This window comes from Dyadobacter sp. BHUBP1 (assembly GCF_050587785.1).
Lineage (GTDB): Bacteria > Bacteroidota > Bacteroidia > Cytophagales > Spirosomataceae > Dyadobacter.
Genome location: NZ_JBOBIH010000004.1, coordinates 230,687 through 288,357, shown reverse-complemented (window position 1 = coordinate 288,357; position 57,671 = coordinate 230,687). Strand labels below are relative to the sequence as shown.

Here is a 57,671-nt window from a genome sequence, read left to right as displayed (position 1 = left end):
ATGAACAAAATAACCCCGATTTCTTCATGACCGAAGTTTCCGGCATCCCCTTTGGCCTCATGGGCGAAATGCTCGAAAACGGCGGTAATCCGTGGAGAGGGCTCATTTACGGCATGACCAACCGTATGCCCTGGAAAGAAGGCAGCGACGCGCGCGCGATCTGGAAAGTGTGGGACGCGTTCGGAATGCAGGGAAGCAAAATGCTGGGCTACTGGACCGATGCCAACCCGGTCAAAACAGACCATGCGAAAGTGCTCACTACGAGCTATGTGCAGGATAAGCGGGCGCTTGTCTCTATCGCGAGCTGGGCAGAAGCCGACACCAGTTTTCACCTGAATATCGATTGGAAAAAGCTGGGCATCGACCCGCACAAAGCTCAGATTACCGCGCCGGAGATTGTCAACTTTCAATCGGCCGCCAATTTCACTGCTGCACAGTCTATTCCGGTTACAAAAGGCCGCGGATGGTTACTGATTATATCGGAAAAACCGTAATCAGTAAAATGAAGTATTTCAGTTTCATTTTCCAGTAAAATTTTCTTTCAAATTGATAAAATGCAGGAATTTTAATTTTAGAGTGTGTGCGCACACATTTTGTTTTCTACATTTGTTTCAACTGATATTTCACTCTGAATGAGCGCGTTTGACAGGAGCTACCAACCGGTAGTCGTTCCCGTCCGGAAGAGCTTTTTATGTTAACCCCAAAAACCCAATTCCTATGAAGTTAAAGGCTATACTGAGTTTCATTTTCGTTGCCCTGCTGGCTGTCGGCAGCAGCTTCGGTCAATCCGGCGAGATCCGCGTGTCGGGTACGGTGACCGACGCCAAGGGGGCCGAAATACCCGGTGCCAACGTATCGCTGTCGGGCACTACCACGGGTGTGATTACAGACGCACAGGGCAAATTTGCCCTCGCCGTTCCCAATAGCCAGTCGGTGCTGCGCATTTCGTTTATCGGCTATAAAACCGCCGAGATTACCGTGGGCAACCAGACGGTCTTCAAGGTGACACTCGAAGAAGATTCCAAAACCCTCGATCAATTGGTGGTCGTAGGATATGGTACCCAGAAGAAAAAGGACCTGACCGGTGCGGTAAGCTCGATCGCCAGCGAAAGCCTCAACCTTGGCGGTGCCACTTCCAACGTGGCCCAGGCATTCCAGGGACGCGCGGCGGGTGTACAGGTGAGCCAGTCGAACTCGGCGCCCGGCGGTACCACCGTGGTGCGCATCCGGGGTGGTAACTCCATTTCATCCACCAACGAGCCTTTGTACGTGGTCGACGGCTTTCCTTCCGAAACGGGAAAGGACATTAACCCCAACGATATCGAAGACATCCAGATCCTGAAAGACGCTTCCGCAACCGCTATTTACGGTGCCCGTGGCGCCAACGGTGTTGTGATCATCACCACCAAAAGAGGAAAAGCAGGTAAGGCGCAGGTTGTTTTCGACAGCTATTACGGTGTGCAGAAAGTGAGCAGCAGCTACGAGAAAATGACCGGGTTGCAAGCGATGGAAATCACCAATGCAAAAAATGCCGAAAAGGGCCTGCCTGCATTGTACACGCCCAACGACCTGGCCAGCGGCATCAGCAACGACTGGTTCAAACTGGCTACCCGCAATGCGAGTGTACAGAGTTACAGCCTGACTGCCAGCGGTGGTAACGACGATACCCGCGTGGCATTATCACTCAATTATTTCAACCAGGACGGTGCATTGAAAAACACTGACTATGACCGTTATTCGGTGCGCCTGAATGCCGACAAGCAGTTTGGCAAGCGCTTTAAAATGGGCGCCAACATTTATGGTGCGCATACCTTCTCGCGGTTCAAGAATTATGATGGGTCCATTGTTCCTTCCAACGTCATGTACGGTATCCTTTCGGCTTCGCCTGCGGTGCCAGCTTACAATGCGAACGGAAGTTTCGCCCGTTTCCAGGGCCGCGATAACCCGCTGGCCTGGCTGCTCGCTCCTACCAACGATAAATTCGGCAACAAACTTAATATCAATGCATTTGCCGAATACATGATCACCGACGAACTTACATTCAAGGTCAATGCCGGAACGGAATACAACGGTTTCAAAGAAGGTACTTACCTCCCCCGCGACCTCGTGGACGGCGAAAAAGTAAAAGGCCGTGCTACCGTGAACGACAATGCGGCTTACCGGAACCTGGTAGAAGCTTATTTTACCTACATCAAAAACTTCGGCGACCACTCGATCAATGCGGTAGCCGGTGTGTCGACCCAGGATGATAAGACCGAAGAGCATTACTCGGCTGTTCAGAATTTCAGCTCGGATGTGTTTTTGTATAACAACCTGGGGGCAGGAACGGAACGCGTAACCTCCACCAGCTCGAAAATCAATACCAAGATCGCTTCGGCCTACGGCAGGATCAACTACGGCTTCAAGGACAAGTACCTGGCCACATTCACTATTCGTCGCGACGGTTCGTCACGCTTCGGGGAAAACAACCGTTACGGATATTTTCCGTCGGGCTCATTGGCTTGGCGTATCGGGGATGAGGAGTTTGTGAAAACCCTTAACCTGTTCTCCGACCTGAAAGTACGCGCCAGCTATGGTGTTACCGGTAACGACCGCATCGGGGATTATGCCTACATGACGACCTTCTCACCCGTGAACGTGACCCTCGACGGCGATAATTCGTACGGCGGTGTGGCAGCGACCCGCTTGCCCAACCCTGACCTGAAATGGGAAAGTACCGCACAGCTTGACCTCGGTGTGGACATGGCGTTCCTCGGCGGCCGCATTTCGGCGACATTCGATTACTACCACAAAAAGACCAACGACCTGCTGATGAATATCCCTATCGGCGACTGGCAGGGTTTCAGCAGCCAGATCGTGAACGCGGGTGCCATCCAGAACAAGGGAGTTGAACTTTCGCTCAATACGCAGAACATTTCCAAAGGCAGTTTCCGCTGGAAAACCGCATTGAACATTGCCTATAACAAGCAAAAGATCCTCGACCTCGGCGGGCGTCCTTACATTATCACTACCACTGCCAACCCGTACGGAGGCCGTGCGGTGGATTTCACCAAGCTGGAACCGGGCCGTGAGCTCAGCAGCTTCTTCGGGTACCAGTATGCAGGCGTGATCAAAACCGGCGAAAGTTATGCGCCGCAGCCCAATGCACCCGCAGGAAGCCCTAAATATGTGGACGTGAACGGCGACAATGTGATCAATGCCAACGACCGTACCTTCCTCGGCCACGCCAACCCGCATTATACTTTCGGAATCGGCAACGAGTTCAGATACAAGAACTTTGATTTGAATATCTTCATGCAGGGCGCATTGGATTACAGTCTGTACAATGCCAATGCGCTGATCCTCGAATCGGGCTTCGGCACCTCGGCGCTGAACCGCTGGACGCCTAACAACCAGAATACCGATATCCCGCAAGATGGCTATGCTACTACTTCCTACGGCGGCTACATCAACTCCCGCTTCATTGAGGACGCATCTTACCTGCGCTGCAAAATGATCACGCTGGGCTACGAGCTACCGTTCGGTCAGGCGAGCCGGGTGAAAGTGAGGCTGTACGGCACGGTGCAAAACCTGTTCACGATCACCCGCTACACCGGAACTGACCCTGAGGTGAACACGAAGGCGGCCAACAGCGGCAGTTCGGCCAGCAGCATCAACCTTGCGTCGGGTCTGGATTACACCGCATTCCCGTCGTACCGTTCCTATACCCTTGGCTTAAAAATCAATTTCTAATAGCATCAAAATGAAATACATCTCAATTCTGTCACTGATGATGTTGTTCGTGACGGTTTCCTGCGAAAGCCTGATCGAACCGAAAGTTTACAGCATCCTGACCGACGCCAATGCATTCCAGTCGAAAGACGACGCCATTGCCGCCGTGAATGCCGCTTATTCCCGACTGAAACAACCCAGCGGGAGCAACGACTCATGGATGTATTACGCGGGTTTCCAGGTAACGATCACCGACCTGACTACCGACGCCGGCCATGCCAAATCGGGCGGCGATGTGGGGCTCATGTCCGACGCCAACTGGGGACCGAGCAATACTTACCTCGCCTATGCATGGCAGCACCAGTACAAGCTGGTTTCGGACGTGAACAATGCGTTGTATTATATTCCCAAAATCAAAGCGCTGACCGCCGAGGAGCAGGCACAGTTCGCGGGCGAGCTGAAATTCCTCCGTGCGCTGGGGTATTATGACCTTACCAATGCATTTGGCCCGGTACCTTTGATGACCGAGGACTCCGTTGCCAAAAACATCCAGAACCCGGATTACGAAGCCAAAACGCCGGTTACCCAGGTAGCGGACATCAATGCGAAGATCATCAGCGACCTGGAATATGCCGCGCAGAACCTGCCTTTGAACTACACCAGCAGCAAAATTTACAAAACCAACGACGTAGGCCGTGCTACCAAAGGCTCAGCACTCGCGTTGCTTTGCAAGCTTTATATGCGTGAAAAAAACTGGCAGAAGGTGGTGGAGATCAGCCAGCAGATCACCGATCTGAAACAATACCAGCTATACCCCTCCTACTCTGAACTGTTTGCGGAAAGCAATAAATGGTGCTCCGAAAACATTTTCAGCGCATTGTCCAACAACCTCGTGGATGCCACCGAAATGATGAACCACTTCGGGCCGATCAACCACAAGGACGTGACCGACCGCTGGCAGTATTTCGGTATTCCGTGGCGGTTCTGGAATACGTTCGAGAAAAATGACGAGCGTCGTGAAATGTTCTTCTACGATTACATCGGTACCGACGGCCTCCGTTATGTGCAGCCACCGGCCGGGGCCGTAAACCCACCCGCGGGCTATTATTACCTGCCCGACGTCGCTACGAAGAAATATGCCGATCCGAAAGGCTCGACGACCTACCTCGACGGCCACGTGTTCCCGATTATCCGTTATGCCGACATCCTGCTGAGCCGCGCCGAAGCACTGAACGAGCTCACCGGCCCGAATGCGGAAAGTATCCAGCTGATCAACCAGGTAAAGGCACGCTCGAAAGCCACATTGCTGGGCGCCGCAGGCACATTCACCAAGGAAACCCTGCGCGACGCGATCCTGCAAGAGCGCGGATGGGAGTTCTTCTTCGAATGCAAACGCCGCGAAGACCTGATCCGGATGGACAAATACCAGAGCGTGGTGAACACTTACCTGAGCGCCATCGGCAAAACCCCTCGTATCGATATTAACAAACACAGATATTTCCCGTACCCACAGGCACAGGTAGACATTAATCCTAACCTTTCGAATACCGGCAGATAACCGTCGGGCAAGCATGCAGACAGGCAGTACGCACTTTCGCGTATTGCCTTCTGCCATTTTCGGGGCCGGTTTTGAATTATATTTACCAATCCATTACATCCATTTCCTATGCAACGTATCCTCCTCGCATTCGTACTCCTGATCACCGGTCTGACGTTCGTTGGCTGCAACGGTACGGGCATCGAAACAATCAGCCTCAGCGCGCCTGGCAGGAACACGCTGAAAGTGAGGATAGATATAAAAACTACCGACCCGTGTGCGGTCCGCATCGAGTATTGGCAAAAGGCCGACTCGCTGCACAAGTTCACTACCTTGTCGTCGCCCGTCGGTACCGGCCATGCATTGGTACTGACCAACCTGCGGCCCAAAACGCAATACCTTTACCATATTATTTCTTCCGACGGCGGTAAGGAAGCCACCAGCAAAGTTTATGACTTCCGCACGTCGGGCTATCCGATGTGGATCCAGGATTTTTTCCAGACCATTGCACCCGATTCGGCCATTGTGCCCGACGCATTCAAAAAAGGCTTTATTCTTTTCTCACGCCGCGAAACACCGGGGATCATTTTCCTCCTCGATCACAAAGGCGATATCCGCTGGTACCATCAGGTGAATGGGACCGGCTTTAAAACCACACAGTTCACACGCAACAAAACTATCCTGTCCATTCTCGGGACAGAAGAATACCCTACCAGCTACGGCAACGAGATTCTGGAAGTATCCCTCACAGGTGACACACTGCTACACCTGAAAAAGGGCGAGAACGATTTCAAGGAAACGATCCACCACGAGATCATCCTCAACGAACGCAGCCAGGTCGTGACATTGAATGTGCAGACGCGCATCATGGACCTTAGTTCCGTGGGCGGCACCAAGCAGGATACGGTCAAAAGCGACGGCATTCTGGTACTCGACCGTAAGGGCAGAAAAGTATGGGGCTGGTCGGTATTCGACGCACTCGACCCGCTGAAAGACCCCAGGATCTTGCAAGAGAAAAAAGACTGGATGCATGCCAATAGCGTGAGCTTCGACCGCGACGGCAATTACCTGATGTCGTTTTACAACAACGGGCAAATCTGGAAGATCGATTCAAAAACCGGTAAAGTCCTCTGGAAATTCGGCCGGGGCGGTGATTTCAAAATGCCTGCCGACGGCGTTTTCGACCAGGGCCATGCCGTGCACCGCAATGCAGAAGGCGACCTGATGCTGTTCGACAACGGTACCAGCAAGGAAACGACCCGTACACTCACATTCAGCCTCGACGAATCAGCCAAAACATCCGTTTTGAAACACCATATTACATTACCGAAGGAGTTTTACACCGCACGCATGGGCAGCGCCTACCTCGTGGGCTCCGATGCCGTACTGCATTGCAGCTCGAAGACCAACAGCATTGTCCTCACCAACCTTGACGGACGTTTCCTGTGGGCGCTCAAAAGCAGGATCATGCCCTACCGCGCCGAATTTGTTCCACAAGAGCAGGTTGCCCCCTACCTCGTAAACTGACGTGCAATGCAACCGGTACCCGCCTATCTTTTCCTGACTTTCCTGAAAATCGGTGCTACGTCGTGGGGCGGCTTTATGTCGCTGATCTCGATGATCCAGAAAAGGGTCGTCGAAAAGGACCGTATGCTCGACAATGCAAAGGTTATGGAAGGGATTTCGCTCGCATCGGTGCTGCCGGGACCAATGGCCGTCAATGTGGTTTCCTACGTGGGTTACCAGCTCGGCGGGTGGAGGGGCGCATTCATCAGCGTCGCCGCGGTGGTCCTGCCTTCCTTCGTGTTAATGCTCGCCCTTTCGCATTTCTACTTTCAATATGGCGATGTACCGGCTATGAGCCATTTCTTTGCCGGAATATTGCCTGCCGTCGCTGCTATTATCGCCAGCGTGGCGATTAGCATGGGCCGTAAAAACATTTCGGATATTCCGCAGATGCTTATTGCGATCGTTTCGGCCGTGGCTGTTTTTGTTTCAAAGTCCTATTTCTCAACGCTGGCCATTCTCCTGGCGAGTGCGGTAATGGGCTATTTGATTTATTTCAAAAAAACTGATTCCCCTGCCGTGCCTGAGCCTGCGCGAGGAGACTTCAAAATACCCTATCCATTGGTTGCAGTCGCGGTCCTGCTCACCGTACTAATTGCCTGGCCGCAAAGCAACCCGCTTGCCGCATTGCACCGTACTATCCTGCTGACGTTCTCGGGGATGAGCCTTACCCAATTTGGCGGCGGTTACGTGATCATCCCCGCCATGCAGAAGGTCATCGTGGATGGCCATCACTGGCTTTCCGACCGTTCATTTGCCGACGCCATTGCGATGGGACAGGTTACGCCCGGGCCGATTTTTATCAGTGCAACATTCATCGGTTATAAACTCGCCGGCTTCTGGGGTGCATTGAACGCCACTATCGCCATTTTCACCCCCACGGCCATTCTAACCGTCATAACTGCCCGTTTTTTCAATAGGATCAACCAATCGGAAGTGGTCATTACGGTATTTAAAGGTTTGAGACCGGCTATTATAGGGATGATCATTTCGGCCGGCGTTTCCATTTTGTGGGGCGATGGCATCACCGTATTTTCTGCGGCCGTATTTGCAGCCGCGCTTGGCGCAACGATTTATTTCAAAACCGATCCGGCATTAGTAGTGCCGGCAGCCGGCATTCTTGGATTACTTATCTTGTAAGTTATGGCATTTACCCCAGTTCAAATCATCGGCACCCAGCGAAGCGGCTCCAATTTGCTGCGCCTTATGCTCAACCAGCTGCCCGAAGTATCGGCCCCGCATCCGCCGCATATCCTGGAAAGGCTCATGCCATTGCTGCCCGTCTACGGCGACCTGGCTGTCGAAAGCCAGTTCGACGAACTGATTGAAGACGTATGTACGCTGGTGGAAACTAACCCGGTCCCCTGGACGGGCGTTGTGCTCGGTCGCGCGGCTGTCCGGCAACGGTGCGAGGTACCTACCCTGCCCGAAATCGCCAAAGCGGTGTATGAACTGAAAGCACAGGCCGATGGCGCGCGTATCTGGACGTGTAAAAGCATGGCCAATATCCATTATGCCGCTGAACTCGAACAATACAGCACGCCGCCCCGCTACATCCACCTTTTCCGTGATGGCCGGGATGTAGCGCTTTCTTTCAAGAAGGCCATTGTAGGCGAAAAACACAGCTATCACCTGGCTCAGCAATGGAAGAGCGAGCAGGAGGCATCCATCGCATTGTATGAGAACCTCGGCCCTGGGCGCGTGCTCCGTGTGCGTTACGAGGATTTGCTGAAAGACCCGGAAACCGAACTCAAACGCATTTGTTCGTTCATCGGAGCTCAGTATTCGGAAATGGCATTGGCGTACCACGAGTCCGCCGAGTCGCGGGAAACCGCCAATTCAGGATTGATGTGGCAGAATGTGGTCAAACCTGTCCTGACCGACAACTACCGTAAGTTCCTGACCGGGCTTTCGGAAGCGGACATCCGCATTTTCGAGCGCGTAGCAGGCGATACCCTCGAAAAACTGGGTTACGAACTCGTTTATCAAAAAGACGGCACGCCATTTTCAACGGAGGAAATCGAGGATTTCTCGCAGATCAACCAGGAGTTGAAAAAAGAATTCAGGAGCAAACTGAGGCCGGAAGACCTTGAAAAAAGACGCCCGCAGGAACAACTCCTGAAAGCAATTGCCGGCCGGCTATCCCTTATTCCCCATTGTTAATGATGCAAATAGACATTCAAATACTACCCGCCATAGCACGTGAAGCCGGAAATGCGATTATGGGCATCTACAACGATCCGGCCCAATCCGGCGAGGTCGAGCGCAAAGCTGACGACTCGCCGCTCACGCTTGCCGACAAGGCTTCGCACGAGGTGATCGTGGCCGCATTGGCCAGACATTTCCCCGGCATACCCGTTCTCTCTGAAGAAGGCCGCAAAATTCCTTTCGAAGAAAGAAAAAACTGGCATACCTACTGGTGCGTAGACCCGCTCGACGGTACGAAGGAATTTGTGAAGCGAAATGGCGAGTTCACAGTCAACATCGCCCTCATACGCGACCGCAAGCCCGTAATGGGCGTCATACACGTGCCCGTAACGGGAGTGACCTACTACGCAGACCAGGCGGGCGGGGCCTGGAAAACCGACGCCGCGGGTAATGCTGTCAGGCTTCAGACGAGCCGTGCCGATGTCGGCTGGACAGCGGTAGGCAGCCGCTCACACGGGAGCCCGGAGGAAGCCGCGGTACTGGCCCGATACCCTGTCACGAATCAGATTTCGGTAGGGAGTTCCATCAAGTTCTGCATCATTGCAGAGGGCCTCGCGCACATATATTTCCGCCAGGGACCGACCATGGAGTGGGACACCGCCGCCGGACAAGCCATTCTCGAATGCAGCGGAGGCAAAATGACCAATGCATTGGGCGAGCCGTTTTTGTACAACAAAGAATCACTTCTGAATGGCAGTTTTCTGTGCCTGTGCCAATGAAAACGCATCAAAAAGGAGTAGTAATTTGGCTGCTGGGGCACTCGGGCGCTGGTAAAAGCACCCTGGCACAAATGGTTGCCCGCCGCCTGGAGGCCGACGGTTACCGTACGCTCTCGCTCGACGGTGACGTGGTACGGGCCGGTATGAACAGCGACCTGGGCTTTTCCGATGCCGATCGCCTTGAAAATATCCGGCGCGTGGCGGAGCTTTGCAAAATACTGCTCGTAAAAGACCTCATAGTGATTTGTTCCTTCATTACGCCCATGCAATCGCACCGGGACCTGCTGCGGAAAACCCTCGGTGACCGTTACCTCGAAGTATACCTGGAATGCCCGATAGCCATTTGCGAGCAACGCGACGTGAAAGGGCTCTACCGAAAGGCCCGCAACCATGAAATCGAAAACTTTACCGGCATCGACTCCGGTTTCGAAGTGCCGACGCAGCCGGATCTCGTCATCCGGACGGCATTATGGCAGGCTGATGAATGCGCGGAGCAAGTTTACCGCCTGGCAATTAGCACGCAATCCTGAATTACCCGGGCATGGCGGATCAACTGCAACCACAGGCAAATAAACTTGATCGGCCCTGATCCTACACCAAAATGCTACTTTGATTCTTCCGACCAAAGCAGCATGCCGATTCTCAGTCCGGCCGACAGGTGCGCGACAACTCTTTTTCCGGCCACGTAATTTTCGCCTTCAAAGAATGGGTCCGATTTGCTAATGCTTTTGTTTTTGTAATTGGAGAAAATTGAATGAATGCGCGACAAACCAATTCCTGAAAAAATATCCAGTGTTATACGCCGGCCGACGAATATTCGTCCACCAAGCTTGCCCGTAACACCAACTTTGGTTTTAGAGAAGTCGGCATAGTCAAAATTTATTTGCAGCGTGTCATTATTATTTTCGAAATGATAGCTCTTTCCTGTCGTTCCGCTCATAGTTGAAAGTAATCCTTCGGCTGCCATATACCAACCACTACGCTCGCGTTTTAACCAATAGAATTTCACTTCCGGCCTCACTTCAAAAAGTTTGTATTTCCCTTTCTCCCACTTTTGCTGGCGAAGTCCCAGTGCCTCAGTGAATGGTATCGGCACACCCACACCTACATTAAGCCCGGTTGCCCAGCGGTTCCCGAACATCATTTCTGACCCAAACCGGACCGAGGGATCGGGAAATCCAAGCGGTACCAAGTCGATATGGGCATCAATATTCCGTCGGGAAAAGTCATATACCTGCTGGCCATTTGCCTGGCTCACAATTAGGAAAATCGACAAAATGTTCAGAAAAGGAAAACTGTTTCTCATGGCGTTTCAAAAAGTGATTCATTCCAATAACCTGCTATTCATTTCAATATCCAATTAAAATTGATATTTTTTAAAAACACAATTGCTATTTTAATAAGATGCTTCTATCGCTATTGGAATATGATGTTTTCACACCCTCATACAACCATCCCCTACCGGCTGCGCCTCTTTGATGCAAAAACTGATCGAGAACCCCAATCCCTAACTTTTAATATCCATGAGGCTGCTGTTTTTTGTACTGTTTTTATGCACTTTTCAGGTTTCCGTTGCACAGGATTCGGTACGGGTTACCTTCGCCGAGGAAGAGTCCGGGGAAGTATTTGTCAAACAGCGGTTTGTAGACCGGTACGAAAATGTATTCATGACCAAAGTGCCGACGCGCCATATGCTGAAACTGGGGCTTTCATTTACACCCAATTATATTTTCAGTGTTGAAAACACGGCCAACAATACCACGCAGGTCGATGCCGGGTATGAGTATAAGGTGCTGCCGTCATGGTCGCTGGGAGCAGAAATGGGGGTCAGCGGAGGCTGGGGCGGGAACGCAGGGCCCGAAGGGCTGATTTCGGGAAAAGTGTATGGCCGGTGGTACTATGATATGCGCCGGCGGATCCGGGAAGGAACCGGAAGCAACAACTTTACAGGGAATTTTCTGGCTGTTATCGGGGAACGGCAATGGGGTAAGGAAATCGTACATAACCAACTGAAAAGGATCGGGTTGGAGTTCGGGCTGCAACGGCGCTTTCTGAACCGGGGCCGGCTGGAACTGGGCATCGCGCTCTACTACCAGGATTACCGGCAGGACGGCGACCCTCTGCTTCTGGCCTATGAGTTCGGCAAATCGTCCCGGATCGCCATCGCTTCCCGCACGAGCATGGGGCTCGCTTTCGGCGACTGGAAACGGCAGAAAAATCAGCCGTTTTGCGAGATACTTCGTTGCGACGACTTTGTGCAACAACTCTGGAAACTGCAATGGCCAACCGTCTATCTTTCAACCGATTATGCCAACGGAAACATTGGACTGGGGTATGAAAGGAAGCTGAAAAGCAGTCCGTTTTCGCTGAACACGCAGTTTTCTGTCAACTACCTGCGCATTGTATCCAGAGATTATCCGATACTTGGGGCCAGGCATGCGTCGAATGACTATCAGTTACAATCGACTTTACATTTACGCTACTATACCGACCAGAAAAGGGCGGTACGACAAGGTATGGGCGGAAATAATCTATCGGGCCTGTATGTCGCTCCGTATTTGCACCAGCTCTTTTACCACAGCGAAACCTATTTCGGCGAAGGGAAAAGCAAGCGTCATCTGGGGCTCGGAGCCAGCGCTGGCTTCCAGCAGGTTATGTTTGGCAGTGCATTCATAGACATTTCTGCGGGGCTAAGCCATAATCTATTGGAAATCAACAAGAATTCACGACGTTATCTGGGCTATTTCCGCATGGGCTTCGGGCTTGCATTATAGATCAATGGATTTCGCTACCTGATCGCAGCGACATCGGGAGCGGCCGCGGGAAACTTCTCGAATACCCTCGAATCGTGGCCCGGCAGGATGTATTTCGGATCGCTTACCAGCGTTTTCATGCGCTTTATGGCGTCGACATAACCTTGCGGATCGGTTGTACCACCCGGTGAAGGTGGAGTCAGGTGGTCGAGGCTGTAATAGATCCAGATATTGTCCGAAGCGATCACGACCTTCTCCCTACCATTATTGACCATTACATATTGCGAATCGTAGGTGTGTTTCGAACCGGTAAAAACCTTCACGCCCGGAAGTATCTCCTGGTTATCCCCCGCGACCAGGCTCAGCCTTCCCGCCAGATTGAGGTCTATCACCATCCGGACGTCGCTTGGCGCAAACCCGCCCTTCCGCCCATCCTTTTGCCAGGCGGCACCGACGAAGCCATCAAAGTCGTCCTTTTGCATCCACAAAGTGGCATTCGGGAACAAGGCCACGCCGCCCAGGTGATCCCAATGCGGATGAGATAGGATAATGTCGCTGACCGCCCCGGGCTTCACGCCCATTTTCAACAATGCAGAATCGGGCCGGACATAGCCTGCTATTTTGAAAAACTCCTCTTCTTTTACCTTTTCAGGCATGAACCCGGCATCCACGAGGATGTTCCGCCCGTTCTTACCCTTCAATAGCCAAAACATGAAACTAATCGGAACCGGCACATCCTTCCCGCCGCCACTGGCCCATTCGGCTTCGTAAAACTGCTTGTCGGTCCCGGCGAATTTGATCGCAAATACTTCATAGGTATCGGCTTGCGCTTGTGCAAAAAAGGGAAAGCATAATAAGAATGCGGCTGCGAAGACGGCAGATTTTAACGATCCAATAATTCGGTTCATGGCGGGATGATGTTAAAGAAAAAACGATGTAAGCGGCTGATCGAAACCAAGGCAGCAGCAAGCAGGTAATTTGCGCAAAAACCGCCAAAATTAAAAACCTGCGACAACGACCGGATAATAGATTCACGAAGCCGGTAAAGGTATAATCTGCTAACGTATAGCCTTTATCGATGTAATGCCCTTACCGGCAAAGCAAGGTTACCGATAATCGCACCCATTCTATCTAACCTATGAAAAAAACAGCTACTCTCGTGTGCCTCCTGGCATTGTTTACCCTCTCGTCTCATGCGCAAGTAATTTTTCAGGAAGACTTCGACGGCATTGGCGGACCAACCGCCGGTGGAGCCGGTACTTACACCTTTCCGACCGGATGGTTGTTACGCAATGTCGACAACCGCACCCCGACCGGTTCGGTGGCCTATGTGAATGAAGCCTGGGAACGGCGCGAGGATTTCTCCTTCAATGTCGCGGATTCGGCTGCGTTCAGTACGTCATGGTACACCTCCGCAGGCGCTGCCGACGACTGGATGTGGACACCGCCCATCGCTATTCCGGCCGTTGACGGACTAATGCGCCTTTCCTGGAATGCCGTTGCCTATGACCCGACCTACCCCGACGGATATGAAGTCCGCGTCATGGCCGAACCGAATGTCCCCACCGGCGGCACCGGCGTGATGGGCAACCAGGTAAGTGCCTCGACCGTAGTCTTTTCGACTGCCGCCGAGAGCTCCGCCTGGACAAGACACGAGGTCAACCTTTCTGCATATGCCGGTCAGACGATCCGCGTCGCATTCAGGAATGTTTCGAACGACAAGTTTGTGCTTCTTATTGATGATGTAATGCTGGAAAGGGTGCTGGATTTTGACGCAGCCCTGGTCAATCCCTCCAAAATAATATTCCCTAAAGTACCCGTCAGCCAGAACTTACCCCATTCATTCTTTGGCCGGATCAATAACCAGGGAGCCAATACGCTGAGCGGCGCTTATATCAAAGCGACTGTGTTCGACAGTGCCGATCAGGAAGTCTTCTCGACGCAAAGCGCTCCGGTCGATGTGCCGTTCCTGGCAACCAGTGACACGCTGTGGGCTGCTGCTTCGTTTATCGCGGATGCACCTGGGAAATATACCGTCCGTATCGAAACCGTGCTCCCCGGCGTTACAGATCAGCGGCCATCAAACGATGCATACATCGATTCAGTGGAAATTACCCAGACTGTATTTGCACGCGACAATGGGATAGTTAACGGCGTACTGGGAATTGGCAGCACTACGCCCGGTTATCTGGGAACCATTTATCCGATTCATTCCGTCACCGAACTTTCCTCGCTTTCGGCCTACCTCGTCGGCACCGTCCAACCGGGCAACACCATGAGCATCGGGGCCACTGTGATGAAGTTTCAAAACGGAACGCCGGGCACTGTGCTCTTCGACGCCCCAGCACGCACCCTGACTAGCACGGATGCTTCAAAATGGCACATTTTCATGGTCAGCCCTACATTAAACCTACTCCCCGGCGACACCATATTCGTCAGCTTAAAAGAGATCGACAGCACATTGGCTATCGGCCTGGCATCGGGTATTTTCCTCCCGCGCACCAACTTCGTCGACTGGCCGACCAACCCGGTCCCGGGTTGGGGCGCTGTGGAGGCATATGGCCCGTCATTTGCGAAGCAATTCATGATCCGGGCTAATTTCGAATGCGTGACAGACCCTACCGCCACGTCCGTAGCTTCGGTCAACACCACCGTAACTTCTTTCCAGCCCAGCAGTGATACCCGGTACTATTATGCCGATAATTGCAGCGTGCTGGTCGCCAAAGTAACAGGCGGCGACGTCATCTCCGCCATTTCTGGCAACACGACCGCGCGAGTATGGATAGATGCGGCCCAGCCTGCCCATTTTGTTAAAAGGCATTACGAAATCACACCCGAAACGAATGCAGAAACGGCCACTGGCGACGTGACATTGTATTTTACGCAAGCGGAGTTCGAAACATTCAACGACGTCAATGCTCTTAAACTGCCCACCGGACCCAGTGACGCGGCCGGTATTGCCAACCTCAAAATCGAAAAACGCGGCGGTACCAGCGGTGACGGGACCGGTTTGCCCGATACTTACCCGGGTGCCGCTACCACCATCGACCCTGACGACGCCAACATCACCTGGAACCCCGACGCCGAACGGTGGGAAGTAACCTTTCCTGTCGCCGGTTTCAGCGGTTTCTTTGTGAAGACGCAAAGCGAGCCCTTACCGCTGCGATTGGTGCATTTCAATGGGAAGCGGGAGAAGGGCTTTAACCACCTTTCCTGGCAGACCGCGCAGGAAGAAAACGTGAGTCATTTTCAAATCGAGCGCAGTATAGACGCCAAGGCATTTGCTACGGTTCATTCCGTGCCAGCAAGGAACGGTGTCAGCCAGCAATACGGCTATTCGGATATCCACAACCATGACGGGAAGGTATATTATCGCCTGAAAATGGTAGATCAGGACAAAACCTTCGCATACAGCCGCATCATCGCGCTCGACGGACAGGGAACTACGCCGGTGACAGTTTTCCCCAATCCGGCGAAAACAACCTTAAAACTCCACGTTTCCGATCCTGATATTCTCGGAACTACCGCAGTTTTGATCGATATCAACGGCAGGATCCGAAAGCATTTCAGTATTACCGGACAAACCCAGGATATCAATGTGCAGCAATTGAGTACCGGTACTTATTGGATCCGGCTCGATGATGGGCGTTCGTTCCGATTTGTAAAAGAATAGGCGGATCATTTCGAAATAGTAAATTATTCAAAAAAATATATTGAAAACAGGCAACTGTCGGAGGCTTTAATTGGGTCTGTATATCCGAACCCAGTTATTCATCCTTAGGACATACTTCATGCAGCAAGCATTTCCGTTCCGTTCAGTCCCTGAAACCCTTCCGGTATCCGCCAAATCGTTCAAAAAAGGAACGACTAATTATTCGATAAAACATCTTTTCAATGAAAGCACTTTAAGCAAATGTCTGAGTTCGAACCGCAGGATAATGATAACTTCGATTATTATATTTGGCATTGTCCTGCTGTTCACTTATCCGCGATATCTTGAGTTAATGTTTGATCACAGCCTGGGAGTTAACTACGCTTATTTTTTTGATAAAGTATCGGATCCGCTATCAGCCGTCCGGACGGATCAGGAGACCCACGGCGGGAAGATAGATTTTAGATTTACCGTACCATTACTCGCTAGACTGCTTGGTGTAACGGCCGATTCGGATGGCCGGAGCGTTGTCATTATTTATTTAATCCAGTCGGCCTTGCTGGTTCCTTTCCTGTTTATGGTAATGAAGATATTGTTGAGAGGATTATCTCCGGTGACTGTCTTACTATTAACCATGGGAAGTTCCACCATTTACCTTGCAAAGGCTTTCTTTTGGGATTATGACTTTTGGTTCGATGCCTATGCCTATTTCTTCCTGGCCCTTGGAATGTATCTTAAAAACCGTGCAGGGATCTTTCTCTCGTTAACATTGGCATGCTGGACAGACGAGCGGGCTGTTATTGCGCTGGCTTCTGTTTACCTTTTCCACCTGCTTTTGGAGTCCGATTTCGAGCTGAATTCGTTCCGGCAACTGGGTAATAAGAAAGACTGGCTGCAAAAAACGTCTTCAATTGTGCTACTAGTTGGCATATCATACCTGATTATCAGAATATTACTTTCTACCCTATTTAACCTGCACACTCCCACCGGCGCCGGATCAGGTGTTGAACTGGCTCTGGTTCCTTACCAGTTCAAGCATAGGCTTTCGGGTGTTTTCCTGACCTTCGAGGGTTTTTGGATATTGTATCTCTTTGCCGTTGGTTTGTTGGTAAAAAAGGGGAATACATTTCTATCTTTGCTGATACTGTCGATCATGGTTGGCCACATACTGGTTGCATATGCTGTGTTCGACATAACACGAAGCCTGACTTATGCATTTCCGTTAATGATCATCTCAGCGTTTATCATCAGCAAGCAAGAAGTTCGGAACACAAAATACCTTTATTTGGCAACCACAGCTATTTGTGTTTTACTGCCGACCCAATACGTGATATTTTATCCGCGCCAAATACCCTGGACGATTCTTAGTTTTGAAGAACTTAAACCGGTGATTAAATTACTACTTTTATAACAGGATCTATTTTTCATATTCGTATTCATGGATGATTTTTTGTTCGCGACAACAATATTATCACCCATGATCTCATTGTTATATTGGCAAATGATCCTTTATAAGCAATGACTGTTAAGTGGCTATATAAAACAATGATGTCGTTCAGAATCCTATTTAGCCGGGGCGTTTATGCAAAAATTTAAGGCTTTTATCATATGTATTCTGATTATCCTTATTAATTCATGTAAGGAAGAAGAGTCGTATGTATATAAATGCGAAGATGGTGCCGTACAATTCGAATTGCTGAATGACGACTTAAATCCCGGAGCCAGCTTGAAAGATCCTAAAAATTTCGATATCGATTATGAGGTAATTCAGAACGACGACGAATTATACCAAAAACTCTTCATCCATTATTTAAAGAAAAAAATCGACTTCAAAACCAAAAGTCTGATCGTAATCAGTATCGAAAATGTTACGCGTGCTTCCGTGATGACTCAAAATGTTACGGCCAACTGTGCACGCAACAAACTGACCATTACCGCAGACCTTCGGTACTGGTCGACGCCCATAGGTGGAATAGACTACGTTTTCGCCATAGTGCCCAAAATCCCATACAATACGGAGATTGCTTTTATTCCGAAATACATCAGATAGCCATCCTCAGGCGATGATCCCCTCCACCAGCTTGTCCGCCGCGTCCGTCATATGGTAGCGCGGGCCTGATGCTTGAAAACCGGTTTAAATCAGCGGGACAGGAATATCGAAAGAATTTAATCACAATCGGTTACAACCAAATCCGTTCCAACTACATCTTTCCCAAGTATTCCCTGATTCACCTTAACAAACTCTCGTATGAAAATCTCAAAATCGGTATTACAGGCAGTTGCTGTTGCGGTTACGGTCACAGCGCTTGCCACTGCCTGCACAGACAATGCTGTTGGCCCAAACGGCGAAAAAACGACTAAAACCAAAACTGTGGACCCCTGTCCGGGCTGTGGAATGGGATGATGCCTGCTATCCATGTCTGAAATCTACTCATCGATCGCCTGCAATCTGGATACCCATATTTTGCAGGCGGCGTTGCCTTTGTTTGAACAGGAGAAAGTGGAGGCCATTGAGTGGTCTTTTGACACTCTTTACAGGTTTGACGAAATCCCCGCCTGGTTTACTGATCTGGTAAGCGAATTCAGCAGCCATAAACGGCTCATCGGGCACGGCGTATATTTTTCATTATTTTCCGGTAAATGGTCGCCAGGGCAGCAGGAATGGCTTAACAAGCTCAAAAAACTGTCCGGCGAGTTTAATTTCGATCACATTACCGAGCATTTCGGTTTCATGACCGGCGAGGATTTCCATAAAGGCGCGCCGATTGGCATTCCGCTTACTTCCCGGACGCTGGCGCTCGGAAGAGACCGTCTGCAAAGAATCCAGGACGCATGCCAATGTCCCGTAGGACTGGAAAACCTCGCTTTCTCGTATTCGATTGATGAAGTACGGAAGCATGGGATTTTTTTAGATCAGCTGGTAGAAAGTGTCAACGGCTTCATCATTCTCGACCTGCACAACCTTTACTGCCAGGTTCATAATTTCAACATTGATTTTGCCGAAATCTTAAAACTATACCCGCTCAACAAGGTGCGGGAAATCCATATTTCGGGCGGCAGCTGGGACGACACGCTCACACCCACGCGCAAGCCCGTACGCCGGGACACGCATGACGAATCGGTACCGGAAACCGTGTTTGAATTCCTGGCCGAAGCAATTCCCCAATGTCCAAATCTCAAATTTGTCGTACTCGAACAAATGGGCACCGCGCTCGGCACGCAGGCCAGTCAGGCGGCTTTCCAGTCCGATTTTCTTCGCATGGATAGCATTGTTAAATCGTTGGCACGAAAATCGCTGCCTACAACAGCACTTCCATTTGCACAACTAGCCGTAAATGCGGGCCCCGTGCCGCTGGAAGATCCCGAATTACACAAGCAACAAATGCAATTATCGCATATCCTTGAAACGGCTGGAAGTGTAAGTGAAGCCAACGCAATGCTGCGCTCCTCGGATCTGCATAACACGGCCTGGGAAGTCGAAAAGTGGGCCCCTTATATGCTGGAAACCGCCATGGCGATTGCACAAAAGTGGAAAAATGGCTTTGCTTGAGAACCGTATTTCAATCTTTAAGCAGGTATACCTATGAGCAGCAAGTTACTGAGAATGGACAACATCGGCATCGTGGTAGAATCCCTCGACAATGCCATCTCGTTTTTTACAGAATTGGGTATGATTCTCGAGGGCCGTGCCACTATTGAAGGCGAATGGTCCGGTCGGGTCACCGGCCTGGCATCGCAACGCGTCGAGATCGCCATGATGGTCACCCCGGATGGTCACAGCCGCATCGAACTATCCAGATTTCTCGAGCCTCCCATCGAATCGGACCATCGGAATGCACCGGTGAATGCATTGGGCTACCTGCGGGCGATGTTCGCCGTGGAAGACATTGATGAAATGGTAAGCCGGCTTACCAGACACGGCGCCCACCTCGTCGGGGAGGTGGTTCAATACCAGGATTCGTATCGGCTCGGCTATATCCGGGGAGCCGAAGGAATCCTGATAGGCCTGGCAGAAGAAATCGGGAAGAAAAGTTAGGCGGACTAGATTCCGGGTCAGTATTAAGAGCCGGAAAATTCGGAGAAGATCATCCTAACGGTTACCTTATCGGAAACGGCCTCAATTGTAAAACCGATATTCAGCAGTGCCGCGATATCCCTTACTAAAATCAGTCCGAGTCCATGGTTATCTCCCGCCAAGTGGGCGATGTACTGCCTCGGGGTACCCTGCCGGTCGGTTTGCGCACTGCCAGCAGGCAGTGCGGCGGCAACCGGATTTTGGATATACAGGTGCAGCTGACCATCCACAATCCCGCTGTATACGGCTATTTCCCCATCCCGGGTATTTTTGGTTGCATTGTCCAGCAGATTATGCAGGATTACCCCCAGCAAATGGGCATTGGTGTTGACCGTCAGGCTTTCATTCAGAGCAGTGCGCAATGTATTACCGGCCGAATCCAGAATTTGTTCAAACACACGGACCTTTTCACGCATCATAGCCGACAGGTTTACATGATCAGAATGTAAGGCTCCCCTGTGGATCTGACCTCGTGCAAATTCCAGCAGGTTTTGCATCAGCACGGCCGTATTGGCCAAACTGAGCTCCACTTGCTGATGATATTCGGCAGCTTGCTCCCATTGTTTGCTGTCGATCAGTTTGCCGGTATGCTTCGCGGCCGCAATGATGAATTGCATCGGCGCCTGAACATCATGTGCTATCGATGCAACCACGCGGGTGAGCAGATACACCTGGTGGTCCAGTTCTTCCTGCGACTCACCCAGAAATGAAAGCGCCTCTTCCAGATCGGCCGTCCGTTCCGACACGAGCGCTTCCAACACGTCCTTCTGCCGCTCCGCGTCCACGGCCCGATCTCTCTCCCTTTTTAATGCTTCCGCCTGCCGTTCGCGCTCGGTTTCCAGTAAGAAAATAATAGGGACCATAATCAACCCCAGCAGGAGGCCGCGCAAAGAAAGCCGAATGGTAATAATCCAGAGCGGAAGCTCGCGCATGGATTTGAGCGGGTAATCTTCGAACATGCGGAACGAGGCCAGAAAAAACAAATTGGAAATCACTGCACAAAAAAGCAGTGCGATCGCGATTTTCTGCCATTTGACTAAATTGAACCTATAATAGGTCTGGTAGCTGGCTAGCCAGGTGGCCATGCACATCAGCCAGATAACAATTTCCGATCCAACCAGGCTTACAAGGTTGGCTCCCTGGCCTTCGGCAAGTCGAACCGGCACGATCGACAAGGTCACTACCGTCGCCATCAACGCGCCGAGTTGCAGATTGTATTTTTTCATGTAGGACTTCATACCACCAAAAATCCCTGCAATATAGCCGTTACTTGCCCTAACCCCGGCAGTAAATCAGGCCCGTTGCGGAAAAATCATGAGGTATACCTATCCAGGCAGATTACCATCAATTCGTTTTCAACGACTTAACGGGCCAGAACAAACACCCACCCGCTGATCGGGATATGGTATGCGAAATCTTCCAGCCAGCTTTTCGTCGCCAGATAGGCTAGCGGCGAGGCAAGTAAAACGGATATCAGCACCAGTTTCAAAGTCCTTGGAAAGCATAGGCACACCCGCCGCTGATACCTATATTTGAATAAAATCACATATATTTGAATATTCTAATATAACAAGATCAATGAACAGCCCGCTACATCTTTATAAAGCTGAGTTTTTCAAGACGCTGGGACATTCTGTCCGGCTCGCCATACTGGATGCGCTCCGGGACGGCCCGCTTTCCGTAACGGAATTGCAGGCCGTTATACAAGCCGACCAATCGATCCTCTCGCAGCATCTGGCCAAATTACGCGTCATGAAGTTTGTAAGCAGCCGCAGGGAAAAGACCACCATTTATTACGACGTTCCCGACCGGGAGATCTACCAGTTTCTGGACCTGGCCAGGAACATCTATATGCGCCAGCTGCGGCAGTCGGAGGAAATGCTGAAAGAACTTGCTTCCTAGGCGGGGTTATGGAAATGATCCACGAGCGTATGTAACGATAAGCCTGCATGTCATTCGGACACCGGCTCGCGGTAATTGAGAAAAAATTTTTTAACCACAATATGAATTTGAAACTTGAAAAAAGAAGCGGCAACGCTTGCGAACTATGTAAATCCGATCAACAGATCTCCGTTTACCAGATCCCGCCGGTTGGTTACCCCGACAACGAGATTGTCGTATGCAAGAATTGCCGTGCACAGATAGAAAGAGAGCAGGAGATGGATAGCGATTACTGGGGCTTCTTGTCCGAGACGATGTGGAGCGAGGTTCCGGCGGTGCAGGTCGTGGCGTGGCGCATGCTGAGCCGCCTCAAAAACGAAACCTGGGCGGCCGACAACCTGGATATGATGTACCTGGACGAGGATATGCTGGCATGGGCCCAGGCAAGTTCGGACCATGAGGGAGCCGCCGACCTGGCCGTTCACCGCGACAGCAACGGTAATGTCCTGAAAAACGGGGATACCGTCGTACTTACCCGCACATTAGATGTAAAGGGCAGCTCGCTCAACGCCAGAATGGGCACGGTAGTAAAGAATATCCGGGTTGTGGAAGACAATGCCGAGCAAATTGAAGGCAAAATAGACGGCCAGTTGATCGTGATCCTGACGAAGTACCTCCGAAAGCAAGCGTAACAGCCCTGTCAACCGCTATCCGAAAAATAAGATGATCCGAAAACTCAATCAGCTTTTCAACCAGCTCGACCGTCAAAAATACCCTTTTGTCGACGGGCTGTACTATCTCTTTATCCTCGTTTTCCTGTTGCTGCTCTTTCTGATTTTCTCCTGAATTCAGTCAGGCGGTAGACTTCCGGATTGGGTAGTCGTGGGGCTGACGGCATGTTGGCCCCACGACCTTGCAGATTTGGGCAGCCGGTATTTGAAAATATTCGGTCAAACCCCTCCTTTCAAATCCGCACCTTATTGACAAGTTTGCTGAAATTCGTCGCGTCGATCCCCAGGTAGCAGGCCAGGTATTTGTGCGGCACCAGTTGCAGGATATGCGGGCTGCGTTTGAGCAGGTTCCTGAATTTATCCTCGGAAGAAAAGCGTTGAACTTCCACTAGCCGTTCCATAATGCCCGAAAATATGCGTGTAATACATACGTGCATCATCTGCTGAATGGCCGGATACTGTTGGGCGAGTTCCCTGAACTCGGTATAGGGTACCCGAATGAAACCGGAAGGTGTAAGTGCTTCGTAATAATAACGCGATGGAAGTTCCATCAGCCCCGAATCCATAATCCCTCCAAACGCCGACGTGTAGGTAAAAACCAGAGTTGCCTCACGGTTCTGATCATCCAGATAATAGATGCGCTGCACGCCTTCCGTCACGAAATAGAGATACCGTTCCGTTTCGCCGGCAACTGTCAGAATTTCCTTACGCCCCACCGAGAAGGGCTTCCATGCACGGGAGAATGCCTCCCATTCAGCCGCGTCAAGCGGGTGAATGGCTTGTACGAACGATTTGAGCAGTTTTAGCGATTCTTCCATTGGACTACTAAAATAGGAAACTTTGGGCGCTATAACCAGTTCGCCCGAGCGTCTTCTTGCACATTACAATCTCCCACCCGGGCAGTTTGCACCGGATTTCGCCCTTTACCGTGAGAACCGACCACAAGAACTGCACATTTTTTGTAAATCAGGCGGCGTACATTTGTGATGTAAATATTTGAAAAATGACCAGCGAAGTCCTGTTATATATCAATAGCCATTTAGACAGCAAAATTACCCTGGAGACGCTGGCCGACGTGACCGGTTACTCGCCTTTCCATATTCACAAAAAACTGAGTGCCGAACTGGGTACCAGCCTTGGCAAATATATTCAGGAGCAGCGCTTGCATACCGCCGCCTACTTCCTGGCTTTAACACAGCTCCCGGTCCATGAGATTAAGTACCTGATCGGCTTCGAAGATGATAGTTCTTTCGGGAGGGCATTTAAAAAGCTATACGAAGTGTCGCCTCTGCAATACCGGAAATCGAAACAGCATCAGCAGGCTTTTCCCGTGCAAACGTTCAAATATATATCCGCGAAAGGCGTCATTAACAGCGAGTCACCCAAGACAGCACGCGTTTTCGCATCGCGGGGCGACTATTTCTCGGAAGGCATATTCAGCATATGGAAAGACGTTGCAGAATACATCCGGTCGATCGGCAAATCGCCCGGGGATTTTCACCATTACGCCATCCTGCATGAGTGTCCGCACTTGACGGGCAGCAGGGACTCGCGCTATGATGCCGCCATCGTTCCTATCGGCTTTGAGCTCCCGGAGGATCCTTTCCTCGAAGTAAGGATACTGGATGGCCGGTATGTCAGATATGATTTTTGTTGCCAGGTACGGGACTATGAAACCGTAAGCTCCGAAGTGAACAATGCGCTGGCCCGGCAAACGAATATACAGCACCGTCATGGTGTGTCGTATTTCAAATTCGACGCCATGCCCGACTATCAGAACCCCGATAACCTGTTTATCAACTGGTATTTACCCATCGAATAAATAACCAATATATACATGAAAAATAGAATAGTAGTATCCCTGCATTGCCTGGGGATAGCAGGACTTGTTTTTGCATTCGGAGACCTTCTGATTGAGCAGGAGAACGTCATTTTTAAAGCTAATGCAGCGCCCGCAGCGTTTGCCGAACTGACCACTTCCACCGCGTACCTGTGGTGGGCCGGGCGGGGATTTCTGGGGGTATTCCTGGAAATGATCGGGACCGTCGGGCTGTACCTGTACCTGCAAAAATCGAAGGCTGAAAAGTGGGCATTTGCAGGATTGCTCCTTACACTCACGCATCAGATGCTGGGGATAGGCGTGTTTGCCGTGGCCTACTTTCTGTTTCCTGCGGCAGGGCATTTATTTCTGGCCGGGGTTCCTAATGCGATTTCCTACGCTGCCATGGACGGCGCATTGGCCGGCCTTTTCGGGATTTCGCTGATTTGTACCATGGCGGGCCTGTTCTGTATGGCACTCGCCATTCAAAAGAGCGGCAGATTACCGAAATGGACGGGATGGATGGCATTGCTAGGCTTTGCGCTCATTCCGGTGCCCGGTGTGGTGATTCAGTTCCTGGCCAACACCATATGGGGCGCTGCTTACTTCCGGATGGCGGTGCACGTGAGCAAAACGACGGACGTGCAGGAGGAGGCGTTGGTCAGCATTTGAAAATCTTGGTTTTTACCAAATACTTCTAAAATCCGGCGCTGCAAATTTGCAGGGTCAGGCGGAGTTCTCCTGGCCCTGTTTTAATTCTAAATATCCATTAGCCATGAAATTTACTTGCGTGACCGTTTTCGCGGTTGTATGGACGGTTTATGCCTATACCAAAGGTCCCGAAGCGCCTAAACAGATGATCCGGAACTTGTGCGAGCCGGCGCGCCTCAGTACAGCATCATCAGCGAATACGCACCTTCATCGCAACTTCCCTGCGAAACGGCCCTCCATTTTCGCCGGGTATAAAAACGAATAGCGGCCTCATTGGCTGCAACGCATTTTAGCTGTGCCGGACGACCTATATTACCAAGACAGGCATTGAGCAAGCGAGTACCAATACCGGCCCCGTGAAATGCCGGATCCACAAAAAGACAATGGATGAAGTTATCCGGCGCCCACCAGGAAATAAAGCCTATCGCGATCCGCCCGTGAAGAGCGACCAGTATCTGCTCCCCTTCCACAGCATTGTCAAAATCCTCAGATCGATAGGCATCGGCTGGCATCCACGGAAATGCGTACCGACGCCCTTCCAGGTAAATCCGACGTAATGCATCGGCGAAATCGGGGGTGTAGGCCACTATTTCATACAGACCTGAATCTACCATTTCTATTCGATTTGCAAGCGACGGATCGCTCACTGTATTAATTGAGGACTAATTTACGGGTGACAGGACTTGCGCCTTTTATCATCACCGAAACTACATAAATTCCCGGAGATAAATTCCCAACACTGACCGGATGCGCCGGCACGCTTTCTGAACTGTACACGGCCAATCCCCGGGCATTATGGATGAGGACACGTTCCACCCGTTCGCCTGCGTTGGTCTCAATCCGTACAAATTCAGATGCGGGGTTCGGGTAGACACTTACTGTCAACGGATTGCGGCCCTCGACACTGATCGACTTACTGTACGCAAACGTTTCGTCGAGGTCGATCATTTTCAGCCGGTAAATGTTGGGGCCATCCTGCGGCCGAAAGTCTAAAAATTCATAGTGCGTGATAGTGCCTTTCGTTTCTCCGCTTGCATTGACAGTGCCGATATGCCCCCAATTTTTGCCGTCAGTACTTCGCTGGATTTCGAAGCGCGCACTCCCAGTTTCCTCCAAGGTGGCCCAAGCCAGTTCCACCTTCCCCTCCCCGCTTCTCCTCCCAGTAAATGCCATCAGCTTCACCGGCAATGCCACATCGCTCAGAACCGGCTGAATAATCCCGGCCGTGTTGACCATGGCCGGGCTCTGGCCTGTCACTGTAAACAAATCGCCCAGGCTGTACTCGAAATAATAATTCCCGATTTGTCCCTGATGCCCGCCGGCCGTAGTGAGGGCCGACTGATTAATTATCTGGGCACGGCCCCCCACGCCCATCGCGATGAATGCGATTGTTAGAATTGATTTCATGGTTGAGATGATTGGTTGAGTGATAGTGGCCTAATGTAGAATTTGAATAATGCAGTTGCTAGGGGTAACGTACTTCCACTATGCCCTTTCCCAAATCGGAATTATTCCAATGCGCCGCGTTTGGAGAAAATCCTACTATACCAATCTCATATGTACCTCCCGCTTCAAAAGCAGTGTCATAATTGCCGGTCAATGTTACTGGCATGCGCGTGTTGATGGCAGTGCTTAAAGCTTGCATTCGCTCTGCAGCAACAAACTCAGCTACTGGCTGTCCGGCTTGTCGATAGCCGAGATTAAGGTTTAGCAGCGATGCCCCTCCCGGTGCTGTTGAGCCAAGAGCCTTTGTAAAAAACAGCGTTAAATTCGGATTATTTTGATCAAATGTCACGGTAACTGTCGGTCCAATGAAGTTCAAGTTTGCACTCGGGCTATTTCCCAGGCCACTGTTCCGGTATATTTTGACTTTCGGTTTGGCCCGCCACGACCCGTCCTTATACTCAAGTAGATCTCCGTTCTTTGGGTTCGCTACTCCATCCAGACTTTTCGCGCTCAGCGAATGCGGTACGCTCTGCATCTGCTGTGTTCCCATATCTACAAATGCTGCCCCATTCGCAGGATCGATCTCCGTTTGCAGGAACCTGGGTGATGACCAGTTGATCGCATTGAAATCGCCAGTCCTCGCGCCAGAGCCATCGTTAATGGAGATGCTGTACAGACCGAATGCATTGGTAGTGACACTCTTGGTTTCACTATACAAGCTGTTGCCATTGCTGAGCGCGTCTTTAATGCTCAACCGGACGGCAATCGTTACGCCCGCGAGCGGGGCGCCCTGCGCGTTGCGCGCGATGCCCTGGTAATAGAGCGTTGTCGTATTTTGTGCGAACAGCGCCGGGACTAATACAATGTATATAATTGTCGTTAATATTGATTTCATCGGAAAAATATCAGTTTAGTAACTTACTTCAACATAACCCTTACAATATCCGTTGTCATTCCACGAGTAGAAGTTTGGAGATACGCCCACTATGCCAACATCATAAGTTTCCCCGGCTTTGAAATTTGTCTGGTATGTCCCCGAAAGCGTGATGGGAATTCTTGTCCCGGCAGGAACCTTGACACTCGTAATACGCCCGATCCCATTCTGATCCGGCGCATCAAATTCTGTTACCGGGCCACCCACCTTCTGGTATCCGAGATTGAGATTTAATCCATAACCACCACCAAGTAAATTGGAACCGAAAGCCTTGGTCAGACTAATTGTTATAATAGGATTATCCCTCTCGACCGTGATTGTCGCCCTAAGTCCAATGAAATTGAGCGAACCGCTGGGGTTCCATCCAAGTCCTCCGGCGACATGATAACGTTTTGTTTTTGGCTTAGTGAGCCAAGCACCGTTTTGATACTCCAGCAAATCTCCCTCCTGCGGGTTCGCCACCCCATCCAGGTTTTTCGCGCTCAATGCATGCGGCACGCTCTGCATTTGCTGGGTCCCCATATCCGCAAACGCGGTCCCATTCGCCAGATCGATTTCTGTTTGCAAATACCTTGGGATCGACCAATTGATAGCATTAAAATCACCGGTTCTCACACCGGTACCGTCATTGATCGAAATGCTGTACACACCAAATGCATTGGTAGCGACACTCTTCGTTTCACTATACAAGGTGTTCCCATTATTGAGTGCATCTTTAATGTTCAGCCGTACCGCAATCGTTACGCCCGCAAGCGGTGCACCTTGGGTGTTGCGTGCGATGCCTTGGTAATGGAGCGTCGTATTGGACTGACCATACAAGGTCAAGCAATAGAATAACACAGCCACAATAAGACTCATTTGTTTCATAGATAAATTATCGATTTTAGTAATTCACTTCCACGTACCCGCCGCCGCGACCGTTGTCGTTCCAGGAGCTCGGATTTGTGCTGGATGCTAAAAGGCCGACCGTGTAAGTTTCCCCGGCTTTAAAATCCGTTTGATATGTCCCGGCAAGGGTAAAAAGGTTTCTGTTACCCGGAGATACACGCAAGCCCGTAACTTCGTCGTTCGAGTCGAAAACTTGAATGGTACCGCCGGCTTTCTGATATCCAAGATTGATCGACAGCGCCAGTCCGCCGGTTCCCAGAATAGATCCAAAAGCTTTTGACATGACCAGTGAGATTGTTGGATTGTCTCTTTCAATAGTAATTGTCAAGGTAGGGCTTACGAAATTCGGATTCGATAACACCCCAAAACCCCATCCTCCCACATTATATCGTTTCGTTTTCGGCTTACTTACCCATAACCCGTCCTTGTATTCCAGCAAGTCTCCGTTCTGCGGGTTCACAACCCCATCCAGATTTTTCGCGCTCAGCGAATGCGGTACGCTCTGCATCTGCTGTGTTCCCATATCTACAAATGCCGCCCCATTCGCAGGATCGATCTCCGTTTGCAGGAACCTGGGTAATGACCAGTCGATCGCATTAAAGTCTCCGTTTTTAATACCTGATCCATCATTAATCGCGATGCTGTACAAACCGAATGCATTTGTGGTAACACTTTTCGTTTCGCTGTACAATATGTTGCCGTTGCTTGCAGCATCCTTGATGCTTAGACGGACGGCAATCGTTACGCCCGCAAACGGCGCCCCCTGCGCATTACGCGCGACGCCCTGGTAGTGAAGCCCACCCGGCGTCTGGGCCAGTAACGGCCCGAACATAACCAGATAAAGGCATAGTAGAAATGTTGATTTCATAAAAAGGAGTCCTTAGTAACGTATTTCAATCCGCCCCTGACAAAATCCACTGTCATTCCAACTGTTAGGATAACTGCTTTTGCCGATCAGTCCGATTTGATAAGTTTCACCTGCTTTAAAATCGGTTTGGTATGTTCCCGAAGACATAATAGGAACTCTTGTTCCGCTGGGTACACGGAGATTATTCATACGATGATTCTCATCAAACTCCGTTAATGTCCCACCCACTTTCTGGTACGCTACATTAACACTCAATCCTACTCCCCCGCCTGCCACTGTCGAACCCATCGCTTTCAAAATTTCGATCGATACGACAGGGTTGTCCCGCTGAATCGTGATTGTTACGGGTGGACTCATAAACTGGTAATTTACCGTTGGATTCGAGCCCAAGCCCGATACGTTGTACAGCTGCACCTTAGGCTTCGTCTTCCAGCTTCCGCCGGTGTATTCCATCACATCCCCCTCCTGCGGATTCTCTACCCCATTCAAATTTGCCGCCCTCCCCGCTTGCAATGCAAACGGCACACTTTGCATCTGCATCGTACCCGTTTCGACAAATGTTGTTCCGTTCGCGGGATCGATTTCCGTTTGCAGATATTTGGGGCCGGTTTGCCAGTGGATTGTATTGAAATCCCCCGTTCGGATACCGCCGCCATCGTTAATCGACACCGAATAAAGACCAAAGGCGTTGGTTGTGATGCTTTTTCGTTCGCTGTACAAGGTCGTCCCGCCGTCAGGCGCGTCTTTGATGCTCAGCCTGATGGCGATGGTCGTGCCCGCGAGCGGGACGCCCTGCGCGTTGCGGGCGATGCCCTGGTAATGTAAAACTTGCGGTGCCTGGCCGTACACACGCAAGGCCAGGCATATCGCCGCAAGCAGAAACCCAATGTCTTTCATCGTGTTCTGTTGAAGGGGTATTGCTATTCGTTCCACGCGATCTTCTTGCAGTCGCCGGCGGTGATCTTTGTCGGTGCTTCCGACCAACTCCCAACCACCTTCCCGTCTTTATACTGCTTCGCGCCGATCATGTGGGTGCCGGCTGGCAGCGCAATGTTGCTGACCGACTTTGAGGCCGGTGTCCCGCATGCCGGTTTCAGGAATGACGTCCCGCTCAGCACTGCCTTGACTTCGCCGCTGACGGTAATATCTATACGATCAAACTTGGTCGAGCTGATGGTCGTATAGGAAACCAAAGATCCCATCGGTTCCGGGGCCGCTTTTTCCTCGTCGTCCTTACAGGAGATCAATAGGGCTGCCGCCATTACAAATAGTTTTACACCGAAGATTGTGTGTTTGAATGTTTTCATGACTTTTTAAATTTTTATTTTTGATGGTTCAAAACTAGTCCGGGATACAGCGGCGGGCGAAGTTTTATTTGCCGAAGCGTGGCATTTTACGCTTGATAAGTGCCAAACGCGGAGGGAACCGTTCAATAGGAGTGCGGGGCGTAGGCTGGGCGACCGGAAAGCACTTGCGCCCTGTTTCGGCAAAACGGTTAAACCCGGATTTGCCACATTTCACCCGAAGTTTGCCCCCACTGCTTAACAATTAGTTGGCCTTTCAGGCATTTCACCAAACTTTTGGTTAAAAATACAACGGGTGGAATGCCTGGAACCCACTCATGAACAAATCAGCATAGTAGAGTCGCTAATTTTTGACCCGAACTAAACCTTTCAAAGAATGCCCTGGCCTCTGAAACTGCTTTTTTTTGCATTATTAACCCTTCCCGGATGGCTGCATGCGCAGCTGCCGGATTATAATGTACAAATGCTGAATGAAGGTAGCGGTATCAGTTTGTCGAACGTCCACAAGCTGGTGAAAGACAAAAAGGGTTTCCTATGGATATTGTCACGGCGCGTAGTACAGCGGTTCGATGGCCGCAATACAGTCCGTTTCGATGCCTCCGGGGAGGATTTCCTCGATATTGTGGTGGATCAAAACGGGCAAATATGGGTGAGCAGCCACAACGGACTGAGCACCTATATCGATGACCAGCAGGGATTTCAGCCGGTAAAGATTGCGGGGCCGCAGAAATCCAAATTCAACCTGCTGGATGTGACGCCGGATAACCAGGTATGGGCATTAAGCGGCAATGGATTATATCGTTACGACCGTCGCCGCCACGCTTTTGTGCGGCATCCCATTCCAGGGCTTACCAACAGGGTTTTCTACCGGCGGATATTCAAACGGGCAGGCGATGAGTTTTTTATCGGAGATACGCACGAACTGATAGCCTATAACTACAAAACCGGGCGTGTCCGCAGGACCGGTTTCAACTCCGCGGCGGTCATCGCGCCGTTGTCCGGGGATATTGTCTGGGCCACCAATGCGGATCTGGAAATTTTCGAACTGGATTTCCGCTCGGGCACTGTTTCCAAGGTTCCTCCCACGCGTTTCGCACCGTCCGCAGCCTATTTAACGATCAATTCCGTACTATCACTGGATCAGGACCAGGCGCTTGTTACGACCAGCAAAGGCTGCTACCTCTACGACCGAAAGGCATTGCGCGGCAAAAAAGCAATCTTTTACCATCAGGGCCGCGAGTTGAGCAACAATGAAATCATTACCAGCTACCGCGACGACGAAGGCACGCTGTGGCTCGTCTCGAAGCAAGGCATTCTGTTTTTTAAACCGAACCAGCATACCATTACCTGGCTGCGCAGTTTCCGCAGCCTGCTCAACGAGGAGAATAACAACATCCGCGCCATTACCGGCGATCGCGCGGGCCGCATATGGATGGCAACCACAGAAGGCATAGCCTGCCTTGATCCGGCGACCGGGGATTTCAAAATCACCATGCCATCTGCCGCCAATGCCCCTTACTTTCGCTTCCCGACCATCCACGCACTGAATTTCGACGGCCAACGCCTTGTGCTGGGCCCTGGCTCCGGCGGGCCGCTGTTTATGGACCCGGTTACCGGCAAGTTTCAAAAACCGCGCTACCCGGCCGGCAAAGCGGGAGAATTACTGCGGGCAAAGATCGAGCGGGATTACATCTACGGTATCCAAACTGTCGGCGACGGCGACCAGCTGATTCTTGCCGATGCCTCGTGTTACCTCATTAACCGGGATACTGACGTGATTAGCGAGCTCTCTTTTGCCGGCTCGAACCAAATCCTGCAAACCGCGCGCACCGATCGCACAGGCCACATCTGGATCGGCACTTTCAAAGGGCTGTTATACCTTAACAGCCGTTTTGAAACGGTTTGGAGCGATAGCACCTTTTATCCCGGCAAGCTCGTTACGTCCATTCTTCCCCGCAACGACTCCACCGTGTGGGCCGGCAGCGTCGGGCTTTTCGAGGTGACACGCACGCGTACCGGACTCAGAAAAAAATTGATTATTCCGGAACTGAAAAGAGCGCAGATCACCAATCTCTACGCCGATCGCAGCGGAAAGGTGTGGATCGCTGCGGATGAGGGTTTGTACCGTTTCTCCGCGGAAGACAACAAGCTGGAATGGTTCGATCTGTGGGACAATGTGCAGAACAGACAGCTGAACCCGGGAAGTATTTATGAAGACGACTCCGGGCGCGTCTACTGGGGCGGCCACAACGGCGTCAACTTTTTTGATACCCTGCAAATTGCGCTGTCACAGCAAAAGCTTCGCGTGTATGTGACGAGCGTAACCGTCAACCATAGCGACACCCTCTTCAAACCACGGCATTACAATGCAGCCCTCATGGCTGAACCCGGCAAGCTGCGGCTCGACTGGAATGAGAATTCGGTAGAAATAAGCTTTACAGCCGCTTACTACCAAAACCCTCAAAAGGTGCATTACCGCTACAAGCTGACCGGCTTGCACCCCGGATGGGTACCCAATGGGCATAACAACGTAGTCAGGTTTTCGTCGCTCGCACCCGGCTCGTACATCTTCAAAGCTGCGGCAAGCCTGGACGGGACCACCTGGCAGGAAAGCACGGAGGAGCTTACGTTCGTGATCAACCCGCCGTTTTGGGAGCGCACCTGGTTCATAATCGCCGCGCTTGCATTTGTTTCCGGCCTGATTTATTATTTTCTCAAAAAACGCATAGAAATCGTCAAACACCGTCAGGCGCGGATTTATGCTTTGCAGGACAAGGCCACCAAGCTCGAAAGGGAGAAAACCCTGGTCATGTTCGAAAGCCTTAAACAACAACTCAACCCCCATTTCCTGTTCAACTCGCTGGCATCGCTCGACAGCCTCATCTGGGATGATGCAACCAAAGCCAGCAGGTTCCTGGAAGGCCTCAGCTGGACTTACCGGTACATTCTCAAAAACCAGAATAACGAGCTTGTGCCGCTTTACGAAGAGCTGGAATTTGCAGCGGAATATGTGAAGATCCAGCAGACCCGTTTTCGGGATGGCCTGGATGTGGACGTAGCCGTCGCCAGCCCGTGGACGCACATGCTGATAGCCCCGGTCACGATCCAGAACCTGATCGAGAATGCGATTAAACACAACGCAATGTCGGCCGACGCTCCCCTGTACATAAATGTCTATACGGAAGCCGGATATATTGTAGTACAGAACAACCTTCAAAAGAAACGGTTTGTCGAAACCAGCAACCGCCAGGGGCTCAAAAACCTTCATTCGCTTTATTCTTATCTTACGCCTTTGCCCGTAATGGTATCCGAATCGGCCGGCTTATTTACGGTTAAGGTGCCGCTCATCAGCGGTAATAACATCACACATTCCACTGAAACCGATATTTCTAATGAAAGCAATCATCATTGAGGACGAAACGCTCGTAGCCCGCCAGCTTGAAAGGAAGATCGGGCAACTTGCGCCCGACATCGAAGTGACGGCCATTTTGCCCAGCCTTAAAACTGCCCGGAAATGGTTCCTCGAAAACGCCGAGCCCGATCTGATGTTTATGGATATCCAGCTCAGCGACGGCATCAGTCTCGATGTTTTCGACTTTTACGAACTGAAATGCCCGGTCATCTTCACTACCGCTTACAGCGAATATGCTATCCGCGCTTTCAAAGTGAACGGCATCGACTATTTGCTCAAACCGGTTCTCGAACGAGACCTCAAAAGGGCGCTCGACAAGTTCCGGGAGAAGAGTACAGCCACACCTGAACTTTCAGCAAAAGTGAACCAGCTAATGCAAATGCTGGCCAGGCCTGAAACCGGCTATTCGGGCTACAAGGAAAAATTCCTCGTCAATGTCCGGCAGCATTGGGTGCCGATCGACACCCGGGACATTGCCTGCTTTTGCCGGGACAATTTCAATTACCTGCACACATTCGGTGCCGAAAAATACCTGCTGGATTATAATTCGATGGACGAAATCGAAGCGCTACTCGATCCACGTTATTTCTACCGCGCCAACCGGCAGTACATCATTCATATCGATGCCATCCAGACCATTACCCCTCACGAAAACCAGAAACTGACCGTCCGGCTCAAACCGCCTTTGCTTTTCGAAATGGATATCAGCCGGGAAAAAGCGCCTGCATTCAAAAGGTGGTGCGACAGGTAGGTTAGTTAGTTGACATACCGATCTTGCAACCGCGACATCAGCGCATCGCGGCAGGTTCTGCTGACGGGGATCTGCTTTCTCCCGATCCAGATAGTATTGCCCTGAATGGCTTCGATCTTTGAAAATTGAATGATAAAAGAGCGGTGTACCCTGACAAACCGGGAGGCAGGCAATATTTCTTCCATCTTGCCGAGCTGCAAGAGCGGCATCAGGCGATCCGAACCGCGGTGGATCAAAACATATTCCCCATAGGCTTCGATATAGTCGATGTCGTCGAAAGCCACCTTGTATGTTTTTGCGTCCGATTTGATAAAAATATAGTCCTGCGCTTCCTGTGTCGCAATATCCGCCACTGGATGGGGATTGCGGCTGCCGATAAGGTCCATGGCTCTACCGACAGCCTGAAAAAAACGATCAAATGCGATCGGCTTGACCAGGTAGTCGAGTGCATTCAGCTCATAACTTTTTACGGCATATTCGGTATATGCGGTCGTAAACACGGTCATAGGCCTGGTCGTGAGCGTCTGTATGAAGCCGATACCGTTGATGTCAGGCATTTGAATATCCAGAAAAAGCAGATCGACCGGTCGGCTTTTCAGCACAGCCGAGGCTTCGATTGCGTTCGCACACGTAGCTACCAGATCAAGCGAAGGAATTTTCGAGACATAGTCGGCAAGCAGTTTCCGGGCCAACGCTTCGTCATCGACGATCATGCAAGTGATTTTCATAGGCTCACGGTCAGACGGATCTCAAATGTACGGGTATTGTCGGTAACTTCCAGGGTATGCCGGCCGGGATAAGTCAGCTCCAATCGCTTTTTTACGTTCGCCAGACCGATACCGCCCAGCTCGCTTTCCGCAGATATGGCAGCGTTTTTTGTATTAATGCACAGGAAGGACAGCCTATTCCGGTCGTCCACTTGCAAGCTAACGGAAATATGGCCGTGCGGATTCATATCCAGGTCCGAATGTTTGAAGCTATTCTCTAAAAAGGTCAGCAAGAGCAGCGGGGCTATCAGTTGACCTGATCTGACGCCGGTTACCTCAAAAGTCGTTTGCCTGCCGTAAACCTCAGATTTAAGCTTTTGCATTTCCAGGATATTGCGCAAAAAAACCACCTCGTCCGGTAGTGGCACCCATTGCGCGCGGCATTGATAAAGCATGTACCGAAGCAGCTCGGAGAGCTTCATGATCATCGGTGCGGCGTTATCCTCTTTCAGGTATGCGAGTGTGTAAATGTTGTTGAGGGTATTAAACAAAAAATGCGGATTGATCTGATTTTTCAGGAATTGCAACTCGCTTTCCAACTGCTTCCTCGCCATTTCATTTTGGGTCTGCAAGGCATTGAAACGATCAACCGCGAATTTCCAGGCAGTGCTGATGATCAGCACCACCATAAAAAGCAGGTATATCCGTGCGAACTGGAAGGCTCTCGGGTATTGAATGTTGCGTTTCAGGATCATTTTCACATCCGCCGGCACCAGCGTCAATTGCAATTTTGACAACAACACCAGCATACCGAAACAAAGCAGTCCGTAAAGTATGTACCGTCGTTTTTCCAGGAAAGACGGGATCAGAACCAAGGTATTCGAATACACAATAATGGCCTGCATACCCACATTAATGGTTGCGGCCCAAGCAGCCGCCTGGGGCTGTTGCGTGTTTGAAAACATCAGAACCCCAATGAGCCAGTAGCCCAGCCAGGCAAACGAAGCGATCGTCGGGACCTTCTTCAAAGCAGTGTTTTTCATTTACGACCCTATTACCCTGCAATGGTAAGGCATATCTGCGGAAACCAAAACAAACTCCGTCGAATGGCATGGTTTATCTTACAAACGCCCGGCTTTTTCCGTTGAAATGTATTTCCGGAGAGAATAGCCTGTCCATCGGCAATCCCGTGCATTCCAGGTCAGGTTTACCCGCCTTCATGGATTTACTTTTTCAGTTTGTCCGTTCCGCATTTGTTTTGACCTGAAACAAAACAATCTGTCATATGAAAAATCTGACCGTAACTATCGGTTCCGTTTTCGCATTATTGCTTTTTGCCGGCGGTGCACTCGCTCAGCAAAACCGGCTCGCCGACACGCCTGCCGAAGAACGGGCGCAATTACAGACGCAACGGATGAAAGAAACACTCCATCTGGACTCCGCACAGGCCGCAAAAGTGGCTGTGATCAATTTAAGTTACGCCCGTAAGATGGACCCGGTTATCGCGGGCAAAGGCAGCAGGCTTTCCAAACTGCGAGCGTTTCAGCAAGTAAACGCCGCCAGGGAAAAAGAACTGCAAATGGTGTTGAGCCAGCAACAGTTCAGGCAATTCAAACAGCAGCAACAGGAAGTGAAACAGGAATTGAAAAAACGTAAATCATAAGACCACATGACGAACATATTAACGTTTTTGACAGCTTGCACTCTCTTATTCTGTTCCTGCCGCACGGATCAAGTGGCACCGGAGACACCCCCGGTTTACAATTTTGACGTAGTGGACAAATTCCTGGAAGCGCACCTCGCCGACTACAACGATCAGGTAATCGTGCTCGTTTCCCAAAATGGTAAGCTGATCTACAAAAAAGGCTTCGGCCTCGACGAGCATACCAGCAAACCGATCGCATCGGCCACCAAATGGCTTTCGGCAGCCGTCATTTTAAGCCTCGTCGATGAGGGTAAACTATCGCTCTCCGACAGTATCGGCAAATTTCTTCCGATATTCACCGCCCACCAAAAAGGGAATATCACCATCCGGCAGTTGTTTGCGCACACAGCGGGTTTCGGAGGCGATTCGCCTCAAAAGTACGAGTACAAGAGACTAATGACGCTCGCTGAAGCGGTGGATTCCATTGCCCTGTATACTCCCCTCGTAAGCATTGCCGGCACCCAATTCGACTACGGAAGCGCCGGAATGCAGATCGGCGGCAGAATTGCGGAAATCGTGTCGGGCCAAAAATGGCAGGATCTGTTTGACCAGCGCATTGCCCAACCTTGCCAGATGACTGCGGAATATCGTTCCGCGCGTAACCCCATCATTGCCGGCGGCGTGCATACCACAGCTGCTGACTACCTCAAATTCCTGGAAATGCTGGTTAACGGCGGTACGAGTGACGGGCATCGCGTGTTAAGTGAAAATGCCATCGAGGCCATGTTCAGCGACCAGACCGAAGGCTCAAAAATCACCGGGACACCATATGCCACTAATCCATTTTCAACAACGCCTCAAAGACCAGTCCGTTACGGAGTCGGAAACTGGCTTGACGTGGTCGATACTGACGGCCATGTGCTGGAAAGCAGTAGTCCGGGCCTGTTTGGTACGCATCCATGGCAAGATTCAAGGCACCAAATCGCAGGTATTATTTTCACCCAGACTACGCCCAGACAGAGCAATATGACCAGCCTGGAAATTCGCAAGATGATCAGGGATATTGTGGAGTGAAGGCTTTCGATTGCCCGCGATCTGCATTTCCGGATGAATTTCATTTTACCATTCGAGTCGATCGGCGTTGAACAAAGAAGTAGTCAGTATCGAGGTTCCGGGTGTATTACTATTGCGGATCATCCATACCCGACGTTTTGATGCCTCTAAAGACTACCAATGCCCATTCCGCAGGCAGCCACCGACAATGCTAAAAACCTGAAACAAAACCGCTTCTGGAATAAAAAGGTACACTTATGAAGTCATTCACATTAGCTCTGTTTTTTCTGTTTGCATTACCCGCATTCCGGCCCGGGCAGGGGTCTTCCGAACCAGTGGGTGAGCTGATCAGGCTGGATTATCAAAATTCCGATACGGTAACAGACCTCGGCGCCGGGCTTTGGGCCTGGCCATTGCCGATAGACTACGATAGCGACGGCGATATGGATTTGCTGGTGTCCTGTCCGGATGTACCTTACAACGGGCTCTATTTTTTTGAAAACAAATCGGGCAAGAAAGTCCCCGTGTTCGAAGCACCTGTACGCGTGGCGGCCGGCTTGAAACACCCGCAGGTATCGTATGTGAATGGCCAGCCGCGCGTGCTGGACCAGGGGGCCGAGCTCACTGATTTCCTGCAAAATAAAGGGGCTACCCGACAGCCTTTATACGCGCCGGATTCACTGCATACCGATTTCAAAAAGAAACCGCGCTTTGTGCAATGGAAATGGGTCGATTACGATGCTGATGGCGACCAGGACCTGATCGCAGGCATCGACGACTGGCTGGAATACGGATGGGATAATGCGTACGATACAAAAGGAAAGTGGACGAATGGCCCGCTTCACGGCTACGTATACCTGATCGAAAACAACGATGGTCAATACAAAAACCGGGGCCGCTTGAAAGCAGGCGGTGAAATCCTGGACGTATACGGCCCACCCTCCCCCAATTTTGCGGATTTCGATGGCGACGGGGACCTCGACCTGATCTGCGGTCAGTTTCTCGATAAATTTACCTGGTTCGAAAATACCGGCACAGCTAAAAAGCCCGTGTACGCCCGTGGTCAGCAGCTCGCGAATGCAGGCGGCAACATCCGGATGGACCTTGAAATGATCATCCCAGTGGCCGTCGACTGGGACCGCGACGGCCACGTAGACCTGGTGTGCGGTGATGAAGACGGCCGCGTGGCACTGATCCGGAATACGGGTAAGAAAAAAGGTAATATGCCTGTTTTTGAATCGCCCTACTATTTTCAGCAGCGCGGCGGCTCTATTAAATCGGGCGCATTGGCAACGCCGGTCGGTGTGGACTGGGACGACGACGGCGACGAGGACATTATCACCGGCAATTCGGCCGGCTACATCAGCTTTATCGAAAATAAGAGAGGCGGCGCCAGGCCGGATTTCGCCGCGCCGCGCTTTCTCAAATCCGGGAATGAAGTCATACGCATTCAGGCCGGAGACAATGGGTCGATCCAGGGCCCCTGTGAGGCCAAATGGGGCTATACAACCTTGTCCGTGGCGGATTGGGATGGCGATGGATTGAAGGATATTGTCGTCAATTCGATCTGGGGCAAGGTGCAATGGTTCCGTAACCGCGGCAAAAAGGGAGCGCCCTTGCTGGATCCTGCGCAGCCGGTGGAAGTAGCCTGGACAGGCATTGCTCCGAAGCCCAAATGGATATGGTGGACACCTTCTAAAACTGAACTCGCCACTCAATGGCGTACCACGCCCTATGCGATTGACTGGAACAAGGATGGCCTAACGGACCTTGTCATGCTCGACCCGGAAGGTTACCTGGTGTGGCATGAGCGGTTCAAAGCAAGCAAAGGACTGATGCTCCGTCCCGGCAAGCGCATTTTTATGGATGAAAACGGAGAACCGTTGCGCCTCAACAAGAAAGACAATGGCGGCAGCGGACGCCGGAAATTTACACTAGCCGATTGGGACAAGGATGGCGACCTGGACATGCTCATCGATAGCCGGAATGTCGATTTTTACGAGAATACCGGCGAAAAAGACGGGAAAGTAACCTTCTGGAACAAGGGGCCGCTTTCGGAGCTGCGCCTGGCCGGCCATGACACCAGCCCCACCACTGTCGACTGGGACAAAAACGGTCAGCCGGATTTGCTCGTGGGTGCGGAGGACGGCCATTTTTATTACCTCAAAAGATAAATCAGTCTCTCGGACAAGTAATAGTATTGGTTCCTGCCGCTACGGCTGCGCCCGCCTTGCCTGCGACCACGCGTGCGGGGAAGACATCGAGAATCTTCGTAATGGCCGACCGGATGACAATTTCCGGATTTTTGCCATCATCGAACACGACCTCCACGACGGCAACCACCCAGCCCCGCCAGATCAGCTTCCTGGTCTGTGAATGCCAGACATCGAGAATTAAAGTCGCCTCGCGGTAGCGGAATAAATTGTCACGCGGCATCATCCAGTAATCGCCATACAAATAGCCATATGGATCCGGGAGCAGCGTAGATTGCTCGTCGACACGGATATCATAGCGCAAGGTCATGTCGGAGGGCTCGCGGCTAAGTAAATAGCCCTTTGCAGTGAGGAGATCGTTCACGGCCTGTTTAATCCGCCGGTCATTCAATGCATTGAAATAGATGGGATTCGAGTACCAGGCAGCGCTGTCTGTTTCAGCCCATTGGAAGGTATGGTATTGATAGACGGGCCAACTGCTGTCAACCTCGTGGTAAACCCGCATTTCCGGGCTGCACCCTATAAGTATAATCCCCAGTAACGCCAGCACCGTCCGCATAGATCCTTCAAAGTTGGTTATGGATAATAAATTATGACGGACAGCCGGCACAGCCCTTTCTCCGTACATTCTCGCTAGGCTATTTCAAACCAGCCTTCACTGCAAAACCGTTCGCGTCCGACAGACCAGGTCAGCTGCGCGAGCCAGAAACCCTTCGCAAACCGGCGGGTCGAAATGCTTACTCGCGGGCCATTGGCGGGGGTGAGTGGTATCGTCAGATCATCCTCAGCCGACTGCCTTGTAAAGGTCACTTCGGCTTTTACAAAATACAAAGGGAGTACAAATGTGACTTTTTCCTGTTCTGCTTGGTAGGTCATGGTAGTAAGATTTTATATCAGGTTAATCGGCAGGATCAATTCATTGCATTACGTATGTCCAGACAGGCTCCGTCAAATGGTTGACCACATCTTCGGCAACGCTGCCTTCGGTGATATGTGCGAGGCCCTTGTGGCCGTGCGTCCCCATGGCGATGATAGAATTGGGAATACGGCGGGCGTATTTAAGAATCCCTTCCTGGACATTAAGCCCCCTGCTCACATGAACAGTATAGTCTTTTAATCCATAAAACAGGGCGTAGTCTTCCAATCTACGTTCGGCCTCCTCCTCGGATTCCACGCTAAACGGGAACCCGTTGACGTAGAGCAAGTGAATCACAGCTCCGAACAATGTCTGGAGCGCTTTAATCTGTTCCACCAGCGGTTTCTGGTCGAGTTCCATCGTCGTGGGAAAAACGATATTCCTGACCGAATCCAAATGAAACGGGCCGTGAATGGCCATTACGGGTACCGGGGAAGCGCGGACGATCTTCTCGGTGTGCGAGCCTATAAAAAACTCTTTCAGCCCCGACGCACCATCCGTACCCATGATTACCAGGTCAACCTTTTCCCTTTTGATTACATCGCGGATTACGTCGTTGACATAACCGGTTTCCAACAGCAACTCCACACGAACGGAACCGCGGGCCGCTTTGCTTTTCAATTTCTCAAACTCCTTTTCACTGTACGCGATCCATTCGTCTATCTTCGACAAGGGATCTATGGCTTCGAATGGCTGACCAGGCATTCCGTTTCCGAAAACCGTCGGGACCTGCATTATTTTCAGTACGAGCACGCGGCCACCCGTAGCAGCAGCCATTTCAACGGCAAACTGAAAGGCGTGTTTAGCTGCCGCCGAGAAGTCACAGGGAACAAGTATTCGTTTCATAGGCTTGGGATTTAACTAAAAAGACTACGTATTTATATCGGTTATACGCTGGCTCTAAATTAGTTACCTATTGCGTCAATGATCATGACAGGTCGCACCGCAAAACATGATCTTGCTCAGAGCAGATGGGCGTTTTGAGGCCTGGCAACCCCGTGTGGTTATCTTGGTGAAATCTGGCGGGCGAGCCGGGCGACAACTGCTTCCCTCTGGCCTGGGTTCAGGCATTTTACACGGGCAATCCTGGACACTTTCACGGGCTTAATGCCGCAAAATTCAAGCGTAGCTTTCCTGATCGCCCTGATATCGCTGTTGCGATACTGCCACCAAAGCCAGATAGATGTTGCGTCAGAAGTGGCTTAGTTTTGCCTTACCGTTTTATACTTGTTAAAAAAGCGCACTTTAAGTAAATCGGCGGTGATGAGGTAAGCGATCAGTATACCGAAAATCCAGGCCGCCTCCCTGAATGCAATCCGGGCAAAACCCAGCTCACTCGCAAGTGGGGAAACCGGCAGAATGACAGTGACAGCCAAGGCAGCAAACGTGAGCCAGGAAAGGGCGTTGGAAGGCCTGCTCGTGAGAAATGGGCGCCTGCTTCTTACTACCAGTAAAATAAGCAGCTCTGTGACCACCGATTCAATAAACCAGCCCGTTCTAAAAGCAGCGCCGGAGAGCCTTAAGTGAAAGTATAAGACATAAAAGGTCAGAAAATCAAAGAATGAACTGTGCAGGCCAAACACAATCATAAAACGACGGATAAGGCGCATGCTCCATTTACCTGCCCTGACCGTCTGCTGCTGATCCACCTGGTCCGAAGCGATGGCCAATGCGGGAAGATCGGTTATGAAATTGGTGAGCAATATTTGCTTGGGAAGCATCGGAAGAAATGGGAGCAGCAGCGATGCGCCCGCCACGCTGAACATATTCCCGAAAGTTGCACCTGTCGTAATGAATATGTATTTCATGGAATTGGCAAACGACTTTCTGCCTTCCAGAATGCCATCCGCCAGTACAGACAAGTCCTTTTCCATTAATACAAAGTCGGCGGCCTGTTTGGCAACATCCACTGCATTGTGGGTTGAGATACCCGCGTCTGCCGCATTGATCGCTGCTACGTCATTGATACCATCTCCGATATAGGCCGTGACCGCTCCCTGCTCCCGCAAAGCTTTGACCACCCGGACCTTCTGATGCGGCTCGATTTCCGCGTAAACGGCGATGTTCATCGCCCGTTGCCCGAAAGCTTCGGGAGAGAGGTTATCGAGCTGTGGTCCGGTCAGGATGCGATCGTCCGCAATGCCCAGCGTTTGGGCAATGTGCCTGGCGGCAAACCTATTGTCCCCTGTGATGATTTTAACCTCAACACCCAGCTCACGCAGCTTTTGAATCGACGTAAAACTCGAAGCCTTTAACGGATCTTCCAGCAGCAAGTACCCTGCAAAGGACATTTCACTTTCATCAGCCCGGGCGATGCGGTCCAACCCCGTATGTTTGATCGCAATGCCCAGCACCCGGTAACCCTCCTCGCAATAGGTCCGATACCGGTCCAGCAGGTCTCGCCTGCGGGTTTCGTCCAGCGGCACGTTTACATCCCGACCCGTTCCAACCTGGGAACATACTTCCAGGATATTTTCCAGTGCTCCTTTGCTGATCATGAGATTGCCATCCCCGCAAGCTGCCAATACCGTGACCCGCTTCCTGATAAAGTCATAGGGAACCTCATTGAGGCGGCTGTAACCTTGCATATCCAGGGCCAGGTCGGCCAGCGCTTCATCGATCGGATTGGTAAACCCCTGCTGCATGACTGCATTGAGGTAAGCATGCAGACGCACCTGCTCGCAGGGATCTCCATCTGCATCCATTGCGCCACAAACCCGGATGCTGCCTTCCGTGATCGTTCCGGTTTTGTCCGTGCAAAGCACCGTTACCTCACCCAGATTGAAAATGGAGGAAAGCTTTTTGACGATGACCTTCCGTTCCATCATTCGCGCGGCGGCGTTGGACATGGCCACCGTCATAATAGCCGGTAAAAGCTCGGGGGCCATACCCACGGCCAGCGCCAGCGAGAAAAGCACAGAATCGATCAGCGGTTTGCCAAAGTAAATGTTGACGGCCAGAATGACCAATGTCAGCACCGTCGTAATTTGCAACAGAAAGTAGCCGAAACCTCGAATTCCGTGCTCGAATGCAGTCTCGGGAGTCTCCGTCAGGCTCTCCCGCAACTTGCCGAAAACGGTATCCGTGCCAACCCGGACAACGAGTGCCCGTCCGGTCCCGCTGATCACGTTCGTACCCTGCCAAAGGCAATTGAAACTCTCGGAAAACGCGGCCTGTCCGCCGAGCCGCCCTGCCATTTTTTCTGCCGGGAAGCTCTCTCCCGTCAGGCTGCTTTCATTGACGTGCAGTTCATTGCTGTTGATAATGCGGCAATCCGCCGGGATCATATCACCAGCTTTCAATAGCACCACATCACCAGGCACGACGTCGCCGGCATCCACTATCTGCTCCGTGTTGTCCCGGAACACCGTACTTTTTTGCGAGATCAGCTTTTGTAATTTTTCAACCGCTTTTCCTGCTTTGTATTCCTGCCAGAAACTGAGCAGCCCGCTCGCGAGGATAATACAGCCGATAATCAAAGTGTCGGAGACCTCACCGAGGAAGGCTGACAAAACAACGGCGACCAGCAGCAGCAGCACAAGAGGGCTTTTGAACTGATTGACCAGGATGGAAAACATCTTTGAAAGCCCGCCTCCGGCTTGGGGCGTGGCTGTGCGGATATTCCGCAGCCGTTCAGCGGCTTGCGCACTGTCCAGACCGTCCGCATTCGCTTTTAATACGTCGTACAGTTCCGGAAGGGGCGGCTCACCAAGCGTTGTCTGTGAGATAGGGTCGGTCAACAGCATATTATTACATGGTCATTACGACCCGTCCTTCAATGCGGCCTGCCTTCATTTGATCGAATATGTTGTTGATATCATCGAGACGGGCCGTGTGAACTGTCGCCTTCACTTTGCCGTCCAGGGCAAAGCCGACTGCTTCCTGCATATCCTTGCGGGTGCCGACGATGGAGCCGCGGATGGTATGGCGGTTGAGAACAGTTTGAAAAATGGGCAGTTCAAAATTGCCCGGAGGCAAGCCGGTCAGTGCCATGGTGCCTTTTTTACGAAGCGCCGCTATCCCTTGCCCGAAAGCGATGGGAGAAACAGCGGTGATCAGCACGCCATGCATACCTCCTGTTTCTTTCTTTAAAAAGGTACCAGGATCGCTCTGCATAGCATTTACAGTCAGATCGGCCCCGAGGCGTTTCGCCAGTTCCAGCTTGTCGTCGCTCACATCGATGGCCGCCACGTGCATGCCCATCGCTTTGGCATATTGCACAGCCAGGTGCCCCAGGCCGCCAATGCCCGAAATCGCCACCCATTCTCCCGCTTTGGTATCGGTTTCTTTCAAGCCCTTATAGACGGTCACGCCCGCACACAGGATGGGCGCCATGCTGGTCATATCCGTATCTGCCGGTAAATGCGCCACGTAGCGCGCGTCGGCGATGACATATTCGGCATAGCTGCCATCGACGCTGTAACCACCGTTCTGCTGGGCATCACAGAGCGTTTCCCAGCCGGTAATGCAATATTCACAGCAACCGCAGGCGCTGTACAGCCAGGGCACCCCTACAATGTCGCCTTCCCGAATGCCGGTTACTTCCGGCCCCACCGCGGCAACATAGCCGATTCCTTCATGACCTGGAATGAGCGGTAGTTTCGGCTTCACGGGCCAGTCCCCGTCAGTGGCATGGAGGTCGGTGTGACAAACACCGCTGGCGGCGATTTTAACTAAAACCTGGTTGGTCCCAGGGCGTCGCACGGCAACTTCTTCGATACGGAGCGGCTTGCCAAACTCGCGAACGACCGCTGCTTTCATGGTTTGAGGTAGCATATATATTTGTGTTTCAGGTGGAATTATTGCGCCAGGTAACCACCATCCACCGGATAGTAAGACCCCGTCACGAAAGAAGCCTTGGAGCTACTGAGCCATAGGACCAGTTCTGCGACTTCGCTGGGTTCGCCCATCCGCCCGATCGGGTGCCGGCCGACCAGCCACTCCATGGTAGCTTCGTCCAGATCTTTCAACAATGGTGTTTTGATAAACGCGGGACCTACTGCATTGGCCCTGATACCTTTCTCACCATATTCCAGCGCAATGTTTTGGGTAAGTCCGAGCACGCCATGTTTGGCTGCCACATACGCCGGGCTATTGGCAAAACCTACATTACCAAGAATGGAGGCCATATTTACAATCACTCCCCCACCCGAGTTAAGCATAGCGGGAATCTGGTACCGGGCGCCATAGAATACCCCGGAGAGATTCACGGCGATCACTTTGTCCCAGGCGTCGATCGGATACATGCCCGTTGGCGCCATTGCCCCGCCGATTCCTGCATTGTTACAGGCAATGTGCAGCGCCCCATATTTTTCGATAGTGGCCCATACCAACGCCTCATTCTCCTCCGGCGAAGACACGTCGCATTTGAAGAAAAAGCTGTCGCCTCCCTCGTTCCCAATGAGCCGGACGGTTTCCAGCCCCGACTCTTCGTCCATGTCAGAAACGACCACTTTCGCACCCTCCCGTGCATATGCGACCGCGACACTCCGCCCGATGCCTGAACCTGCACCCGTAACGATGGCCACTTTGTCCTGTAAGATCTTCATAAGCTTTAGATTAATGTTTCAAGCCAGCTTTGTCTCTCTGGTGATCTGGCTGCACAAAGGTGTTTGTTACCGCTGTGGCAAATTATGACCATAGTCAGCTTTAAAACAGCCCGTTGTCAAGGGAAGCGCGGAGAACCGCTTTCAAATGTGGCAATAGTACTCCGTTTTCTCCCTTTCCGATAGTGCTGCATTGCCGCACAGACCGTCAGCTTTGATAAAATGCACTTTATCAGCCTATTGTACCAGTGTGGGGTTCACTGCAATGTGCGCCTCGGCCACATCCAGGATGGTCGGATAGCTATTCGGCGGCCCGGCCAGAATTGCAGCCGTAGTCATATTGTAAATCAGGTAAAGAACGGTGCCCGAAATATGGGTATAAAGCAAGCTGCCTGAGCCCTGACTTTGCTCGGTTGCATGGTAAAAGGCATCCGCAAAAACGACCGCTGTCTGATTGAGCTGCATATCCAGCCGCACCGTAACCGGTGGAAAAAGTGGTGGAAAGTGGCTGATGTCGAATGTTTGCGGCGTGACCGGGAATACCCCTGTTACTTTGGGCATAATGTATTCATTGAAAGAATCGAACGAAGGCAATGACACCCTTTTTATATGAATTTTGACTTTAAAAGTCGCATCCACGGTGCCTGGCGTCGGATGGAAACTGTTCCATGCCTTGGCCAGCGGTAAAGTGATATCGGGATTGCCCGGAGTGATCGTCCCAAACACGTCGTTAACGTCGAGCTTGTTACAAAATTCTACTTTTTGAATTTCAAACTCACAAGGATAGAGCCGCGGAGCGCCGCTTACAAGGGTACAGCCGGTCTGAGGGTCAGGTTCGTTGTGGTCGGTGCAGGACAAAGCAACCGCGAGTATCAATAAAGCGGATGCCAAAGCCAATTTGAACAACGGGAAAGATTTCATGAGGAAAAAGGTTTGGATGAGTCAATACTATAACCGTAGCGATCGCTAACAACTTGGTGGTCAAGCGAACTACTGGCATGAAAATTATGAAATCCTCTCCCTGGCGATGCTATGTAAAAGTCATCTGAAATAGCGACATAAGTCATTACTCTTCCGTCGTTTGCCGCCCTCATTCCATCATAAACGGTCACAAGCCAACCAGTTTCTTAAACATGATTTGTAACCATGCATTAGCTTTGGTATCTTCAAAAAATGTCCCGCCGTATCGTCTGGCAATCCCTTCCAACCCAAAAGCCGCGATAAGGCGCATCATCAATCAATCATTCCATCCCATTATTTGCAGGTTCCAATACAGCTTTCCAGCCATTATGCAGCCGTACTATCAAATAGAAGCAGAACAAGCCATAGAATCATTAGGCAGCACATCCCAGGGGTTGTCTGCAGCCGAAGTGACCCGGCGCCAGACCGATTTCGGCCCGAATAGGTTGGTGGCAGCGAAGCAGCGGTCCAAATGGGCGATACTGTTGGGCCAATTCAAAGATGTGATGATCCTCATCCTGATCGTCGCGGCCATTATATCCTTTTTTGTCGGAGAGCACATTGATGCCTATGTGATCATCGGCATTATCATAGCCAATGCGGTCATCGGCTTCTTTCAGGAATACAATGCAGAGGAATCCATGAAAAAGCTGCAACAAATTTCCGCGCAGCATGCGATAGCCATCCGGGATGGAGTCCATCAGGAAGTAGATGCAACGGACCTTGTTCCCGGCGACATAGTGGCACTCGAAGCTGGCAACATCATTCCCGCAGACGGGCGGCTCGTTAAGATCAGTGCTTTTAAAACCCAGGAAGCCATTCTGACGGGCGAAAGTCACGCGATCGAAAAAGTGATTGCCCCCGTTGCGGGAGACGATCTGCTTCCCGCCGACCAGCTTAATATGGTTTTCAAAGGTACCATTGTCGCTAACGGCTCCGGACAAATGCTGGTCACCAGCACCGGCATGCAAACCGAGATCGGGTGCATCGCCGGGCTTTTGGAGCAGGAAGCGACCATCACTCCCTTACAGCAGCGGTTGAAGAAATTCAGCAAAATCCTGGTCATTGCTATCCTGGTTATCTGTGTGCTGGTTTTCGGGTACGGACTGCTGAGAGGCGAACAGCCGCTCATGATTTTCATGACGGCCCTGTCGCTGGCCGTCGCGGCGCTGCCGGAAGCCCTCCCCGCAGTAATTACGGTCGGGTTGGCCAATGGAGCGGCAAGAATGGTGCGGCATAAAGCCCTGATCAGGAAGCTGCCTGCGGTAGAAACCCTCGGATCGGTTACCTATATATGTACTGATAAAACGGGGACGCTGACCAAAAACGAGATGAGTGTAGAAAAAGCCTGGGCGGCTCGGGGTTCGCAAGACCTGCTGCCTTTCGCCTGCATGCTCAACAACGAGGTGCATTTCGATCAGAACGGCCGGCTGATGGGCGACCCAACCGAAATTGCATTGGTGCAATATGCGGAAAACCAGGGCATCTCCCGGGCGAATGCCGAAGAAAAATATCCGCTGCTCGAAACACTGCCATTTGATTCGGATCGCATGAGGATGGCCACTTTGCACGCCTATCAGGACCGGTACCTTTTGCTTGTCAAGGGAGCACCATCCCGGATTACCGAAGTCCTGAAAGAACAGCGTCAGGACCTGCTGGATCAAAACCGCGAATGGGCACGCGAGGGGTTACGGGTCTTGTTCTTTGCCTATAAGATACTTGACCAGCGGCCGGATAAGCTAACCTCGGAAGACGAACACTCGCTGCTGTTTCTGGGAATGGCGGGGATGATCGATCCGCCACGCGAAAACGTGATCGAGGCTATTCGCGATTGCCGGACGGCCGGTATTAAGGTCGTGATGATCACTGGTGACCAGCCGCTGACGGCCACTTCCATTGCCGGGCGCCTGGAAATTGCCGGCACGCAGGAGGTCAAAACGCTGACGGGAAAGGAACTGACGGACCTGGACGACACTCAGTTACAGGCCATCGTGCAGGAAGTATCAGTATATGCGCGGGTCTCCCCGGAACAAAAGCTCAGGATCATCCGCGCACTGCAAAGCCAGGGGCAGTTCGTGGCGATGACCGGTGACGGCGTTAACGACGCCCCCTCTCTCAAACAGGCCGATATCGGGGTGGCCATGGGTATCACTGGGACGGATGTAGCCAAGGAGGCTGCGGAGATGGTGCTGCTGGATGATAATTTCTCGACGATCGTCAAGGCAATCAAGGAAGGGCGAAGGATTTACGACAATATCCGCAAATTCATCGTGTATGTACTTTCCTGCAACCTGGGCGAAATTCTCGTGATCGCATTGGCCCCGGCTTTTGGTCTGGCGATCCCGCTGCTTCCCATTCATATACTCTGGATCAACCTGGTCACAGACGGACTTCCCGGTGTGGCCTTAGCCGCTCAACGGGCCGAAAAGGGCATTATGAACCGCCAGCCGGTACCGCCCGGACAGAGCTTATTTGCCCAGGGCCTGGCCGTTCGGATCGTGATAACGGCTATATGGATGGCCTCGGGCGCTTTTTTATTACAGATTCTGGCCACCCGAAACGGCATGCCCGTTCCTGTCCAGCGAACGATGGTATTTACAATGTTATGCATCGTCCAGTTGGGAAATGCCCTCAGCGTTTCCTCCCTGAGGCGGTCGGTCATCAGCGCTGGACTGTTCCGAAATGTTCCCCTACTGCTTACGATCATTTTAACGATCGGTTTGCAAGGGCTGCTACTGTACGTGCCGGCACTTAAAGGGCTTTTCAAGACGGTACCTTTGTCGATGGAGAGTTTATCCCTCACCGCCCTCGTATCACTGAGCTGCATTGCCGCCATCGAGCTGTCCAAATTTATTCCCGGTCAAAAATAACGGCCATGGCGCACACGCAATCGTTCAATGCGCTACTATGCCCGATTATAAATCTTGACTACTTCGTACCAGATCGTGAACACGAATCCAGTGCCAATGCTGATCAGCAATTGGCTAAAATTCACGGGTGCAAGACTGAAAAAGCGGGTAACATCCGGTATTGCGAAGATCAGGACTGAAAGCAGTATGGTAATGCCGATGATCATCGGGACCAGGTTGTTTTTGTAGCGGATAGTGGTCCAGATCGAATGGCGGAACGACCGGTTTACGAGCGTCAGACAAACATTTGCAGCGAGCAAAGCTATAAAAACCATCGAGCGGGTCAGGTTTTCATCATACGACTGTGCCACTGCGTACTGGTACAGGAGCAGCATGCCTGCCGTAATCACAAGCCCTTGTAAAATACTCACAGAGAGCTCCTTCAAACTAAAAAAGGTGGAGGTAAACGGCCTTGGCTTTTGTAAGAGCAGATCTTTTTCCAGCGGTTCGTTCTCATAAATGATCGAACAGGTCGGCCCCATGATCATTTCAAAAAAGATAATATGGACGGGTGTAAAAATATTGGGATAAATCCAGCTCAGCGCCAGGGGAATAAAAACGGTCAGGATGATGGGGATATGGATCGAAATGATGTAGCGGATCGCGTTTTTAAGCGATACATATATTTTGCGTCCCATCGCTACCGCGTCCACCATGCGGGCAAAGTCATCATCGACCAGGATGAGCGACGATGCCTGTTTGGCGATTTCCGTCCCCTTTTTTCCCATTGCAATCCCGATATGCGCGGCCTTCAATGCCGGACCGTCGTTGACACCGTCGCCGGTCATGGCCACAATCTGGCCCTGCGCTTTCAGGGCATTGACCACTCTTAACTTGGCTTCCGGAAACATCCTGGCAAAGATCCCCGTCTGCATCACTTTAGCCTGCAAGGCTTTTTCATCCAGCGTAACAAGCTCCTCGCCCAGCAACACCCGCTCCGCGCCGTCAAAACCAATTTGCCTCGCAATGTTCTGCGTCGTGGCCGCATTGTCGCCGGTAATAATTTTCACCCGGATACCAGCCCGGCCAAATGCCTCAAAAACAGATTTGATATTGGTTTTGGGAGGATCATAAAAGGCTACCAATCCCAAAAAGTGAAACGGCAGTTGCTGCTGCTTTTCAGGGAATATTTTTTCAGGATAACTGCTCTGCCCTACCCCGAGCACCCGGTACCCCTTGGCCGCAAGCGCATTGACGGCCTCCCATACGGTACGTTTTTCATCTTCCGACAACCCGGAAACCGCCATAAGCGCTTCCGGCGCTCCCTTGGCGGCGACAATGCGTTCCGAATTCCTGTTTTCAAATACATGGGTCATCATCGGCGGTTTACCCCCCAACGGATATTCGTACACCAGTTTGAACCCGGAGCGCATGTCGACAGCCGCGGAGTTCCCATATGCCTCATGCAATGCGATCTCCATCGGGTCAAAAGGGACCGGCTCACTTGCCCACATTGCCATGGCCAGCAGGTCCTTACCCTGGTCGCTTAAAGTGCCGTCCGGCGCCTGAATTAAGTTCTGAGCATGAATGTATAAACTAGCCAATTGCATTTTATTCTCGGTGATCGTCCCGGTTTTGTCCGTACAAATGACCGTTGCGCTGCCCAGTGTTTCAATGGTTTGGGTCCGCTTCACAATAATGCCCATTTTCATCAACCGCCAGGCGCCCAGCGCCATGAAAGTGGTAAAGGCCACGGGAATTTCCTCCGGAAGGATGCTCATCGCCAAAGTCAGCGCTTTTAAGAGGCTGTCTAACAGGGCTTGCGTACGGATGTAATTGATCGCCCACACAAGCAAAAAAACGGCACCACCGGCAATGGCCATCTTCTTGACGAAGTTGGTGATCTGTATCTGCAATGGTGTCGGCTCCTGCTCTATCGATTGCAGACTTGCGCCGATCGCCGCCAATTTGGTTTGAGCGCCGATGGCACGAACCTGAGCCACTGCCCTTCCGCTAGCCACCAGCGTTCCCTGGAAAACCTCACTGCCGGGCTCGTTTTTCGCGACAGCCAGTGACTCCCCGGTAAGAATGGATTCGTTGACAGAAAAATCATGCGCTTCCAGAATGGCTCCGTCTGCCGGAATTTTACTCCCTTCTTCGATGATCAGCCAGTCGCCGATCACGATATCTTCGCTCGGGATTTCGATTTCAAGCCCGTCCCGGATCACTTTGCATCTCGGCTCGGTCAATGATTTGAGCTCGCGCAGCGCATTGCGGCTTTTGCTATCCTGATAAATTGAGATCGTGGAAATGACCAGGATCGCCCCGAGCATGAAAAAACCTTCTCCCCGCGAGCCCGTAACAAAATAAATGGTCGACGCCGCAATCAATAAAATCAACATCGGCTCCTTTACGAGCCCCAAAACAGCCTCCCACAAACCGCTTTCACTTTGATCCTCTACCTTATTCCCGCCATGCTTGCTGCGTGATTCCTGTACCTGACTGGCCGATAGGCCCCGGGAAGTGTCGATCGTGGGGGTAGACATATTTATACCGATTGTTTAGAGTCAATGACGAATCACGGAAAGGAATTTGTAAAATATTCCGGCGTGATCATTGCTGTTAAAACCGTGTAAATAGTTGTTTCTACTACGAATCGGACAGTATGATGTTCGCTATTTCATCCTTCCTTTTGAAAGTGACGCCCTCGTGCTGCTGCATGTACCTGATGAGATCATACGTCACTTTCACCATTTGCGGGGTGCCGCCAATCCGGTCGTGAAAGCTGATCGACATCTGGCGGCGGCGTGTGGCCCCTTCCTTGTAAAGCTGGTCAAATTCTGCTCTGACCTGCTGCGCAAACTGCTCGGCGGAGAAATTTTTCCCCTCGATCAACAGAATGTCGTTGCAGCGCAGGGTGTAAGGTACGACGGCGAAGTTTTGCCCCTCCACGCGCGTCAGAAAGGGCTCGTCGCGGCTCAGATCATCTATATGGTATTTAAAACCAAGCTCTTTGAGGATTTTCAATGTGTTATCGCCCCGCCGGAGCCAGTTGGCATTGTAACCCACGGGATTAAAACCCGTCACCTTCCTGATCGCCTCTGCGCCTTCGCGGATGAAAGCTTTTTCTTCAGGGTAAGCCATATTATACTGCGAGCGCCAGCTCATGCCATGTCCCGCCGCTTCATGTCCGCGCCTGACGATCTCCTTTGCCAGATCCGGATTTTTAAGGACGGCAGCGCCAACCATGTGGGACGTTACTTTTATACCAAGTTCATCCCAGTTGTCCAGCATTCGCGGAATCCCCTCCCGATAGCCATATTCATACCAGGTAGCGGCCGGCAAGTCACGGAAGCCTGGAAGCATGTTCTGTGGAAACGGGCTCTCCGCATTGTCGGGCTGACCACCGGATTCAAATTGCATCGAAACCGATACTACCAGCCGGGAGCCGTCAGGCCATCGGGAGGATGGATGCGGGGATTCTCTCAAACTCATCCCGGCCAGGGCGGGTGTGCCGAGTACACCTAATGTACCCAAGGCACCGGTTTGTCTGATGAAAGTTCGTCGCGTGCTCATAGGATTTACTGTCTGTTAAAAATTTTGTCCAGAGACCAGGAGTTACTCTCCAGGAATTGAAGTAGTACGGCGAAGAGAATCAGGTGAATGAGTTGCGAGGGGACCGCTTCCCAGTTCTCGACCATCGCCGTACCGAAAAGCAGCATCAGAATCAGAACGGCGCCCGAAATCAGCGCCGGTTCGGTAAAGAGGCCCACCAATAGCAACAAACCGATCACCAACTCGGCAAATGGCAAAACCATGCTGAACGGCCTGACCAGCTCCGCCGGCAGCATCGACTTTGCGAAGCTGCCGACCATCCACTGGCTGAACGCATTCAACTTGGGTAACCGGACAAGGCCATGCCCGAACATACTGATGCCGATACCAAGCCGCAGCAATAAAAAAACAATAGCATTCATACTTACAGGGGTTAATGTTTCCAATGATGCAAATCTCCCGGTATTTGTCGGAGAAAGTATGTACATTTATTGGATAAATCAGTAATTTGAAAGGATGCGCATTAAAAACCTTCATAAACCCTACGAAATCGAGCTGCTCGTCGCCGATCAGTACACTGGCAAACCGCACAAAAACTCTTTTTTCGAAATGGTTTATATTTTGGAAGGAAGCGGTTTACAGATCATCAACGACCACGAGTTGCCGTACGGCCCCGACAAACTCTTCCTGATATTCCCGCAGGACAGCCACGGTTTCGAGGTGCGCGAAACAACACATTTTGCATTTATCCGATTCAACGAGGGCTACCTGAAAGTCCAGCCGACAGAATGGCTCCAAAGGCTCGAATATATTTTTCATAATCACAACCATTTGCCCGGATGCATCCTCAAAACGGTCACAGACAAGCCGTTGGTCCGGTCGCTGACGGAAGCGCTTCTCAGGGAGCAGCAGGCGGCCGGGCCGCACAGCCAGCAGGTGATGCAGCAAATGCTCAACACGATCATCACAATCGCCGCCCGGAACATTGCACTTTTCCAGCAGGCAGGTGATTATCAGTCGGCCCAACCATTATCCTTGCTGGGTTACATTCATGAGCATATCTATTCCCCCGAGGCGCTCCGCGTCGAAAAGCTGGCCGCGTATTTCAACATATCGCAGACGTATGTAAGCCAGTTTTTCAAGCGTGAAACCGGTGAAAGTCTTCAGGAATATATCAGCAACTATCGCCTGACTTTGATAGAATCGCGTTTGCTGCATACCAGCCAGCGGCTGGGTGAGATAGCCGCTCAATTTGGGTTTGTCGACAGCAGTCATCTCAACAAGGCCTTCCGAAAGGCCAGGGGCTTGTCGCCCTCCGATTTCCGCAAAGCGGCGAATTCCGCCCCTTAATCGCCCGCTCCTCCATTCCGCTCTCAGACAGCTCTTTCGCAAAAAGACCGGCCCGAAACCGGCCGTGCGAAAATAAATTTGCCAAATCTTGCATTTGTATTTTGCCGTTTTTTTGACAGAATTAAGTGAGTGCGTTAAGTTGATATAAAGAAAAACTAGACCAACAGCATTGCGATCGGCGGAGAGAATTCCCTGAGCAGCGCGAAACGCTTCGAAGCCGACCCCACCAGCCCGATGTGATCTTCATCGATATGCGTTGAACGACCGTTTTCAGTCGCTGGATAAAACCCGTGAGGCAGAACGCGCTGGATCCATATGCAGCACAAATCCGGGAACTGACCGCACAGTATGGCACGGGCCTCGCGGACCCTTACATTGATTTTCAGAAAGTTGTAAAGGAAGGCTAGCTCAAAGAAGCGATGTCGTCGGTCAATCATCCCAATGAAAAAGGACATCTGGATTTTTCAGCACCGGGCTGTTCATAATGAAGTGCTTCCGTCCTATTTCCGAGGAACAAGCGCCCAAAATGACTCAGCTTTATCAATATATCCGCAACTGACGGCATGGAAGACCACCCGACGTTCGGCTGAATAGGGAATCAATCGATCAGCCCTCTCTTAATGGCTTCCTTCAAGAGGCCTGCCGTATTTTTTACACCCATTTTCTGATTGATATTCAACCGGTGGGTTTCGACGGTTCTCAGACTGATATACAGTTTGTCCGCAATTTCCTGGCTGGAATGCCCTTCGGCGATCAGCGTCACCAGTTCCTTTTCCCGTTTGGTAAGCGGTATTTCATAAATGGAACGGCGCTGCCCTGTGATGGTTTCCTGCAAAAGGATGTTCTTGATCTTGTCATCCAGGAACTCCTCCCCGCCGGCAACGCGCTCGATCGCACGAACAATTGTCTGTTTGTCGGAGTTTTTCAGCAGATAACCCCTGGCGCCCTTACGAATAACATTTTTCACATAGCTGGAATCATCGAAACTGCTGAATGCGATAATATTTACTTTCGGCTGCTGCTGCAATATCTGCCTGCATAACTCGATACCGCTGATTTCGGGCATCTGGATGTCCATGAGCAACACATCGGGCGCGGTCGTCTGTAAATACCCTAACAGCTCCCTCCCGCTTTGCGTCGTGTAGGTTATTTGCAGTCGGTCGGAAGTCGAAAGCATCGCCACCAGGCCGTCTATCACCACTTCATGGTCGTCGATTATGGCCACGTCTATCTTTTTCATACGGCTATTTCCCTTTTTATATTCAATACCTCAAATTCCAGGTAAGCCGCAAAACCGTTCTCCTCCGATTCCCTGATGTCGATCTTCCCATTCATGGCTTTTATCCGGCTCTGGAGGCTGTGTAATCCCATTCCGTCCGGCGTGTCAGCCCCCGTCGCCAGGCCTACGCCATTGTCTTCAATAGAGATCGAAAGGAGGTCGTCCTGCTGGGTTAGTTGCACCATGCCGTGGGTAGCCTTTGAATGTTTCATTACATTATTGAGTAATTCCTGGACTATGCGGTACACCGACAATTCGAAGCTATCCGCAAAACGGTCGATCTCTCCCCAGGAGTCATACTGGATTTTCAGCCCTCTGCTATTGCTGACCCGCTCACAATATCGGCCCAGCGCAATGTCCAATCCGTGCCGCAGCAGTACTTCGGGCATCAGGTTATGCGAGGTTTTCCGGATTTCCTCGGTGGCTTCGTTCAAAAGATTCATCCCCTGCCGGTAACCCTCTTCCTGCAAAAGCCCGTCGACCGATTCGGTGCTGCTCAGATGCATTTTCACCGCAGCCAGCATGCCTGCCACACCATCGTGCAAGTCTTTCGCAATGCGGCTGCGCTCCTTTTCTTCTCCCTCCATGAGTGCCTGCAACAGTTGCAGCTCCTTCTGCTGCTGGATCGACTG

The 57,671-nt window shown here is 51.4% G+C and carries 53 protein-coding genes (2 of these 53 running past the window's edge); 27 read left to right on the top strand and 26 right to left on the bottom strand.

Translation table 11 applies throughout. The annotated features are described in order from the left end of the window. The 8 genes from ACQ4MZ_RS17775 to cysC form a co-directional block, all read left to right on the top strand. A protein-coding gene (locus ACQ4MZ_RS17775) for a glycoside hydrolase domain-containing protein (protein WP_430846869.1) crosses the window boundary here: on the top strand, positions 1–494 show its final stretch. It extends 2,500 nt beyond the left edge of the window; 494 of the gene's 2,994 nt are visible here — the last part of the coding sequence; its start codon lies off the left edge, out of view; its stop codon occupies positions 492–494. Positions 495–717: 223 nt separating this feature from the next. Then, the gene (locus tag ACQ4MZ_RS17770; RefSeq protein WP_430846867.1) at positions 718–3,732 is read left to right on the top strand and encodes a SusC/RagA family TonB-linked outer membrane protein; all 3,015 of its coding nucleotides are present in this window, start codon (positions 718–720) and stop codon (positions 3,730–3,732) included. A gap of 10 nt (positions 3,733–3,742) precedes the next feature. Beyond that, complete coding sequence (locus ACQ4MZ_RS17765) at positions 3,743–5,269, top strand: RagB/SusD family nutrient uptake outer membrane protein (protein WP_430846865.1); 1,527 nt, start codon at positions 3,743–3,745, stop codon at positions 5,267–5,269. A gap of 108 nt (positions 5,270–5,377) precedes the next feature. Next, a complete protein-coding gene (locus ACQ4MZ_RS17760; RefSeq protein WP_430846863.1) occupies positions 5,378–6,775 on the top strand; it encodes an aryl-sulfate sulfotransferase in 1,398 nt (465 codons plus the stop codon). Positions 6,776–6,781: 6 nt separating this feature from the next. Continuing rightward, positions 6,782–7,954: a chromate efflux transporter gene (chrA, locus tag ACQ4MZ_RS17755; RefSeq protein ID WP_430846861.1), complete on the top strand. Its 1,173-nt coding sequence runs from the start codon at positions 6,782–6,784 to the stop codon at positions 7,952–7,954. Positions 7,955–7,957: 3 nt separating this feature from the next. Beyond that, positions 7,958–8,977, top strand: coding sequence for a sulfotransferase family protein (locus tag ACQ4MZ_RS17750; protein ID WP_430846859.1), 1,020 nt, complete (start codon positions 7,958–7,960; stop codon positions 8,975–8,977). Beyond that, the gene (gene cysQ / locus ACQ4MZ_RS17745; protein WP_430846857.1) at positions 8,977–9,741 is read left to right on the top strand and encodes a 3'(2'),5'-bisphosphate nucleotidase CysQ; all 765 of its coding nucleotides are present in this window, start codon (positions 8,977–8,979) and stop codon (positions 9,739–9,741) included. The genes ACQ4MZ_RS17750 and cysQ overlap by 1 nt, the downstream gene beginning before the upstream one ends. Then, positions 9,738–10,271, top strand: coding sequence for an adenylyl-sulfate kinase (cysC, locus tag ACQ4MZ_RS17740; protein ID WP_430846855.1), 534 nt, complete (start codon positions 9,738–9,740; stop codon positions 10,269–10,271). Before cysQ ends, cysC begins: the two co-directional genes overlap by 4 nt. A 74-nt stretch (positions 10,272–10,345) precedes the next feature. Here cysC and ACQ4MZ_RS17735 read toward each other — a convergent pair whose 3' ends face one another. Then, positions 10,346–11,047, bottom strand: a complete 702-nt coding sequence (locus ACQ4MZ_RS17735) for a hypothetical protein (RefSeq protein WP_430846853.1) — start codon at positions 11,045–11,047, stop codon at positions 10,346–10,348. 217 nt (positions 11,048–11,264) lie between these two features. On the opposite strand from ACQ4MZ_RS17735, the gene ACQ4MZ_RS17730 reads away from it, so the two are divergent. After that, on the top strand, positions 11,265–12,515 hold the full coding sequence (locus ACQ4MZ_RS17730) for a hypothetical protein (RefSeq protein WP_430846851.1): 1,251 nt from the start codon (positions 11,265–11,267) through the stop codon (positions 12,513–12,515). A 14-nt stretch (positions 12,516–12,529) separates the two neighbouring features. Here ACQ4MZ_RS17730 and ACQ4MZ_RS17725 read toward each other — a convergent pair whose 3' ends face one another. After that, positions 12,530–13,402, bottom strand: coding sequence for an N-acyl homoserine lactonase family protein (locus ACQ4MZ_RS17725; RefSeq protein WP_430846849.1), 873 nt, complete (start codon positions 13,400–13,402; stop codon positions 12,530–12,532). 230 nt (positions 13,403–13,632) lie between these two features. Between ACQ4MZ_RS17725 and ACQ4MZ_RS17720 the strand changes: the two genes are divergently transcribed. The 6 genes from ACQ4MZ_RS17720 to ACQ4MZ_RS17695 all read left to right on the top strand — a co-directional run bounded on the left by ACQ4MZ_RS17720 (position 13,633) and on the right by ACQ4MZ_RS17695 (position 20,182). Then, entirely contained in the window at positions 13,633–16,167 is a 2,535-nt protein-coding gene (locus tag ACQ4MZ_RS17720; protein WP_430846847.1) for a choice-of-anchor J domain-containing protein, read from the top strand. Between the two features lie 118 nt (positions 16,168–16,285). Next, on the top strand, positions 16,286–17,557 hold the full coding sequence (locus ACQ4MZ_RS17715; RefSeq protein WP_430846845.1) for a hypothetical protein: 1,272 nt from the start codon (positions 16,286–16,288) through the stop codon (positions 17,555–17,557). Between the two features lie 171 nt (positions 17,558–17,728). Next, positions 17,729–18,196, top strand: coding sequence for a hypothetical protein (locus ACQ4MZ_RS17710; protein ID WP_430846843.1), 468 nt, complete (start codon positions 17,729–17,731; stop codon positions 18,194–18,196). Between the two features lie 198 nt (positions 18,197–18,394). Next, complete coding sequence (locus tag ACQ4MZ_RS17705; protein ID WP_430846841.1) at positions 18,395–18,550, top strand: chryseobasin-related MNIO class RiPP peptide; 156 nt, start codon at positions 18,395–18,397, stop codon at positions 18,548–18,550. A gap of 12 nt (positions 18,551–18,562) precedes the next feature. After that, entirely contained in the window at positions 18,563–19,696 is a 1,134-nt protein-coding gene (locus ACQ4MZ_RS17700) for a multinuclear nonheme iron-dependent oxidase (protein WP_430846839.1), read from the top strand. A 33-nt stretch (positions 19,697–19,729) separates the two neighbouring features. Further along, a complete protein-coding gene (locus ACQ4MZ_RS17695) occupies positions 19,730–20,182 on the top strand; it encodes a VOC family protein (protein WP_430846837.1) in 453 nt (150 codons plus the stop codon). Positions 20,183–20,205: 23 nt separating this feature from the next. Here the strand turns inward: ACQ4MZ_RS17695 and ACQ4MZ_RS17690 are convergent, their stop codons facing one another. Next, the gene (locus ACQ4MZ_RS17690; protein ID WP_430846835.1) at positions 20,206–21,447 is read right to left on the bottom strand and encodes a sensor histidine kinase; all 1,242 of its coding nucleotides are present in this window, start codon (positions 21,445–21,447) and stop codon (positions 20,206–20,208) included. A 352-nt stretch (positions 21,448–21,799) separates the two neighbouring features. Between ACQ4MZ_RS17690 and ACQ4MZ_RS17685 the strand changes: the two genes are divergently transcribed. From ACQ4MZ_RS17685 to ACQ4MZ_RS17675, 3 genes are all read left to right on the top strand, one after another. Then, a complete protein-coding gene (locus ACQ4MZ_RS17685) occupies positions 21,800–22,123 on the top strand; it encodes an ArsR/SmtB family transcription factor (protein WP_430846833.1) in 324 nt (107 codons plus the stop codon). Between the two features lie 101 nt (positions 22,124–22,224). Continuing rightward, on the top strand, positions 22,225–22,794 hold the full coding sequence (locus tag ACQ4MZ_RS17680; protein ID WP_430846831.1) for a PhnA domain-containing protein: 570 nt from the start codon (positions 22,225–22,227) through the stop codon (positions 22,792–22,794). A 31-nt stretch (positions 22,795–22,825) separates the two neighbouring features. Next, positions 22,826–22,948 carry a hypothetical protein gene (locus ACQ4MZ_RS17675; protein ID WP_430846829.1) on the top strand — a complete coding sequence of 41 codons (123 nt, stop codon included), beginning with the start codon at positions 22,826–22,828 and terminating at the stop codon, positions 22,946–22,948. 118 nt (positions 22,949–23,066) lie between these two features. Here the strand turns inward: ACQ4MZ_RS17675 and ACQ4MZ_RS17670 are convergent, their stop codons facing one another. Then, the gene (locus ACQ4MZ_RS17670; protein ID WP_430846828.1) at positions 23,067–23,651 is read right to left on the bottom strand and encodes a Crp/Fnr family transcriptional regulator; all 585 of its coding nucleotides are present in this window, start codon (positions 23,649–23,651) and stop codon (positions 23,067–23,069) included. A 185-nt stretch (positions 23,652–23,836) separates the two neighbouring features. Between ACQ4MZ_RS17670 and ACQ4MZ_RS17665 the strand changes: the two genes are divergently transcribed. Both ACQ4MZ_RS17665 and ACQ4MZ_RS17660 read left to right on the top strand, forming a co-directional pair. Then, on the top strand, positions 23,837–24,655 hold the full coding sequence (locus ACQ4MZ_RS17665; RefSeq protein ID WP_430846826.1) for a helix-turn-helix domain-containing protein: 819 nt from the start codon (positions 23,837–23,839) through the stop codon (positions 24,653–24,655). 15 nt (positions 24,656–24,670) lie between these two features. Further along, positions 24,671–25,324, top strand: coding sequence for a hypothetical protein (locus ACQ4MZ_RS17660; protein ID WP_430846824.1), 654 nt, complete (start codon positions 24,671–24,673; stop codon positions 25,322–25,324). A 215-nt stretch (positions 25,325–25,539) separates the two neighbouring features. Here ACQ4MZ_RS17660 and ACQ4MZ_RS17655 read toward each other — a convergent pair whose 3' ends face one another. From ACQ4MZ_RS17655 to ACQ4MZ_RS17625, 7 genes are read right to left on the bottom strand one after another with little or no spacing between them, the layout of a single operon-like run. Further along, positions 25,540–25,977 carry a GNAT family N-acetyltransferase gene (locus tag ACQ4MZ_RS17655; protein WP_430846822.1) on the bottom strand — a complete coding sequence of 146 codons (438 nt, stop codon included), beginning with the start codon at positions 25,975–25,977 and terminating at the stop codon, positions 25,540–25,542. A 37-nt stretch (positions 25,978–26,014) separates the two neighbouring features. Further along, on the bottom strand, positions 26,015–26,770 hold the full coding sequence (locus ACQ4MZ_RS17650) for a T9SS type A sorting domain-containing protein (protein ID WP_430846820.1): 756 nt from the start codon (positions 26,768–26,770) through the stop codon (positions 26,015–26,017). Positions 26,771–26,828: 58 nt separating this feature from the next. Further along, entirely contained in the window at positions 26,829–27,704 is an 876-nt protein-coding gene (locus ACQ4MZ_RS17645) for a hypothetical protein (protein ID WP_430846818.1), read from the bottom strand. A 15-nt stretch (positions 27,705–27,719) separates the two neighbouring features. Then, on the bottom strand, positions 27,720–28,610 hold the full coding sequence (locus tag ACQ4MZ_RS17640) for a hypothetical protein (RefSeq protein WP_430846816.1): 891 nt from the start codon (positions 28,608–28,610) through the stop codon (positions 27,720–27,722). Between the two features lie 16 nt (positions 28,611–28,626). Continuing rightward, positions 28,627–29,499, bottom strand: coding sequence for a hypothetical protein (locus tag ACQ4MZ_RS17635; protein WP_430846814.1), 873 nt, complete (start codon positions 29,497–29,499; stop codon positions 28,627–28,629). Between the two features lie 12 nt (positions 29,500–29,511). Then, positions 29,512–30,396 (bottom strand): hypothetical protein, encoded by an 885-nt coding sequence (locus ACQ4MZ_RS17630; protein ID WP_430846812.1) that lies wholly within the window; start codon positions 30,394–30,396, stop codon positions 29,512–29,514. Between the two features lie 23 nt (positions 30,397–30,419). Continuing rightward, complete coding sequence (locus ACQ4MZ_RS17625; RefSeq protein WP_430846810.1) at positions 30,420–30,806, bottom strand: hypothetical protein; 387 nt, start codon at positions 30,804–30,806, stop codon at positions 30,420–30,422. Between the two features lie 373 nt (positions 30,807–31,179). Here ACQ4MZ_RS17625 and ACQ4MZ_RS17620 point away from each other — a divergent pair, with 373 nt between their 5' ends. Beyond that, positions 31,180–34,215 (top strand): histidine kinase, encoded by a 3,036-nt coding sequence (locus ACQ4MZ_RS17620; RefSeq protein ID WP_430846808.1) that lies wholly within the window; start codon positions 31,180–31,182, stop codon positions 34,213–34,215. After that, a complete protein-coding gene (locus ACQ4MZ_RS17615) occupies positions 34,196–34,966 on the top strand; it encodes a LytR/AlgR family response regulator transcription factor (protein ID WP_430846806.1) in 771 nt (256 codons plus the stop codon). Before ACQ4MZ_RS17620 ends, ACQ4MZ_RS17615 begins: the two co-directional genes overlap by 20 nt. A 5-nt stretch (positions 34,967–34,971) precedes the next feature. Here the strand turns inward: ACQ4MZ_RS17615 and ACQ4MZ_RS17610 are convergent, their stop codons facing one another. Together ACQ4MZ_RS17610 and ACQ4MZ_RS17605 are read right to left on the bottom strand one after the other, a co-directional pair. Continuing rightward, positions 34,972–35,694 carry a LytR/AlgR family response regulator transcription factor gene (locus ACQ4MZ_RS17610; RefSeq protein WP_430846804.1) on the bottom strand — a complete coding sequence of 241 codons (723 nt, stop codon included), beginning with the start codon at positions 35,692–35,694 and terminating at the stop codon, positions 34,972–34,974. Next, positions 35,691–36,716, bottom strand: a complete 1,026-nt coding sequence (locus ACQ4MZ_RS17605) for a sensor histidine kinase (RefSeq protein WP_430846802.1) — start codon at positions 36,714–36,716, stop codon at positions 35,691–35,693. The genes ACQ4MZ_RS17610 and ACQ4MZ_RS17605 overlap by 4 nt, the downstream gene beginning before the upstream one ends. A 242-nt stretch (positions 36,717–36,958) precedes the next feature. On the opposite strand from ACQ4MZ_RS17605, the gene ACQ4MZ_RS17600 reads away from it, so the two are divergent. From ACQ4MZ_RS17600 to ACQ4MZ_RS17590, 3 genes are all read left to right on the top strand, one after another. After that, positions 36,959–37,336 (top strand): hypothetical protein, encoded by a 378-nt coding sequence (locus ACQ4MZ_RS17600; RefSeq protein ID WP_430846800.1) that lies wholly within the window; start codon positions 36,959–36,961, stop codon positions 37,334–37,336. A 6-nt stretch (positions 37,337–37,342) separates the two neighbouring features. Then, the gene (locus tag ACQ4MZ_RS17595; protein WP_430846798.1) at positions 37,343–38,392 is read left to right on the top strand and encodes a serine hydrolase domain-containing protein; all 1,050 of its coding nucleotides are present in this window, start codon (positions 37,343–37,345) and stop codon (positions 38,390–38,392) included. 236 nt (positions 38,393–38,628) lie between these two features. Next, positions 38,629–40,545 carry an FG-GAP repeat domain-containing protein gene (locus tag ACQ4MZ_RS17590; RefSeq protein WP_430846796.1) on the top strand — a complete coding sequence of 639 codons (1,917 nt, stop codon included), beginning with the start codon at positions 38,629–38,631 and terminating at the stop codon, positions 40,543–40,545. A 1-nt stretch (position 40,546) separates the two neighbouring features. Here the strand turns inward: ACQ4MZ_RS17590 and ACQ4MZ_RS17585 are convergent, their stop codons facing one another. The 7 genes from ACQ4MZ_RS17585 to ACQ4MZ_RS17555 form a co-directional block, all read right to left on the bottom strand. After that, a complete protein-coding gene (locus tag ACQ4MZ_RS17585) occupies positions 40,547–41,143 on the bottom strand; it encodes a DUF4136 domain-containing protein (protein ID WP_430846794.1) in 597 nt (198 codons plus the stop codon). Between the two features lie 74 nt (positions 41,144–41,217). Beyond that, positions 41,218–41,460, bottom strand: a complete 243-nt coding sequence (locus ACQ4MZ_RS17580; protein WP_223403039.1) for a hypothetical protein — start codon at positions 41,458–41,460, stop codon at positions 41,218–41,220. A 40-nt stretch (positions 41,461–41,500) separates the two neighbouring features. Further along, positions 41,501–42,346 (bottom strand): universal stress protein, encoded by an 846-nt coding sequence (locus ACQ4MZ_RS17575; protein ID WP_430846791.1) that lies wholly within the window; start codon positions 42,344–42,346, stop codon positions 41,501–41,503. Between the two features lie 356 nt (positions 42,347–42,702). Continuing rightward, on the bottom strand, positions 42,703–45,246 hold the full coding sequence (gene mgtA, locus ACQ4MZ_RS17570) for a magnesium-translocating P-type ATPase (RefSeq protein WP_430846789.1): 2,544 nt from the start codon (positions 45,244–45,246) through the stop codon (positions 42,703–42,705). 4 nt (positions 45,247–45,250) lie between these two features. Then, a complete protein-coding gene (gene adhP / locus ACQ4MZ_RS17565; protein WP_430846787.1) occupies positions 45,251–46,276 on the bottom strand; it encodes an alcohol dehydrogenase AdhP in 1,026 nt (341 codons plus the stop codon). 23 nt (positions 46,277–46,299) lie between these two features. Continuing rightward, positions 46,300–47,049, bottom strand: coding sequence for an SDR family NAD(P)-dependent oxidoreductase (locus tag ACQ4MZ_RS17560; protein WP_430846785.1), 750 nt, complete (start codon positions 47,047–47,049; stop codon positions 46,300–46,302). Positions 47,050–47,283: 234 nt separating this feature from the next. Further along, entirely contained in the window at positions 47,284–47,967 is a 684-nt protein-coding gene (locus tag ACQ4MZ_RS17555; protein ID WP_430846783.1) for a hypothetical protein, read from the bottom strand. 368 nt (positions 47,968–48,335) lie between these two features. Between ACQ4MZ_RS17555 and ACQ4MZ_RS17550 the strand changes: the two genes are divergently transcribed. Further along, positions 48,336–50,876, top strand: a complete 2,541-nt coding sequence (locus ACQ4MZ_RS17550) for a cation-translocating P-type ATPase (protein WP_430846781.1) — start codon at positions 48,336–48,338, stop codon at positions 50,874–50,876. 35 nt (positions 50,877–50,911) lie between these two features. On the opposite strand, the gene ACQ4MZ_RS17545 is transcribed toward ACQ4MZ_RS17550, so the two are convergent. The 3 genes from ACQ4MZ_RS17545 to ACQ4MZ_RS17535 all read right to left on the bottom strand — a co-directional run bounded on the left by ACQ4MZ_RS17545 (position 50,912) and on the right by ACQ4MZ_RS17535 (position 54,832). Further along, a complete protein-coding gene (locus ACQ4MZ_RS17545) occupies positions 50,912–53,401 on the bottom strand; it encodes a cation-translocating P-type ATPase (RefSeq protein ID WP_430846779.1) in 2,490 nt (829 codons plus the stop codon). Between the two features lie 103 nt (positions 53,402–53,504). Next, entirely contained in the window at positions 53,505–54,431 is a 927-nt protein-coding gene (locus ACQ4MZ_RS17540; protein WP_430846777.1) for a polysaccharide deacetylase family protein, read from the bottom strand. Positions 54,432–54,436: 5 nt separating this feature from the next. Beyond that, the gene (locus ACQ4MZ_RS17535) at positions 54,437–54,832 is read right to left on the bottom strand and encodes a DoxX family membrane protein (RefSeq protein WP_430846775.1); all 396 of its coding nucleotides are present in this window, start codon (positions 54,830–54,832) and stop codon (positions 54,437–54,439) included. A 94-nt stretch (positions 54,833–54,926) separates the two neighbouring features. Here ACQ4MZ_RS17535 and ACQ4MZ_RS17530 point away from each other — a divergent pair, with 94 nt between their 5' ends. Beyond that, a complete protein-coding gene (locus ACQ4MZ_RS17530; RefSeq protein ID WP_430846773.1) occupies positions 54,927–55,760 on the top strand; it encodes an AraC family transcriptional regulator in 834 nt (277 codons plus the stop codon). 155 nt (positions 55,761–55,915) lie between these two features. Here ACQ4MZ_RS17530 and ACQ4MZ_RS17525 read toward each other — a convergent pair whose 3' ends face one another. The 3 genes from ACQ4MZ_RS17525 to ACQ4MZ_RS17515 all read right to left on the bottom strand — a co-directional run. Then, positions 55,916–56,197, bottom strand: coding sequence for a hypothetical protein (locus ACQ4MZ_RS17525; RefSeq protein WP_430846771.1), 282 nt, complete (start codon positions 56,195–56,197; stop codon positions 55,916–55,918). Between the two features lie 161 nt (positions 56,198–56,358). After that, positions 56,359–57,000 (bottom strand): response regulator, encoded by a 642-nt coding sequence (locus ACQ4MZ_RS17520; protein WP_430846769.1) that lies wholly within the window; start codon positions 56,998–57,000, stop codon positions 56,359–56,361. Then, on the bottom strand, positions 56,997–57,671 hold the end of the coding sequence (locus tag ACQ4MZ_RS17515) for a tetratricopeptide repeat-containing sensor histidine kinase (protein WP_430846767.1). It continues 1,287 nt past the right edge of the window; 675 of the gene's 1,962 nt are visible here — the last part of the coding sequence; the start codon falls outside the window, past its right edge; the stop codon is at positions 56,997–56,999. The genes ACQ4MZ_RS17520 and ACQ4MZ_RS17515 overlap by 4 nt, the downstream gene beginning before the upstream one ends.

Bases quoted from the DNA above. Each gene is read 5' to 3' on its own strand.
- cysQ (WP_430846857.1), top strand. From the start codon at position 8,977: ATGATGCAAATAGACATTCAAATACTACCCGCCATAGCACGTGAAGCC.
- ACQ4MZ_RS17550 (WP_430846781.1), top strand. From the start codon at position 48,336: ATGCAGCCGTACTATCAAATAGAAGCAGAACAAGCCATAGAATCATTA.
- ACQ4MZ_RS17675 (WP_430846829.1), top strand. From the start codon at position 22,826: ATGATCCGAAAACTCAATCAGCTTTTCAACCAGCTCGACCGTCAAAAA.
- ACQ4MZ_RS17650 (WP_430846820.1), bottom strand. From the start codon at position 26,770: ATGAAATCAATTCTAACAATCGCATTCATCGCGATGGGCGTGGGGGGC.
- ACQ4MZ_RS17660 (WP_430846824.1), top strand. From the start codon at position 24,671: ATGAAAAATAGAATAGTAGTATCCCTGCATTGCCTGGGGATAGCAGGA.
- ACQ4MZ_RS17580 (WP_223403039.1), bottom strand. From the start codon at position 41,460: ATGACCTACCAAGCAGAACAGGAAAAAGTCACATTTGTACTCCCTTTG.
- ACQ4MZ_RS17705 (WP_430846841.1), top strand. From the start codon at position 18,395: ATGAAAATCTCAAAATCGGTATTACAGGCAGTTGCTGTTGCGGTTACG.
- ACQ4MZ_RS17635 (WP_430846814.1), bottom strand. From the start codon at position 29,499: ATGAAATCAACATTTCTACTATGCCTTTATCTGGTTATGTTCGGGCCG.
- ACQ4MZ_RS17575 (WP_430846791.1), bottom strand. From the start codon at position 42,346: ATGAAACGAATACTTGTTCCCTGTGACTTCTCGGCGGCAGCTAAACAC.
- ACQ4MZ_RS17560 (WP_430846785.1), bottom strand. From the start codon at position 47,049: ATGAAGATCTTACAGGACAAAGTGGCCATCGTTACGGGTGCAGGTTCA.
- ACQ4MZ_RS17605 (WP_430846802.1), bottom strand. From the start codon at position 36,716: ATGAAAAACACTGCTTTGAAGAAGGTCCCGACGATCGCTTCGTTTGCC.
- ACQ4MZ_RS17520 (WP_430846769.1), bottom strand. From the start codon at position 57,000: ATGAAAAAGATAGACGTGGCCATAATCGACGACCATGAAGTGGTGATA.
- ACQ4MZ_RS17530 (WP_430846773.1), top strand. From the start codon at position 54,927: ATGCGCATTAAAAACCTTCATAAACCCTACGAAATCGAGCTGCTCGTC.
- ACQ4MZ_RS17535 (WP_430846775.1), bottom strand. From the start codon at position 54,832: ATGAATGCTATTGTTTTTTTATTGCTGCGGCTTGGTATCGGCATCAGT.
- ACQ4MZ_RS17630 (WP_430846812.1), bottom strand. From the start codon at position 30,396: ATGAAAGACATTGGGTTTCTGCTTGCGGCGATATGCCTGGCCTTGCGT.
- ACQ4MZ_RS17625 (WP_430846810.1), bottom strand. From the start codon at position 30,806: ATGAAAACATTCAAACACACAATCTTCGGTGTAAAACTATTTGTAATG.
- ACQ4MZ_RS17655 (WP_430846822.1), bottom strand. From the start codon at position 25,977: ATGGTAGATTCAGGTCTGTATGAAATAGTGGCCTACACCCCCGATTTC.
- ACQ4MZ_RS17545 (WP_430846779.1), bottom strand. From the start codon at position 53,401: ATGTCTACCCCCACGATCGACACTTCCCGGGGCCTATCGGCCAGTCAG.
- ACQ4MZ_RS17585 (WP_430846794.1), bottom strand. From the start codon at position 41,143: ATGCGGACGGTGCTGGCGTTACTGGGGATTATACTTATAGGGTGCAGC.
- ACQ4MZ_RS17610 (WP_430846804.1), bottom strand. From the start codon at position 35,694: ATGAAAATCACTTGCATGATCGTCGATGACGAAGCGTTGGCCCGGAAA.
- ACQ4MZ_RS17695 (WP_430846837.1), top strand. From the start codon at position 19,730: ATGAGCAGCAAGTTACTGAGAATGGACAACATCGGCATCGTGGTAGAA.
- ACQ4MZ_RS17595 (WP_430846798.1), top strand. From the start codon at position 37,343: ATGACGAACATATTAACGTTTTTGACAGCTTGCACTCTCTTATTCTGT.
- ACQ4MZ_RS17665 (WP_430846826.1), top strand. From the start codon at position 23,837: ATGACCAGCGAAGTCCTGTTATATATCAATAGCCATTTAGACAGCAAA.
- ACQ4MZ_RS17590 (WP_430846796.1), top strand. From the start codon at position 38,629: ATGAAGTCATTCACATTAGCTCTGTTTTTTCTGTTTGCATTACCCGCA.
- ACQ4MZ_RS17760 (WP_430846863.1), top strand. From the start codon at position 5,378: ATGCAACGTATCCTCCTCGCATTCGTACTCCTGATCACCGGTCTGACG.
- ACQ4MZ_RS17615 (WP_430846806.1), top strand. From the start codon at position 34,196: ATGAAAGCAATCATCATTGAGGACGAAACGCTCGTAGCCCGCCAGCTT.
- ACQ4MZ_RS17730 (WP_430846851.1), top strand. From the start codon at position 11,265: ATGAGGCTGCTGTTTTTTGTACTGTTTTTATGCACTTTTCAGGTTTCC.
- ACQ4MZ_RS17525 (WP_430846771.1), bottom strand. From the start codon at position 56,197: ATGATTGACCGACGACATCGCTTCTTTGAGCTAGCCTTCCTTTACAAC.
- ACQ4MZ_RS17715 (WP_430846845.1), top strand. From the start codon at position 16,286: ATGCAGCAAGCATTTCCGTTCCGTTCAGTCCCTGAAACCCTTCCGGTA.
- ACQ4MZ_RS17640 (WP_430846816.1), bottom strand. From the start codon at position 28,610: ATGAAACAAATGAGTCTTATTGTGGCTGTGTTATTCTATTGCTTGACC.
- ACQ4MZ_RS17735 (WP_430846853.1), bottom strand. From the start codon at position 11,047: ATGAGAAACAGTTTTCCTTTTCTGAACATTTTGTCGATTTTCCTAATT.
- ACQ4MZ_RS17555 (WP_430846783.1), bottom strand. From the start codon at position 47,967: ATGAAATCTTTCCCGTTGTTCAAATTGGCTTTGGCATCCGCTTTATTG.
- ACQ4MZ_RS17750 (WP_430846859.1), top strand. From the start codon at position 7,958: ATGGCATTTACCCCAGTTCAAATCATCGGCACCCAGCGAAGCGGCTCC.
- ACQ4MZ_RS17680 (WP_430846831.1), top strand. From the start codon at position 22,225: ATGAATTTGAAACTTGAAAAAAGAAGCGGCAACGCTTGCGAACTATGT.
- adhP (WP_430846787.1), bottom strand. From the start codon at position 46,276: ATGCTACCTCAAACCATGAAAGCAGCGGTCGTTCGCGAGTTTGGCAAG.
- ACQ4MZ_RS17620 (WP_430846808.1), top strand. From the start codon at position 31,180: ATGCCCTGGCCTCTGAAACTGCTTTTTTTTGCATTATTAACCCTTCCC.
- mgtA (WP_430846789.1), bottom strand. From the start codon at position 45,246: ATGCTGTTGACCGACCCTATCTCACAGACAACGCTTGGTGAGCCGCCC.
- cysC (WP_430846855.1), top strand. From the start codon at position 9,738: ATGAAAACGCATCAAAAAGGAGTAGTAATTTGGCTGCTGGGGCACTCG.
- ACQ4MZ_RS17540 (WP_430846777.1), bottom strand. From the start codon at position 54,431: ATGAGCACGCGACGAACTTTCATCAGACAAACCGGTGCCTTGGGTACA.
- ACQ4MZ_RS17725 (WP_430846849.1), bottom strand. From the start codon at position 13,402: ATGAACCGAATTATTGGATCGTTAAAATCTGCCGTCTTCGCAGCCGCA.
- ACQ4MZ_RS17765 (WP_430846865.1), top strand. From the start codon at position 3,743: ATGAAATACATCTCAATTCTGTCACTGATGATGTTGTTCGTGACGGTT.
- chrA (WP_430846861.1), top strand. From the start codon at position 6,782: ATGCAACCGGTACCCGCCTATCTTTTCCTGACTTTCCTGAAAATCGGT.
- ACQ4MZ_RS17600 (WP_430846800.1), top strand. From the start codon at position 36,959: ATGAAAAATCTGACCGTAACTATCGGTTCCGTTTTCGCATTATTGCTT.
- ACQ4MZ_RS17645 (WP_430846818.1), bottom strand. From the start codon at position 27,704: ATGAAATCAATATTAACGACAATTATATACATTGTATTAGTCCCGGCG.
- ACQ4MZ_RS17720 (WP_430846847.1), top strand. From the start codon at position 13,633: ATGAAAAAAACAGCTACTCTCGTGTGCCTCCTGGCATTGTTTACCCTC.
- ACQ4MZ_RS17670 (WP_430846828.1), bottom strand. From the start codon at position 23,651: ATGGAAGAATCGCTAAAACTGCTCAAATCGTTCGTACAAGCCATTCAC.
- ACQ4MZ_RS17690 (WP_430846835.1), bottom strand. From the start codon at position 21,447: ATGAAAAAATACAATCTGCAACTCGGCGCGTTGATGGCGACGGTAGTG.
- ACQ4MZ_RS17685 (WP_430846833.1), top strand. From the start codon at position 21,800: ATGAACAGCCCGCTACATCTTTATAAAGCTGAGTTTTTCAAGACGCTG.
- ACQ4MZ_RS17700 (WP_430846839.1), top strand. From the start codon at position 18,563: ATGTCTGAAATCTACTCATCGATCGCCTGCAATCTGGATACCCATATT.
- ACQ4MZ_RS17770 (WP_430846867.1), top strand. From the start codon at position 718: ATGAAGTTAAAGGCTATACTGAGTTTCATTTTCGTTGCCCTGCTGGCT.
- ACQ4MZ_RS17710 (WP_430846843.1), top strand. From the start codon at position 17,729: ATGCAAAAATTTAAGGCTTTTATCATATGTATTCTGATTATCCTTATT.